Annotated in this window: 57 protein-coding genes and 1 pseudogene; 24 read left to right on the forward strand and 34 right to left on the reverse strand. The window is 68.9% G+C overall.

Going from position 1 to position 54,276, the window contains the following annotated elements; genetic code table 11:
* Together VN378_RS11435 and VN378_RS11440 are read left to right on the forward strand one after the other, a co-directional pair.
* Positions 1–157, forward strand: a pseudogene (locus VN378_RS11435) (5-aminolevulinate synthase); the annotation flags it as partial.
* Positions 158–318: 161 nt separating this feature from the next.
* Positions 319–972: an OmpW/AlkL family protein gene (locus VN378_RS11440; RefSeq protein ID WP_325743702.1), complete on the forward strand. Its 654-nt coding sequence runs from the start codon at positions 319–321 to the stop codon at positions 970–972.
* Positions 973–1,068: 96 nt separating this feature from the next.
* On the opposite strand, the gene VN378_RS11445 is transcribed toward VN378_RS11440, so the two are convergent.
* Positions 1,069–1,653, reverse strand: coding sequence for an NAD(P)H-dependent oxidoreductase (locus VN378_RS11445; protein WP_325743703.1), 585 nt, complete (start codon positions 1,651–1,653; stop codon positions 1,069–1,071).
* A gap of 55 nt (positions 1,654–1,708) precedes the next feature.
* Positions 1,709–2,539: a universal stress protein gene (locus VN378_RS11450; RefSeq protein ID WP_325743704.1), complete on the reverse strand. Its 831-nt coding sequence runs from the start codon at positions 2,537–2,539 to the stop codon at positions 1,709–1,711.
* A gap of 110 nt (positions 2,540–2,649) precedes the next feature.
* Here VN378_RS11450 and VN378_RS11455 point away from each other — a divergent pair, with 110 nt between their 5' ends.
* From VN378_RS11455 to VN378_RS11475, 5 genes are all read left to right on the forward strand, one after another.
* Entirely contained in the window at positions 2,650–3,033 is a 384-nt protein-coding gene (locus VN378_RS11455) for a cytochrome c (RefSeq protein WP_325743705.1), read from the forward strand.
* Positions 3,030–3,536 (forward strand): pyridoxamine 5'-phosphate oxidase family protein, encoded by a 507-nt coding sequence (locus tag VN378_RS11460; protein WP_325743706.1) that lies wholly within the window; start codon positions 3,030–3,032, stop codon positions 3,534–3,536. The genes VN378_RS11455 and VN378_RS11460 overlap by 4 nt, the downstream gene beginning before the upstream one ends.
* Positions 3,537–3,603: 67 nt before the next feature.
* Positions 3,604–4,464, forward strand: a complete 861-nt coding sequence (locus VN378_RS11465) for a universal stress protein (protein ID WP_325743707.1) — start codon at positions 3,604–3,606, stop codon at positions 4,462–4,464.
* Positions 4,465–4,518: 54 nt separating this feature from the next.
* Positions 4,519–6,114: an MBL fold metallo-hydrolase gene (locus VN378_RS11470; protein WP_325743708.1), complete on the forward strand. Its 1,596-nt coding sequence runs from the start codon at positions 4,519–4,521 to the stop codon at positions 6,112–6,114.
* The gene (locus tag VN378_RS11475; protein WP_325743709.1) at positions 6,111–6,872 is read left to right on the forward strand and encodes an LOG family protein; all 762 of its coding nucleotides are present in this window, start codon (positions 6,111–6,113) and stop codon (positions 6,870–6,872) included. The genes VN378_RS11470 and VN378_RS11475 overlap by 4 nt, the downstream gene beginning before the upstream one ends.
* Before the next feature lie 14 nt (positions 6,873–6,886).
* On the opposite strand, the gene VN378_RS11480 is transcribed toward VN378_RS11475, so the two are convergent.
* Positions 6,887–7,480: a hypothetical protein gene (locus VN378_RS11480; protein WP_325743710.1), complete on the reverse strand. Its 594-nt coding sequence runs from the start codon at positions 7,478–7,480 to the stop codon at positions 6,887–6,889.
* Complete coding sequence (locus tag VN378_RS11485) at positions 7,459–8,082, reverse strand: sensor histidine kinase (protein ID WP_325743711.1); 624 nt, start codon at positions 8,080–8,082, stop codon at positions 7,459–7,461. Before VN378_RS11485 ends, VN378_RS11480 begins: the two co-directional genes overlap by 22 nt.
* Before the next feature lie 114 nt (positions 8,083–8,196).
* On the opposite strand from VN378_RS11485, the gene VN378_RS11490 reads away from it, so the two are divergent.
* Positions 8,197–8,817 (forward strand): NAD(P)H-dependent oxidoreductase, encoded by a 621-nt coding sequence (locus tag VN378_RS11490; RefSeq protein ID WP_325743712.1) that lies wholly within the window; start codon positions 8,197–8,199, stop codon positions 8,815–8,817.
* Between the two features lie 2 nt (positions 8,818–8,819).
* Here the strand turns inward: VN378_RS11490 and VN378_RS11495 are convergent, their stop codons facing one another.
* The 8 genes from VN378_RS11495 to VN378_RS11530 form a co-directional block, all read right to left on the reverse strand.
* Positions 8,820–9,587, reverse strand: coding sequence for a glucose 1-dehydrogenase (locus tag VN378_RS11495; RefSeq protein ID WP_325743713.1), 768 nt, complete (start codon positions 9,585–9,587; stop codon positions 8,820–8,822).
* Entirely contained in the window at positions 9,584–10,138 is a 555-nt protein-coding gene (locus VN378_RS11500; RefSeq protein WP_325743714.1) for a CC0125/CC1285 family lipoprotein, read from the reverse strand. The genes VN378_RS11495 and VN378_RS11500 overlap by 4 nt, the downstream gene beginning before the upstream one ends.
* Before the next feature lie 57 nt (positions 10,139–10,195).
* A complete protein-coding gene (locus tag VN378_RS11505) occupies positions 10,196–10,573 on the reverse strand; it encodes a response regulator (RefSeq protein ID WP_325743715.1) in 378 nt (125 codons plus the stop codon).
* A gap of 80 nt (positions 10,574–10,653) precedes the next feature.
* A complete protein-coding gene (fixJ, locus tag VN378_RS11510; protein ID WP_325743716.1) occupies positions 10,654–11,253 on the reverse strand; it encodes a response regulator FixJ in 600 nt (199 codons plus the stop codon).
* Positions 11,246–12,676: a PAS domain S-box protein gene (locus VN378_RS11515; RefSeq protein ID WP_325743717.1), complete on the reverse strand. Its 1,431-nt coding sequence runs from the start codon at positions 12,674–12,676 to the stop codon at positions 11,246–11,248. Before VN378_RS11515 ends, fixJ begins: the two co-directional genes overlap by 8 nt.
* Before the next feature lie 108 nt (positions 12,677–12,784).
* On the reverse strand, positions 12,785–13,423 hold the full coding sequence (locus VN378_RS11520) for a helix-turn-helix domain-containing protein (protein WP_325743718.1): 639 nt from the start codon (positions 13,421–13,423) through the stop codon (positions 12,785–12,787).
* 128 nt (positions 13,424–13,551) lie between these two features.
* Complete coding sequence (locus tag VN378_RS11525; protein ID WP_325743719.1) at positions 13,552–15,729, reverse strand: copper-translocating P-type ATPase; 2,178 nt, start codon at positions 15,727–15,729, stop codon at positions 13,552–13,554.
* Positions 15,726–16,361, reverse strand: coding sequence for a hypothetical protein (locus VN378_RS11530; RefSeq protein ID WP_325743720.1), 636 nt, complete (start codon positions 16,359–16,361; stop codon positions 15,726–15,728). The genes VN378_RS11525 and VN378_RS11530 overlap by 4 nt, the downstream gene beginning before the upstream one ends.
* Before the next feature lie 178 nt (positions 16,362–16,539).
* On the opposite strand from VN378_RS11530, the gene VN378_RS11535 reads away from it, so the two are divergent.
* A complete protein-coding gene (locus VN378_RS11535) occupies positions 16,540–17,445 on the forward strand; it encodes a universal stress protein (protein WP_325743721.1) in 906 nt (301 codons plus the stop codon).
* 41 nt (positions 17,446–17,486) lie between these two features.
* On the opposite strand, the gene VN378_RS11540 is transcribed toward VN378_RS11535, so the two are convergent.
* The 11 genes from VN378_RS11540 to VN378_RS11590 all read right to left on the reverse strand — a co-directional run bounded on the left by VN378_RS11540 (position 17,487) and on the right by VN378_RS11590 (position 27,254).
* Complete coding sequence (locus VN378_RS11540; protein ID WP_325743722.1) at positions 17,487–17,870, reverse strand: chorismate mutase; 384 nt, start codon at positions 17,868–17,870, stop codon at positions 17,487–17,489.
* Positions 17,867–18,772, reverse strand: coding sequence for a ubiquinone anaerobic biosynthesis protein UbiV (gene ubiV, locus VN378_RS11545; protein WP_325743723.1), 906 nt, complete (start codon positions 18,770–18,772; stop codon positions 17,867–17,869). Before ubiV ends, VN378_RS11540 begins: the two co-directional genes overlap by 4 nt.
* On the reverse strand, positions 18,769–19,761 hold the full coding sequence (gene ubiU, locus VN378_RS11550) for a ubiquinone anaerobic biosynthesis protein UbiU (protein ID WP_325743724.1): 993 nt from the start codon (positions 19,759–19,761) through the stop codon (positions 18,769–18,771). The genes ubiV and ubiU overlap by 4 nt, the downstream gene beginning before the upstream one ends.
* Position 19,762: 1 nt before the next feature.
* Entirely contained in the window at positions 19,763–20,317 is a 555-nt protein-coding gene (gene ubiT / locus VN378_RS11555; RefSeq protein WP_325743725.1) for a ubiquinone anaerobic biosynthesis accessory factor UbiT, read from the reverse strand.
* Positions 20,314–20,496 carry a hypothetical protein gene (locus VN378_RS11560; RefSeq protein ID WP_325743726.1) on the reverse strand — a complete coding sequence of 61 codons (183 nt, stop codon included), beginning with the start codon at positions 20,494–20,496 and terminating at the stop codon, positions 20,314–20,316. The genes ubiT and VN378_RS11560 overlap by 4 nt, the downstream gene beginning before the upstream one ends.
* Positions 20,497–20,717: 221 nt before the next feature.
* Positions 20,718–21,932 carry an NnrS family protein gene (locus VN378_RS11565; RefSeq protein WP_325743727.1) on the reverse strand — a complete coding sequence of 405 codons (1,215 nt, stop codon included), beginning with the start codon at positions 21,930–21,932 and terminating at the stop codon, positions 20,718–20,720.
* 1 nt (position 21,933) lies between these two features.
* Positions 21,934–22,677 carry an ABC transporter ATP-binding protein gene (locus tag VN378_RS11570; protein ID WP_325743728.1) on the reverse strand — a complete coding sequence of 248 codons (744 nt, stop codon included), beginning with the start codon at positions 22,675–22,677 and terminating at the stop codon, positions 21,934–21,936.
* Positions 22,674–23,513, reverse strand: coding sequence for an ABC transporter permease (locus tag VN378_RS11575; RefSeq protein ID WP_325743729.1), 840 nt, complete (start codon positions 23,511–23,513; stop codon positions 22,674–22,676). The genes VN378_RS11570 and VN378_RS11575 overlap by 4 nt, the downstream gene beginning before the upstream one ends.
* Positions 23,494–24,495 (reverse strand): ABC transporter substrate-binding protein, encoded by a 1,002-nt coding sequence (locus VN378_RS11580; protein ID WP_325743730.1) that lies wholly within the window; start codon positions 24,493–24,495, stop codon positions 23,494–23,496. Before VN378_RS11580 ends, VN378_RS11575 begins: the two co-directional genes overlap by 20 nt.
* Before the next feature lie 10 nt (positions 24,496–24,505).
* Positions 24,506–26,731: a TonB-dependent receptor gene (locus VN378_RS11585; RefSeq protein ID WP_325743731.1), complete on the reverse strand. Its 2,226-nt coding sequence runs from the start codon at positions 26,729–26,731 to the stop codon at positions 24,506–24,508.
* A 226-nt stretch (positions 26,732–26,957) separates the two neighbouring features.
* Positions 26,958–27,254 carry a DUF2249 domain-containing protein gene (locus VN378_RS11590; protein WP_325743732.1) on the reverse strand — a complete coding sequence of 99 codons (297 nt, stop codon included), beginning with the start codon at positions 27,252–27,254 and terminating at the stop codon, positions 26,958–26,960.
* A 167-nt stretch (positions 27,255–27,421) separates the two neighbouring features.
* Between VN378_RS11590 and VN378_RS11595 the strand changes: the two genes are divergently transcribed.
* Positions 27,422–28,789, forward strand: coding sequence for an aldehyde dehydrogenase family protein (locus tag VN378_RS11595; RefSeq protein WP_325743812.1), 1,368 nt, complete (start codon positions 27,422–27,424; stop codon positions 28,787–28,789).
* Positions 28,790–28,796: 7 nt separating this feature from the next.
* Here VN378_RS11595 and VN378_RS11600 read toward each other — a convergent pair whose 3' ends face one another.
* Entirely contained in the window at positions 28,797–29,489 is a 693-nt protein-coding gene (locus VN378_RS11600) for a Crp/Fnr family transcriptional regulator (RefSeq protein WP_325743733.1), read from the reverse strand.
* Between the two features lie 111 nt (positions 29,490–29,600).
* On the opposite strand from VN378_RS11600, the gene VN378_RS11605 reads away from it, so the two are divergent.
* The 3 genes from VN378_RS11605 to VN378_RS11615 are packed head-to-tail and all read left to right on the forward strand — an operon-like array spanning position 29,601 to position 33,132.
* Positions 29,601–31,157 carry an acetolactate synthase large subunit gene (locus VN378_RS11605; RefSeq protein WP_325743734.1) on the forward strand — a complete coding sequence of 519 codons (1,557 nt, stop codon included), beginning with the start codon at positions 29,601–29,603 and terminating at the stop codon, positions 31,155–31,157.
* Positions 31,154–32,551, forward strand: a complete 1,398-nt coding sequence (locus tag VN378_RS11610) for an FAD-binding oxidoreductase (protein ID WP_325743735.1) — start codon at positions 31,154–31,156, stop codon at positions 32,549–32,551. The genes VN378_RS11605 and VN378_RS11610 overlap by 4 nt, the downstream gene beginning before the upstream one ends.
* A gap of 50 nt (positions 32,552–32,601) precedes the next feature.
* The gene (locus VN378_RS11615) at positions 32,602–33,132 is read left to right on the forward strand and encodes a 6-pyruvoyl trahydropterin synthase family protein (protein WP_325743736.1); all 531 of its coding nucleotides are present in this window, start codon (positions 32,602–32,604) and stop codon (positions 33,130–33,132) included.
* A gap of 134 nt (positions 33,133–33,266) precedes the next feature.
* Here the strand turns inward: VN378_RS11615 and guaA are convergent, their stop codons facing one another.
* From guaA to guaB, 5 genes are read right to left on the reverse strand one after another with little or no spacing between them, the layout of a single operon-like run.
* Positions 33,267–34,829, reverse strand: a complete 1,563-nt coding sequence (gene guaA / locus VN378_RS11620) for a glutamine-hydrolyzing GMP synthase (protein ID WP_325743737.1) — start codon at positions 34,827–34,829, stop codon at positions 33,267–33,269.
* The gene (locus VN378_RS11625) at positions 34,826–35,473 is read right to left on the reverse strand and encodes a 5'-methylthioadenosine/S-adenosylhomocysteine nucleosidase (RefSeq protein ID WP_325743738.1); all 648 of its coding nucleotides are present in this window, start codon (positions 35,471–35,473) and stop codon (positions 34,826–34,828) included. The genes guaA and VN378_RS11625 overlap by 4 nt, the downstream gene beginning before the upstream one ends.
* On the reverse strand, positions 35,470–36,879 hold the full coding sequence (locus VN378_RS11630; RefSeq protein WP_325743739.1) for an RsmB/NOP family class I SAM-dependent RNA methyltransferase: 1,410 nt from the start codon (positions 36,877–36,879) through the stop codon (positions 35,470–35,472). Before VN378_RS11630 ends, VN378_RS11625 begins: the two co-directional genes overlap by 4 nt.
* A 9-nt stretch (positions 36,880–36,888) precedes the next feature.
* Positions 36,889–37,290: an MAPEG family protein gene (locus tag VN378_RS11635; RefSeq protein WP_325743740.1), complete on the reverse strand. Its 402-nt coding sequence runs from the start codon at positions 37,288–37,290 to the stop codon at positions 36,889–36,891.
* A gap of 17 nt (positions 37,291–37,307) precedes the next feature.
* Entirely contained in the window at positions 37,308–38,768 is a 1,461-nt protein-coding gene (gene guaB, locus VN378_RS11640) for an IMP dehydrogenase (protein ID WP_325743741.1), read from the reverse strand.
* Positions 38,769–38,898: 130 nt separating this feature from the next.
* Here guaB and VN378_RS11645 point away from each other — a divergent pair, with 130 nt between their 5' ends.
* Positions 38,899–39,447 carry a DUF2061 domain-containing protein gene (locus tag VN378_RS11645; protein WP_325743742.1) on the forward strand — a complete coding sequence of 183 codons (549 nt, stop codon included), beginning with the start codon at positions 38,899–38,901 and terminating at the stop codon, positions 39,445–39,447.
* A 3-nt stretch (positions 39,448–39,450) separates the two neighbouring features.
* Here the strand turns inward: VN378_RS11645 and VN378_RS11650 are convergent, their stop codons facing one another.
* Together VN378_RS11650 and VN378_RS11655 are read right to left on the reverse strand one after the other, a co-directional pair.
* Positions 39,451–40,446, reverse strand: coding sequence for a hypothetical protein (locus VN378_RS11650; RefSeq protein ID WP_325743743.1), 996 nt, complete (start codon positions 40,444–40,446; stop codon positions 39,451–39,453).
* A complete protein-coding gene (locus tag VN378_RS11655; RefSeq protein WP_325743744.1) occupies positions 40,443–41,153 on the reverse strand; it encodes an RlmE family RNA methyltransferase in 711 nt (236 codons plus the stop codon). The genes VN378_RS11650 and VN378_RS11655 overlap by 4 nt, the downstream gene beginning before the upstream one ends.
* A gap of 68 nt (positions 41,154–41,221) precedes the next feature.
* Between VN378_RS11655 and VN378_RS11660 the strand changes: the two genes are divergently transcribed.
* Positions 41,222–41,686: a peptidylprolyl isomerase gene (locus VN378_RS11660; protein WP_325743745.1), complete on the forward strand. Its 465-nt coding sequence runs from the start codon at positions 41,222–41,224 to the stop codon at positions 41,684–41,686.
* 4 nt (positions 41,687–41,690) lie between these two features.
* On the forward strand, positions 41,691–42,266 hold the full coding sequence (locus VN378_RS11665; RefSeq protein ID WP_325743746.1) for a phosphohydrolase: 576 nt from the start codon (positions 41,691–41,693) through the stop codon (positions 42,264–42,266).
* Here VN378_RS11665 and rnd read toward each other — a convergent pair whose 3' ends face one another.
* On the reverse strand, positions 42,267–43,415 hold the full coding sequence (gene rnd / locus VN378_RS11670) for a ribonuclease D (RefSeq protein ID WP_325743747.1): 1,149 nt from the start codon (positions 43,413–43,415) through the stop codon (positions 42,267–42,269).
* An 80-nt stretch (positions 43,416–43,495) separates the two neighbouring features.
* On the opposite strand from rnd, the gene purM reads away from it, so the two are divergent.
* From purM to VN378_RS11690, 4 genes are all read left to right on the forward strand, one after another.
* The gene (gene purM / locus VN378_RS11675) at positions 43,496–44,545 is read left to right on the forward strand and encodes a phosphoribosylformylglycinamidine cyclo-ligase (RefSeq protein WP_325743748.1); all 1,050 of its coding nucleotides are present in this window, start codon (positions 43,496–43,498) and stop codon (positions 44,543–44,545) included.
* Between the two features lie 68 nt (positions 44,546–44,613).
* A complete protein-coding gene (locus VN378_RS11680) occupies positions 44,614–45,993 on the forward strand; it encodes a M20/M25/M40 family metallo-hydrolase (RefSeq protein WP_325743749.1) in 1,380 nt (459 codons plus the stop codon).
* Positions 45,993–46,598 (forward strand): phosphoribosylglycinamide formyltransferase, encoded by a 606-nt coding sequence (gene purN, locus VN378_RS11685; RefSeq protein ID WP_325743750.1) that lies wholly within the window; start codon positions 45,993–45,995, stop codon positions 46,596–46,598. Before VN378_RS11680 ends, purN begins: the two co-directional genes overlap by 1 nt.
* A gap of 72 nt (positions 46,599–46,670) precedes the next feature.
* Entirely contained in the window at positions 46,671–48,734 is a 2,064-nt protein-coding gene (locus VN378_RS11690; RefSeq protein WP_325743751.1) for a M13 family metallopeptidase, read from the forward strand.
* Between the two features lie 71 nt (positions 48,735–48,805).
* Here the strand turns inward: VN378_RS11690 and VN378_RS11695 are convergent, their stop codons facing one another.
* On the reverse strand, positions 48,806–49,021 hold the full coding sequence (locus VN378_RS11695; RefSeq protein ID WP_325743752.1) for a glycine zipper 2TM domain-containing protein: 216 nt from the start codon (positions 49,019–49,021) through the stop codon (positions 48,806–48,808).
* Positions 49,022–49,171: 150 nt separating this feature from the next.
* On the opposite strand from VN378_RS11695, the gene VN378_RS11700 reads away from it, so the two are divergent.
* Complete coding sequence (locus VN378_RS11700) at positions 49,172–49,423, forward strand: helix-turn-helix transcriptional regulator (protein WP_325743753.1); 252 nt, start codon at positions 49,172–49,174, stop codon at positions 49,421–49,423.
* Positions 49,424–49,428: 5 nt separating this feature from the next.
* Positions 49,429–51,177, forward strand: coding sequence for a SulP family inorganic anion transporter (locus tag VN378_RS11705; protein WP_325743754.1), 1,749 nt, complete (start codon positions 49,429–49,431; stop codon positions 51,175–51,177).
* 7 nt (positions 51,178–51,184) lie between these two features.
* On the opposite strand, the gene ndk is transcribed toward VN378_RS11705, so the two are convergent.
* Positions 51,185–51,604 (reverse strand): nucleoside-diphosphate kinase, encoded by a 420-nt coding sequence (gene ndk, locus VN378_RS11710; protein WP_325743755.1) that lies wholly within the window; start codon positions 51,602–51,604, stop codon positions 51,185–51,187.
* A 182-nt stretch (positions 51,605–51,786) separates the two neighbouring features.
* Here ndk and VN378_RS11715 point away from each other — a divergent pair, with 182 nt between their 5' ends.
* Together VN378_RS11715 and VN378_RS11720 are read left to right on the forward strand one after the other, a co-directional pair.
* Positions 51,787–53,673 carry an ABC-F family ATP-binding cassette domain-containing protein gene (locus tag VN378_RS11715; protein WP_325743756.1) on the forward strand — a complete coding sequence of 629 codons (1,887 nt, stop codon included), beginning with the start codon at positions 51,787–51,789 and terminating at the stop codon, positions 53,671–53,673.
* A gap of 1 nt (position 53,674) precedes the next feature.
* Positions 53,675–53,914 (forward strand): DUF2164 domain-containing protein, encoded by a 240-nt coding sequence (locus VN378_RS11720; RefSeq protein WP_325743757.1) that lies wholly within the window; start codon positions 53,675–53,677, stop codon positions 53,912–53,914.
* Positions 53,915–54,276 lie beyond the last annotated feature (362 nt).

The following is a 54,276-nucleotide window of genomic DNA, read 5'->3' on the forward strand; positions in this document are numbered from 1 at the left end:
CCAGCCGATCAACTATCCCACCGTGCCCAAGGGCACCGAACGGCTGCGCTTCACACCCTCGCCCAACCACACCGACGCCATGATGGACGACCTCGTCGCCGCCATGGACCGGCTGTGGACCCGCTGCAACGTGGCGCGAATACCCCTGGCGGCATAAGCGCCAGCCCCGGCCAGGAACGCCGGTCCGCATTGTCTGACAAGGTGTCGCAGGGCCGGCGACTTTGCTCAGGCGCAAGGCCTCCGGGCAAGCGTGGCCGCACAAGACCCCAGACGTTTCGGCGATCGAATTCGCGGTCGGGGATCGTCGGGGACAGAACCATGACTCTCAAGATCGCATCCCTCGCCGCGCTGGGCGTCCTCGCCCTGGCGGGAACCGTCCAGGCCCAGGAGCAGGCCTGGCAAGCGCCGCGTGCCGGCGACTGGCTGGTCACCGGCCGCATCACCGACGTCGCGCCGACCACCGACGACGCCATCGTCACCGCCGCGGGCGCGGCGACCGGCCTCGCCGTCGACGTCGGCGACAGCATCATGCCGACGCTCGGCTTCACCTACTTCCTGACCGACCACTGGGCGGTCGAGGCGATCCTGGGCACGACCCGGCACGAGATCCGCGCCCAGGGCGGGGCGACCGACGTGGCGGTGCATGAGACCTGGGTCCTGCCGCCCGTGGTCACGGTCCAGTACCGGCCGCTGACCGGCGGGAACTTCAGTCCCTATGTCGGAGCCGGCGTCAACGCCATGCTGTTCTACGGCGGGGATGACAAGAACGGTTTCACTGTCGATCTCGACGACGGCTTTGGCTACGCCGCCCAGATCGGCGCCGATATCGGCCTGCGTGGTCCGTGGAGTCTGAATGTCGACGTCAAGAAGGTGTGGTTCAACACCGACGCCGAGATCAACGGCGGCGCCCTGCGAAGCGACGTCGACCTGGATCCGTGGGTCGTGTCCGTCGGCGTGGGCCGTACGTTCTGAAAATTTCCGTTCGGCGGTTCGCCGGGAAAGGGCGGCGGCCAGGTTGGCCGCCGCCCTTTCCCGTCTCCGACCAGGACGGCGCCCGCCGCCGTGTCTCTAGGCCGCGCTAGCGCCCATCTTCCGGATCTGCGCCAGACAGCGTTTGCGGCTTGCGTCGGATCGGGTCTCGACCGCGCCTATGATCGTGTCCCGGACCGGACCGATGCCCACCAGGGCGAGGATGTTGCGTTTCAGGCTGCGCAGCGAATGGGCGAGATAGAAGACACGATAGGCGGCCGCCGGCATTCCCATGGTGATGATGATGCGCGCTGAACGGCCCTTCAGCTTGCCGCCGCCGGGCGAGACCGTCTTGCCGCCGAAGGCAAAGGCCGGGCGGAAGGCCTGTTCGAGCAAAGCCTTCAGTCGTGCGGGCATCTCGCCCAGCCAGAGCGGATAGATGATGACGATGTGCTCGGCCCAGGCCAGCTGATCCTGGAGGGCAAGGACCGCGGCCGGCGTGGGGCCTTCCTCCCAGTCGTTTCTGGATCGAAGGACCGGAAAGTCCAGATCCGAAAGATTTGTCCGATGCACGACATGACCGATCCCGGCGGCGCCCTGCGCATAGCTGGCGGCGAGGGCGTGGCAGTAGCGCGCGGGATCCGGATCAGGGTGCCCGTCGAGGATCAGGATGCGGCGGCTCATCTTCCGGGCGCCGTGGAGGCGAATACGATCGGGCTGGCGGTCACTTCGACATCCTTCAGTGAGCGAGCGCAAGACAGATGGCGCTGTCGGCGATCAGATCGCGGGTCACGCCTCCCAGGGCCCATTCGCGCAGGCGGGCGTGTCCGTAGGCGCCGGCCACGATCAGGCCGGCTTCGCGCGCCATCGCCTCGTCCAGAATCTGGCGGCCTGCAGGCTGTTCTCCCTTGAGCGCGATGACGGGCTCCGCCTGAATTTCATGGCGTGCGAGATAGCGGACCACCTCGCCGATCTCGCCGTCAGCCGCTTCGTTTTCTTCGGCCGTGCAGACGCTGTAGAGCGTCACGCTGGAGGCGCGTTGCAGGAGGGGGATAGCGCCGGCGAGCGCGTGCCGCGCCTCCCGGCAGTCCTTCCAGGCGACGAAGGCCGGGCTGCCGACCGGCGAACGCAGCCGCGTCGGCGGGGTCACGAGGACCGGACGGCCGCATCCCATCAAGACGTCCGCGACATCGGGCGCGTGGCCGGGAGCGAGTCGGTTGCGCCCGCCGAGGATCACCAGATCCGCCGCCCGGGCGGCCCGCGACGCGAACTCCGACGGATAGCCGACACCGCCCCGCCATTCGGTCTCGAGAGCACGGTCGGCCGTGATCTCCTCAAAACGGACCCGCGCCCGTTCCACGTCCGCTTCGGCCATGTCGCGATAGAGGGTCAGCAATTCCCCCACCATCGCCCCGCCCGCCATCGGGTCGTACAGGGGCGGGGCGATCGAACCCACTGACAGACCGATGAGAAGGGCGTCGAAGGCGATGGCGAGGTCGCAGGCGAGTTCGAGTCGGCTGTCGCTTTCCTCTCCGTCTTCGACGGCGACGAGCATGCTGGCGTAGGTCATTGGCGATCTCCTTGGCGGCAGCAGGCCTCATGAAGACGGCGCACGCCTTGATCCGGATCAAGGCCGCCCGGGGAGAGGCCTGACACCATCGATCAACGCTGGAGCCGGACATGTCAGCCACCCTCAGAGTCATCGTTCTCGCTTTCGCCTGCATCTTCGTCGCGGGGGGATCGCCCTCTCCCGGAATCCAGGTCTCGCCCCGGGCCAGGCCAGAGGGGGGCGTCAGCATCGCCGCCGACGCGGTCGAGCGCGGCCGACTGCTGACCTCCACCGCCTGCGCCGGCTGCCATGCGACCGGCGCGACAGGGGACAGCCCGCTTCCGGACGCCACGCCGTTGCGCGAAATCGTCCGTCGCTATCCGCTGGACCAGCTGGAGGAGGCCTTCGCAGAAGGTCTGGTGACCACACACCCGGCGATGCCCGACTACACATTCCGGGCCGGCGAGATCGACGACCTGATCGCCTATCTGGAAACCCTGAGGGCGGAACAGTGACCAATCCGGCTCCAGCCCCGATCCACGAACGGGCGGTCGAGGCCGTCGTCGGCCTGCTCGACCGTGAGAGGCTTATGAGCGTCGCCCTGAATCGTCCCGACGGCTGGCCCCAGGTGACGACCGTCGGCTATCTGAACGACGGGTTGAATCTCTATTTCATCGTCGCCCGATCAAGCCAGAAATTCGCCAACGCCGAACGCGATTCCCGGGCGTCCGTCTCCATCTGTTCGGAAAGCGGTCCGCATGGAGACGCCGTCGGCGTCTCCATGTCAGGCCGTGTCGCGGAAGTCCTCGATCCTTCGACGATCGAGAGGCTGAACCGGCAAGTCGTCGCGCGCTATCCGGACGTGCATGTCTACTGTCCCGGCGGGGATGCGGTGGCGGTCATGCATTTCGCTCCGGAGATCGTGTCCTGCGTCGGGGTCATGGACGGTCGCAGCGAGGCGCAGACCTTCGCGATCGGCCGCCCGACGTCGGGGTCCGGAGACTCTGACCGCTCCTGATCCCTTGATGTCGATCAAGGGAAGGACGCGGCGCGGGGCGCAATCTCTCCCTGAAGGGATATCCGACATGAGCCTGAAACACATGATAGCCATCGCGGCGGGGGGAGACGGCGACCGCCAGGCCCTCGGCCTGTCGAGCAGTCTCGCCGGCCAGCACGACGGCGTGGTGGAAGTCCTGCCCATCTATCCGGAAAGCGCCGCCGACATGATCGCCCTCGGCATGACCTTGGGCGCCACCCTGTCCCGGACGGCGATCGAGGAACTGGCGGCTGCTGAACGCTCGCTTCAGGACCGGATCGAAGAAGCGGCGCGGAGCGCCGCCAACCAGGCCGATGTCGTGTTCGGTTCCGGCGAGGGGGCGCCGCGGATGTCTGTCCTGGGCCGTGGCCTGAGGCCGGCGCTGGCGGCAAGCCGCCACGCCGCTCTGGCCGATCTCGTCGTTTTCGGTCAGGGGCATCTGGATCACGGTCCCGGACGCGATCTGTTCGGCCAGTGCCTTCTCGGCGATCGCGCGCCGATTCTGGTCGCGCGACAGGATCCGGATTCGCTCTCCGGTCCGGCGGCGATCGCATGGGACGGGAGTCCGCAGGCGGGACGGGCGGTCAAGGCCGCCCTCCCCCTTCTGGCGATGGCCAGCGAGATTCACATCGTGCAGTGCGTGACCGGCCTCGATCCCGACGCCACCGATCCGGACACCGACGCCCTGAACGCCTACCTCCGGCTCCACGGCGTCGGCGAAGGCGCGGTTGTCCTGGTCGAGGGAGAAGATGAGGGCGCCGCCCTGATCGCGGCGGCCAGGGGCAGGATGGCCACGCTGCTGGTCGCGGGCGCCTGGGGCCACTCGCGGCTCCGCGAAGCGGTCTTCGGCGGAGCCACGCGCGCCTTTCTCGCGTGCAAGGACGGCCCGAACCTGCTGCTGGCTCACTGACGTGGGCGGAGCGCCCTGGCTGACCGCCAATCCGCCGTCCGTGGGACCCGCGACATGACCGTGAACCTGACCTTCCACGGCGCCGCTGAGTGCGTGACCGGCTCGTGCATGCTGCTCGACACCGGCCGCGCCCGCCTGCTGGTCGATTGCGGCATGTTCCAGGGTCCCAAGACGTTGAAGGCCCTCAACTACGAGCCGTTTCCGTTCGATGTCGGCAAGATCGACGCGGTCCTGCTGACCCATGCGCATATCGATCATTCGGGCCTGTTGCCGAAGCTTGTGCGTGCGGGCTTCCGGGGGCCGATCTTCGCCACGAGAAGTACTCGCGACCTGTGCGAGGTCATGCTGGCCGATGCGGCCGGGATCCAGGAGAGCGAGGTTCGCCATCTCAACCGCCGCAACGAGCAGCGCGGTCTGAAACGGGTGGAGCCGATCTACACCACCTCCGACGTGGAACCGACCCTGCGCCTTTTCGAAACGGTGAAGTTCAACACCCCCAACGAGGTGGCGAATGACATCGAGGCGATCTGGTGGCCGGCGGGCCACCTGCTGGGCGCAGCTTCGATCGAGGTGCGCATCGGCCGGGGATCCGATCCCCTGACCCTTCTCTTCTCGGGCGACCTCGGCTCGGGGCGCCAGCCGTTCCTGCCCAGGCCGTCAGGGCCGATCGATGTGGACCACGTCATACTGGAAAGCACCTATGGCGACCGGGAGCGCATCGACCTGGAGCTCTCCGCGCGGCGTGGGGCGCTGGCCGGTGAACTGCGCGCGGCCAAGGCCGCCGGCGGCCCCCTGCTGATGCCGACATTCGCTATCGGCCGGGCGCAGGAATTGATCCTGGACCTGTTGGCCGTGATGGAGGCGGAACCGGATCTGGCGGCGGAGATATTCCTCGACTCGCCTCTCGCCATCGAGGCGACGGAGGTGTTTCTCCGACGCGGATGGAACGCGGACTCCGGCGACAATCCGTTCGAGCCCCTGCGCCATGCGACCCGGCTCCACCACCTGCTGCGGCCGCAGGAAAGCGACCGGCTCGAGCGGCTGAGCGGCTGGCATGTGATCCTGGCGGGCAGCGGCATGTGCGACGCCGGCCGTATCAGACGCCATCTCAAACGGCTGTTGTGGCGCAAGGACGTCACAGTTCTGATCACCGGCTTCCAGGCGGCGGGCACGCTCGGACGGTTGCTGGTCGAGGGTAGGACCGCGGTGCGGATCCAGGGCGAGGACATCCATGTCGGCGCCCGGATCCGGAGCCTGGACAACTACTCGGGTCACGGGGACGCGACCGAACTCGTCGACTGGCTGAAGGCGCGAGGCGTCGTCGCCGGCCACGTGCTTCTCGACCATGGCGAACCGACGGCCCTCGCCACGCTCGCCGCCCGTTTGTCCGCGCTGGGCTATCGATCGATCACGGCGGGCCTCGACCAGACCTACGCCCTGACCCGGGACAAGGCGGAACCGGTCGGCCGGGGACGCGCGCGACTGGCGCCCGGACAGGCGACCCGGCCGGACTGGCACAATGACCGCGCGGCTTTCCTCTCCAGCCTGAACACGGTCCTGCAGCAGTTGCCCGGGGACGCCGAGCGACAGGCCCTGATCCAGAGTCTGGAGGCCGCGATCAGCCCTTCCACAGGGAGCCGCGGGCTATGAGCGACCCTCTGTCGAATGCCGCACAACGCGACTCCAGCGCCTATCGCCTCCCGGCCGCGGACCTGCCTTTCCTTCTCGGGGATTCGATGAGAGGCGTGCGCTTCCTGCTCGAGTTCGCCAAGGCGGAAGAGGCCTTGCGAGCCTGGAACATTCGCTCGACGATCGTAGTGTTCGGCAGCGCCAGGGTCGCCGAGGACGGGCCGCCCGATCACGCCCGATGGTATGCGCAGGCGCGTCGTTTCGCCGAACTGGCCTCCCGCGAGGGCGGTGCGCTCGACGGCGAGGATTCGCCGCGCGAGAACGTCATCGCGACGGGAGGCGGCCCCGGAACAATGGCCGCGGCCAACCGCGGCGCGTTCGACGCCGGCGCGCCTTCCATCGGTTTCAACATCAGCCTGCCCCTGGAGCAGGAGCCAAACGCCTGGTCGACGCCCGAACTCACGTTCCGCTTCCACTACTTCGCCATGCGAAAGATGCATCTCGCCATGCGGGCCAACGCCCTCGTGGTCTTTCCCGGCGGCTTCGGCACCATGGACGAGCTGTTCGAAATCCTGACCTTGCGCCAGACCGGAAAGATGCGCGCCGTGCCGGTGATCCTCGTCGACAAGCCGTTCTGGACCGACCTGATCCGGTTCGAAGCTCTCGTCTCCCAAGGGCTCGTCACGAAAGACGATCTCGATCTCATACAGTTCGCGACTGACGGAGAGGACGCGTGGCGCCAACTCTCGGCGAGCCCGGGCATCATCCGGCCAGGCTGATCATCCCGCCTCCCTCAGCGTGACGCCTGCGGACGCCACCCTCTCCCGGAAAGCTCCAGACTCGCGGAACTCAGGATCGCAAGCCGCCGCCTGCGGTTCAACACCGCCTGTCGCGCGCCTTCGACGAGAGCGTCCCTCATCGCCTCGCATCGACGCCGCTGGTCCTCCAGCTCCCGGCGAATGGTTTCGAGCTGCTCGTCCAGCTTTTCGACGAGCCGATCCGCCTCGCCGGTGACCGTGGTCGCGCTCAACACGAGATTGCGGCTCCTGATGACGGCGTGGGGCGCGTCGATCGGGACGGCGCCGCCGCGCAGTGCGAAGAAGTCGCGCGAGCCGGAGAAGGGAACGATCAGGTCCAGCAGGACGCCCCAGCCTCGATCTTCCACCAACTCCGTCTCAAGGATCCGGAACCGGATTCGGCTGCCGAGCGTGGGGGGACGAGGCATGAATCGCTCCGCCTCTACGGCCGGAGTCGCGGGATCTTCCAGACGCGCAACGCTCAGACGACTGACATGGAGCCCGATCGCAGCGAGCGCCTCGGCCTGCTTGATCTCGACAGGCTCGCCGGTGAACAGCGGAGAGGGTCTTAAACGCATGACGAGTCCCACCACACGTCCCGGCAAGCTAATTCAAACTGTGTGCCACTGGCGCCGGTAGTCTGTTCAAGCTGCGCACCGAGCTGGTCGGCCAGGCGCGCCACCAGCGACAGGCCGAATCCCGCCTTCAGCTCACCCTCCGGGGCGCCGGCTCCATCGTCGCGAACCGTCAGGGTAGCGCCGCCGTTCGCCATACGCAGGCTGACCTCCACCCTTCCCGCTCGCCCGGCCAGGCCATGCTCGAGCGCGTTGCCCAGAAGTTCGGCTGTGATCAGCGCCAGGGCGGATGCTGTTTTCGCTCCCGTGCAAAACGGCTGGATATCGACCCGGATCTCCGCGTCACGGTCCACCGCGTCCAGTTCGGCGACATCGCGGCATACATCGCCCAGAAGATCGTCGAGCCGGACGACGTCGCCGTCGCCTTCCTGCAGGCGCTGGTGCAGCCGCATCACGGTCCGGATGCGCCGCCCCGCCTCGTTCAGCGCGGTGGCCGCCTCAGGGGGCGCGGAACGGCTCTCGAGACGCAGGAGGCTGGCGACCGACTGCAGGCTGTTGCCGATCTGGTGATGCGCGGCCCGCATCGCGTCCCGGCCCTCGTGCGACATGTGAGGCATGGAATCTCCTTAGGCGGCCAAGCTAGGGTCCACCGGCCTCATTTCCTTGATCCAGGTCATGCGCGCCTTGAGCCAGATCAATCCGCCCGGCCATGGAACGGGGATACTGAGGTCATGCAAAACTCAGCCCCCCGCATCGCCGTCATCGTCGCCCACCCGCGCAAGCGCAGCTTCACGCTGACGATGGCCGCCGCCTTCGCCGACGCCGCGCGCGCCGCCGGTTGCGAGGTGGAGATGCGCGACCTCTACCGTCTGCGGTTCGATCCCCGGCTTCGCGCCGAGGAGATGCCCGATCATCTGGGCGCCACGGTGAGGCCGGACGTGGTCCGGGAGCGGGCTGCCATCGCCGGCGCGGACATCTTCGCCTTCTTCTATCCTCTGTGGTTCAACGCCACGCCGGCGATGATGAAGGGGTATGTCGAGCGCGTGTTCGGGATGGATTTCGGCTATTCGGCCATCCGCGAGGGTGGGAACCAGCCCCTCCTCGGCGGCCGGAAGATGATCACCTTTACCTCGTCGGGCGCCCCGCAGGACTGGGTCGAGACCAGTGGGGCCTGGTCCGCGATGCAGAAGCATTTCGATGCGCATTTCGCCGCGATGACCGGGATGGAGATCATCGGCCACCACAATTTCGGAAGCGTGGGCCAGGGGATGCGCAAGGACACGGTGGAGCGCTGCCGCGCCGAGGTTCGGGAACGGGCCCAACGCATCGTTCAGGTCTACCGCCGGGACTGAGGCTATCTGGCCGTATAGCCGCCGTCGATGACGAGTTCGGCGCCGGTGACGAATTTGGCTTCGTCCGACGCGAGATAGACGGCGCCCCAGGCGATGTCGTCGGGATCTCCGATGTGACCGAGCGGATGAAGCGCGTCCACGGCCTTGCGGCCCTGCTCGACATCCCCCTGGCCGGCCAGATGGGCCTCGACCATGGGCGTCCAGATGAACCCCGGATGGATCGAATTCACCCGGATGCGATCGGCCGCATAGAGCAGGGCGTCCGTCTTGGTCATCAGCCGGACCGCGCCCTTGGACGCATGATACGGCGGCACGTCGGGTCCGCCCACCAAGCCGTAGATGGACGACAGATTGATGATCGAGCCGGCGCCTGCGGCCTTGAGATGGGGAATGGCGTGTTTGGTGCAGAAGAACACGCCCTTGACATTGATCGACTGGACCCAGTCCCATTCGGCTTCGGTCACCTCGTGGGTGGGCTTGTTGACCCCGGCGACGCCGGCGTTGTTGACGAGAATGTCCAGCTTGCCGAAGCGTTCGACGACCGCGTCCAGCGTCGTTCGCACTTCAACCTCGCTCGCGACGTTGCAGCGCCAGTAGGCGGCAGGCAGCCCCCGCTGCGTGAGTTCCCCGACCAGGGCCGCACCCTCCTCGTCACGTACGTCGAGTACGGCCACCGCAGCACCTTCCTCGGCCATGCGCAAGGCTGTCGCCCGGCCGAGACCGACGGCTCCGCCGGTGATGACGGCGACCCTGGAAGCCAGTCTGTTCATTGGTCTGCTCCGGGTCGGATGATGCGGGACTGAAGGGCGTCGATGACCGAGGCGGCGTCGTAGGCTCTCGGGTCTTCGGGTTTGGCGCCCTGCCCCATCACGATCTCTGCGATGGCTTCGTAGGCGGTGACTTCGGAAACTGCGAAGGCGCGGTCGGGCCGGGTCGGCTCCCAGGTTTTCCAGGCGCCGTCGTGGACCACCCGCCAGCGCGGAGACCAGGCTGGACCCCAGCTGCCGGGAGGATCGCGAACCACCACATCGGCATGGGTCTCGGTGTCGCGGCTGACAGCCAGAAACCAGTCATAGCCTTCCGCTTTCGTGAGCTCGGCGGACCGGTAAAGGAGCGCGGTCTCGACGGTCTCCCGGGAGGTCAGAACATTGCCGCGAAACACGACGCGCCATCGCCGGGCCTCGATACGCGTCTCATGATAGCCGTCGGCCCAATCCTCGGCGCCCGCCGGGTGGTAGGTCGTGGCCGTCGCACAGCCGCCCAGAACAAGGAGTCCGAAGGCCGCGACGGCGGCAAGGCGGGGAAGGATTTGTCTCGACATGAAGGCCTCCGGTTTGCGCCATTTGAGCCTGCCGCCGCCGCGGGGCCTTGACCCGGATCAAGCGCCGGCGAGAAGATTTTCGATTTGCTGGAAGAGGCTTTCATCAAGGAGAGGCTTCTCCACGATGGGCGCGGCGGCCGCGGCCGCCTGGATTTGCAGCGCCGCCGAAGGGCTGGTCGCCATCAGCAGCGCGGGGGTCCGGATTCCCGCATCCCGGATTTGCTTGAGAAGGCGAACGCCCGGGACGTCAGGCAGGTTCTGGTCGAGGACCAGACAGGAGACGGATCCGTCCAGGTCGGCCAGCGCCCCTGCCGCGGTCGCGCAACCGATCACCCCATAGCCCCGGGTCTCCGCCATGAAGGCGAGGGCGCGCAGAACCTCCGGGTCGCCATCGACGATCAGCAGGATCGGTCGGGTGTTCGATGACGGGGCCATGAGAAGTCAACCTGCGCGCTGGATCGACCCAGCACGACAAGTCTGGCGCTTCTGCAGAATTCGGTCTTGATTCAGAGCAATTACAGTCCGACCGCGAGGGCGATCCGCATCAGGTCGGCGACGTTTCGCGCGCCCGTCTTCGCCATCAGGTTGGCGCGATAAATCTCGACGGTGCGCGGACTGATCTCCAGCTCGTAGGCGATGACCTTGTTGAGCTTGCCTTCGACGACCCCGGCCAGCACGTCGCGTTCGCGGGGCGAAAGCTGGGCCAGTCGTTCCTCCGCCGCGAGCCGGACGACGTCAGGCTGGACGTCACCCTTCAATCGCTCGAAGGCCGCCTGGATGGCGCCGAGCAGGACATCGTCGCCGAAAGGCTTCTCGATGAAATCGACGACCCCGGCCTTCATGGCCTCCACGGCCAGGGGAATGTCCCCGTGGCCCGTCATGACGATGACCGGCAGGTCGATCCCGCGGCTCTTCAACTCACGGACGAGCTCGAGCCCGGTTAGGCCCGGCATGCGGACATCCGTCAGCAGGCAGCCTTCCTCGACCGGCAAGGCGGCGAGAAAGGCGTCGCCGGACTCGTAAAATCGCGCGTTGACGCCGTTGACCTCGAGGAGAAAGGCGAGCGCGTCGCGCAGTCCGGCGTCGTCGTCGATGACATGAAGCAGCTCAGCCATTGGCGCTCTCTCCGTCCGCCAGCGGCAAGGTGAAGACGAAGACCGCCCCTCCGCCCGGGTTGTCCTCCGCCCATATACGCCCCCCATGGGCCTCGACGATAGTGCGGCAAATCGAAAGACCGATTCCCATTCCCTGGACCTTCGTCGTAACGAACGGTTGAAACAACCGCTCCCGCACCACGGGGTCCAGGCCGGGGCCGCTGTCGGCGACGCTGACCCGTATGGTGCTGGCGTCCTCAAGCCCGATAGCGATTTCCAGGACCCGGCGCGGACCGTCCGCGATCGCATCGATGGCGTTGCGGATCAGGTTCAGCGCGACCTGCTGGACCTGGATCCTGTCGACCACGACCGCGCCGAGGTCTCGGGTGAGGCGGAGATCGACCCGGACGTCCCTGTCCTTGACGCCCACCAGCGCGAGGGCGCTCGTCTCCTCCATCAGCTTCGCCGGATCCTCGAGGGACCGTTCGGTCTCGCCCTTGGCGACAAACTCACGCAGGTGTTTGATGATGTCCCCCGCGCGCAGGGCCTGGTCTCCGGCGCGGTCCAGCGCCGCGCGGAGTTTCGGCAAGTCCGGCTGTTCGACCTCCAGCAAGGTGACCGAACCCTTCATGTAGCTGGCGATGGCGGAGAGCGGCTGGTTCAGCTCATGAGCCAGCGACGACGCCATTTCGCCCAACGCCGTCAGACGCGACACATGCATGAGTTCTGACTGAAGTTCCTGAAACCGGCGCTCCTGGTTGCGCCGTTCCGTCAGGTCGCGGACGAAACCGGTGAAGAACCTTTCGGTCCCGACCCGGGCCTCGCCGACGGCCAGCTCCATCGGGAAGGTCGAACCGTCCTTGCGCTGTCCCACCACGATGCGTCCGATGCCGATGATCCGCCGCTCGCCCGTGTCAAGGTAGCGCTCGAGGTAATGATCGTGCTCGGAACGATCAGGCTCGGGCATGAGGATTTTGACGTTGCGGCCGATCGCCTCCTCGGGCGTCCATCCAAAGAGGCGGACGGCGGTGGCGCTGAACGACTGCATCTTGCCGGCCGCATCGATCACGATCATCGCCTCGGGCACGGTTTCGAGGATCGACTGCAGGTGGACCTGTCGGGTCGCAGCTTCGCGGCTGTCACGCCAGAGGCGTTCTCCGACGAGCGCGATGATGGGCCCCAGCGAGGCGAAGGCCAGCGCTTCAGTGATATTGCCCGGGTCCGTCCAGAGACTGTCCTGCAGAAGGGTCGCGCTGACGGCCAGGCAGATCGCCGTCGCCAGAAGCGCCGGCCCTCCTCCGCCCAGACCCGCCGCCACCAGGACGACGGGCACGTAGAGAATGAGGGAGGTTCGTTCGCCGAATATGGGGTTCAGACTCAGCCGGACGCCAAGACCGACGGCCGCCCCGGCGACTGCGGCGATATAGCCGTTGCGACGGGACATTATCCGCAGCACGGCGGAGCGACGATACACGGGGCCCTCCGACCCCGTTGCTGGGGGTGAAGCGTCCATCAGCCGAACCTGACGTAGCCGCCCGCGACCGCCACAGGATCAGGCGGCCGCGAGTTCCGACAGAAAGCCGGGGCGCCGGACCCGATATCTGCGGGAGCCCGAGAATTCGATCACACCATCGGCCTGAAGGCGGCCGAGCATGCGCGAGATCGTCTCGATCGTGAGGCCGAGATAGTCCGCCATGTCCTGTCGGCTCATGGGCAGGATGACGAATTCGCCCCTGAACCGGTTGGCGATGTCCATCAGAAACCGGGCCACCTTCTCGCACGCCGTCGCACGTCCCAGCAGCAGCATGTGGGATTGGGCCCGCTGCAACTCGCTGGCGGTGGCGGCCCAGATCATGCGTTCGACGCGGCCGGTCTCATAGGCCGCCGATCCGGAGCGCCGAAGCGCCAGAACCTCGCAGCCGCTCAGCGCCTCCGCCGAGAAGCGATGGGCCTGGCCGACTTCGACGCCGATGATGTCGCCTACATAGTAGAAGTCCCCGACCTGCCGGCGGCCATCCGCCTGCAGATGCGTGGTCCTGACGGAACCGCGGACCACGCGATAGATCAGGTCCGCGTCCTCGTCCTGGGCGTAGATTTCCTCGCCCTGCCGGAAGATCAGCCGCACCGCCCCGGCCCAATCCTCGCCGGCGAGGAGGCTCTCGGCGGGGGCGATGGACGTTAGTTGGGACATGGCTCAACTCCTCAGGATGATGCTGGAGAATTAGCCCGGTTGAGCCTTGCCGGTTATTCAGGAGCGGTCCCTAGGGGCTTGCCACTAAGTAGCGGTACGGAGGGCGGGAACGGCGGCGCGCCGCCGTCTCAGAGCTTGATCCGGCCCAGGCGCAAGGCGTTGCCGACCACGCTGACCGAGGAGAGAGCCATGGCCAGAGCCGCCAGGGCGGGAGACAGCAGCCAGCCGAAGGCCGGGTACAGCAGACCCGCCGCGATGGGTACTCCGAGCGCATTGTAGCCGAAGGCGAACACCAGATTCTGGCGGATGTTACCCATCACCGCCCTCGACAGCCGCCGCGCTCGCATGATGTTCCGTAGATCGCCGCCCAGCAGGGTGACGCCGGCGCTTTCGATAGCGACGTCCGAGCCGGCGCCCATGGCCACGCCCACATCGGCGGCGGCGAGCGCGGGGGCGTCATTCACGCCATCGCCGGCCATGGCCACCACCCGGCCCTCGGCCCGCAGAGCCCTGACGACCGACGCCTTGTCCTGGGGCAGGACCTCGGCCCGGACGTCGTCGATGCCGAGCTGCCGGGCCACGGCTTCGGCGGTCGCGCGATTGTCCCCGGTCATCATGACCACGCGAAGGCCGGCGGCCTTCAGGTCGCGGATCGCCCCGGGCGTGGTCGATTTTATCGGATCGGCGATACCCAGAACGCCGGCGGCCGCGCCGTCGATGGCCACGAAGATTGCGGTCGCGCCGTCCGTCCGCAGGGCGCCGGCCTCGACCTCGAGCGCTGCGACGTCCACGCCGGTCTCGCGGAGATAACGGGCGTTGCCCAGGGTGACGCGACGCCCGTCGACGACGCCGGTGGCGCCCCGCCCGACCGGACTGTCGAATTCGGTCGTCTGCGAAAGAGTCAGATTGCGGTCGGCGGCCGCACGCACGATCGCGCCGGCCAACGGGTGTTCGCTGCTCCGCTCCAGACTGGCCGAAAGGCGAAGCAGTTCCGCCTCTTCCACGCCTGGCGCGGATCGGATGACGGTCACCGAGGGTCGACCCTCGGTGAGGGTGCCCGTCTTGTCGATCACCAGGGTGTCGACCTTCTCGAAACGCTCCAGCGCTTCGGCGTCGCGGATCAGGACTCCCGCGCGGGCGCCGCGCCCGACCCCGACCATGACCGAAATCGGCGTCGCCAGGCCGAGCGCGCAGGGACAGGCGATTATCAACACGGAAACCGCGGCGAGGAGGGCATAGGACAGACGCGGTTCCGGCCCGGCCAGACCCCAGATTACCGCGGCCAGAAATGCAATGGCGATCACAACCGGCACGAACCACCCGGAGACCTGGTCCGCCAGGCGCTGGATCGGCGCCCGGCTGCGCTGGGCCTGCGCCACCATCTGGACGATCTGGGCCAGAAGGGTGTCCGCCCCGACCTTGTCGGCCCGCATCACGAAGGAGCCTGTCCTGTTGAGCGAACCGGCCACCACCCTGTCGCCGGCTGCCTTTGTGACCGGCATCGACTCGCCGGTGACGAGGGACTCATCGATGGCGACCCGGCCCTCGATGATTTCGCCGTCGACCGGAATCTTCTCCCCCGGACGAACACGAAGACGGTCGCCTACGACGACCAGATCCAGCGCCACATCCTCGTCCGCGCCGTCGCCGCGCAGCCGGCGGGCGGTCCGGGGCGCGAGGTCGAGCAGGGCGCGGATCGCACCCGATGTCTGTTCCCGGGCCCGAAGTTCCAGCACCTGACCGACAAGCACCAGGACGGTGATTACCGCCGCCGCTTCGAAATAGACGGGCGCGCTGCCATCCGTGCGCAGGACCGCGGTCGGAAACACGTCGGGAGCCAGAACGGCGACCACGCTGTAGATCCAGGCCGCGCCCACGCCGAGCGCGATCAGGGTGAACATGTTGAGGCTGCGATTGCGAACGGAGGTCCAGCCTCGCCGGAAAAAGGGCCAGCCCGCCCACAGCGCCACCGGCGTGGCCAGGACGAGCTGAAGCCAGTTGGAGGTCTGGCCGGAAACGCGCATCGCGAGTCCCGTCACATGCCCTCCCATCTCGAGGGCCAGAACCGGGACCGTCAGCGCCAGACCGATCCAGAATCGGCGCGTGAAGTCGATCAGTTCCGGATTGGGCGCCGCCTCGACCGTGACCGTCAAGGGCTCCAGAGCCATGCCGCAGATGGGACACGAGCCCGGCCCCTGCTGGCGAATCTGCGGGTGCATCGGGCAGGTGTAGATGACGCCCGGAAGGATCGGATCGGACGCGTCCGATCCGTGCCCGTTTGCGGGCGCGCCGTGATCCCGGGTCATGCTTCCTCGCTCCTGACAGCCTGGGTGTCGAACCTGTCCGGGCCGCCGCCTTCGGCGCGCAACCGCCTCCGGAATTCCTCAAGACGACCACGATAGCCCTCGGCGTCGCCGTATTCCAGGAACTGGTAGTAGCGCAGGTGCGGATCGGTGACGGCCAGGGCGTGCTTGATCGGACACCAATACTGCTCGGTCCGGCTGGATACCTCGCGGACGTAGGCGATCACGCCGTTGGCGTATTCGCAATAGAGGCAGTTCAGCACCTCGACGAGGTTCAGATAGCCCAGCCTGTTGCGGTCCACGACGATGTACTGCGAGCGACGCACGCGCGGAATCCGGTAGGCGCGAAAGCAGACCGCCTGGTACAGGGAGGCCCAGCCGTCGATCAGCACGAGCGGGATGATCAGGGAATAGATCACGGGGGCGCTCAACACGGTCGCGACGGACGAGCGAGCCACAAAGGCGCCAAGGTCGAGGCGGAGTCGCCGGTTTCGTTCGGTGATCCCGTGCTCGAACTCCACCAGCCCCTCCCTGAACTTCCAGCCGAGGTCCTTGCGGCGCCGCTCGATCTCGCGGTCGAGTTCGCCCTGCAGACGCACGATCTCTCCGGCGAGTTGTTCGATGCGTTGGGACATGGCGAATCCTGGTGTGGCTGACCCGCCATGTGTGGCAGCTCCGGACCGTGTTTCGCGTGACCTGGATCAACACCGCCACGACCGCAGGCGGTGCGGGCGGACGCCGGCTTCATCTCTTGCGCTCGATCAATGTCCGGAGGGCGCAAGGACGGCAGACTGGATGGAACTGGAGGTCGCAATGGGCAATTCCATACGTCGGATCGTCGTCTGTCTGGACAACTCGTCCCGGAGCGATCGCCTGGGCCGTCAGGCCGCCGCTCTGGCGCGGCGGCTTGGCGCCGGACTCATCGGACTCTGGAGCCTGCATCGTCCCTTCCCGACCCCGGCCGAGACCTTCGCGCGCGGCGCCGGAGCGATCCATGAGGTGCTGGAGCATCAGGCGCAGCAGGAACAGGCTCTCGTCGCCGCCGCGCGCCGGGCGTTCGACGCTCTCATCCAGCCCTTCGGAGCGCCGGCGGAATTCCGCGCCGCCTGGGACGACGATCCAGACGTCACCGGCTTCGCCACCGCCGGCGACCTGATCGTCGTCGGCCACCCTCGCCTGCCGGGGCTGTCGGAGGCCTTGTCGGCGGATCGGCTGCTCCTGCGTTGCGCCCGGCCCGTGCTTGTCGTCCCGACCGACTGGGCCGGGGATATCGGCGGCCGCGTGCTGATCGGGTGGAATGGCAGCCGGGCGGCGCGGCAGGCCGTCGACGACGCCCTGCCCTTGATCGCAGCTGACGCGTTGGCGACGGTCCTCGTCGTAGATCAGGCCGCGCCGCCCCCGTCCCTGGTCGAGCTGACGGCCGCCTTGCAGACCAGGGGCGTGCGCACCGCTGCGAAGGCTGTGGACTCACGCGCCGCCACGGTGACCCGGGTGATCGTGGAAACAGCCGATGAACTGGACGCCGACCTCGTCGTCCTCGGGGGCTACAGCCGTTCCCCTACGGTCGAAAGATTGTTCGGCGGCGTCACGCGATCCCTGCTCGCGGCGACGTCTCGCCCGCTCCTGCTTTCCCACGTCCCTGACGACGTCCGTAAAGCCATCGCCGCGGATCGCGATTCAGGCCCGCCGCCGAAAGCGGGCATCGCGCCCGGGGATTGATCAGGGCGTGGCCCGATTGTCGTACGGCCCGGTCTCCGCCGCTATGGAATGCGCCCGCCGCCGGGACGGTGCGAAATAATGGTCTCGTGAGAGGAGCCGTCCTGACAACCGCAACAGCTGTCGTGGGGCGCCCCGGACTGCGCCTCGAGCCAGGCCGCCTCATGATCGGCGCAGCGCTCGACCAGCAGGCGCCAGACCGGTTCGGCGATCGCGGCCGACAGACCCGCCAGGCCGGCGGCCTGCAGCACATTGGCCAGAACGGCCTCGACCCGGGCTGGATCGCGCACCCTGGCAGGGTCGCCCTTCAGCCGGGCGACGGCTTCGACGATCCCCTGCCGGCGCGCCAACGTCTCGACCATGCGCCGGTCCAGCGCATCCAGTTCAGCCCGGAGGGCGGCGAGTTTCAAATGGCCGGGATCGGTCATGCCGGGCCTCCGACGGACTCGAGCCCCGCCTCGCCGCGCAGATAGCCCCCGATCAGCGCGCCCGGCGGGCCGGAGGCGACGACCCGGGCGGCGAGTTCGGCGCCGTCGATCAGGCCGTCCGCCCGGTCGCGGAACGCCGTGGCCACGGCGACCATGTCGGCGGTGTGCGGCGACAGGCGCAGGGCCGTGACGCCGGCTGCTCTGAGCGTCGCCGGCGCCGCATCGGCCAGCTGGACGCCATGCGACAGGGTCTGGACGCCGTTGACAGCGAGGAAGTCGCGCCCGTCCAGCGTCCTCAGCGCCAGCCCGTCGGGGTCCCGGTCGCAGATGAACTGGCAGGCGTCCTTGTGCAGGCCGTGGTGGCGAGCGTGGTAACAGCGTCCGGACAACGCCAGCGGCAGCCGGCCGAAGGCGAACAGCTCGATCTCCAGTCCCGGACAGGCGGCGGCGATCGCGGACACGGCTTCAAGCGACAGTTCGACATTGGCGCACAGCCGTACGCAGCCGCGCGTCATCAGCTCGCGCGCGGCCCCCTCATTGTAGATGTTGAGCAGGGGTCCGGCCACGAACGGCCCGGTTCGGCCCCGCAGGCCCGAGACGTCGTTGATCTCGATCAGCATCTCCTGTTCGGCGGCCAGGGCGGCGATGGCCTTGCGGTCGCGCCTGAGAGCCGGAAGCCCCAGCGTCGACCAGACCACCGTCCTGCCCGCCTGGGTCAGGCGATCGGCGGCGTCGGCCAGGGCCGCGTCGATCAGCGGCGCGCGTTTGCCGCACACCACCTCGCCCAGATAGACGCGGTCGATGGGCGCCTCGTCGGCGATCCGCGCATAGAAGTCGCGGATTCGGTCCGGGGTCCAGTTGAACAGCAATGGCCCGAGGGTCAGTTGGAGGGGATCGGTCATCGCCAGGTCTTCCGGTAGGCGCCGGCGGTCTCGCGACCGCCCTCGGCGAGGTCGGTCAGCAGGCTTTCAAACGGCGTGGGATCGGCGCCCTGGTCCAGGGCGTCGATGGCTCCGCGGAAGGCCGAGGCGACGCGCGCCACATAGGCCTTGCCCCGCTGCCGCCCCTCGACCTTGACCGCCGTAACGCCGGCGCGGCGCAGCGCCGCCAGCAGGCTCATGGCGTTCAGACTGACGGGATCCTCGAACAGGTAGGACAGGCCGCCGTCCACATCGAACCGGCCCTTGCACAGGGTCGGATAGCCGGCCGGCTCGCCTGGCGCATAGCGGTCCAGCGCCAGCCCGCCGAGGCGTGACACCAGCGCCCCCTCCTCCTCGGTGTAGGTGACCGCTTCCGGCGGCGAACACACGCCGCTGAGATTGGGCGACCGTCCGGTGACATAGGACGACAGGGCGCAGCGCCCCTCGGCCATGACGCACAGGCCGCCGAAGACGAAGGCTTCGGTCTCGACCGTGATCTCGCGCATCAGGGCCGCGATCTCCTCGACGCTCAGCACGCGCGGCAGCACCACCCGCTTCACTCCATAGGCCTCAGCGTAGAAGGCGATGGCCTCGGGCGAACCGGCGGCGGCCTGGACCGAAAGGTGCAGCCGCAAATCCGGGTGAGCTTCCCGCGCGTGCGCCAGGACCCCCAGATCGGCGACGATGACCGCGTCCACCCCGGTTCCCGCGGCGGCGTCGACCGAGGCCCGCCAGCGGTCGCCGGCGCCGGCCCGGGCGAAGGTGTTGACCGCCAGCAGCACCTTGGCGCCGTGGTCGTGGGCCCAGGCCACGCTGTCCCTCAGTTCGGCCGGCGAGAAGTTCAGGCCCGGAAAATTGCGGGCGTTGGTGTCGTCCCGCAGGCCGCAATAGACGCTGTCGGCGCCCGCCTCGATCGCCGCCCTGAGCATGGCGGGCGACCCCGCCGGACACACCAATTCGATGGACCCCATTTCAGAGCTCCCGCGGCAGGGGGCGCAGCCGATTCAGCGCCCCGGCCAGCCCCGCGTTGAGCCGGTCCCGGAAGGGCGGACCGACCCCCAGCAGGTCGGCCAGCGTCAATTCGGCGGCTTCAAGCGTATTGTGCAGGGCCACCACGGCGCGCGTATCCCCGTCCACGCGGATGCGCCTCGAGAAGAAGGCCGAGTCGGCGTCGCACCGGCCGTCGAACAAGGCCAGCAGGGTCAGCAACGGACCGGAGATGCGGGCGGCGTGGGGCGGCGCGTCCGCCACGCGGACCACTTGCACGTTTCCGGAGCCGCGGCCGGGCCGCAGGCGGAAGGCCACCGGAAAGTCGGTCGGGGCGACGATGAAGGTCACGTCGCCGGCCTCGCCCAGACGTTCGAACACATCGGGCCGGCGGCGCGCCACCCGGCGCAGGGCGAGGGTCAGGAGGCGCTCAACGGGATCGCGCAGGGCCATCAGGACGAAGGTGGCGGCCTCGCCTCGCCCCGGCGCGGCCCGCCGCAAGCCGCCGGACCTCCGGCCCGCCGTTGCGCGGCCGGTCACGCCCCCGTCTCCGAGGCGTCGCCGAGGCACTCGGGGACCAGGGCGACAAACGGCGAAAACAGGGCCGCAGGAAACTCCTGATCCAGCACCGCCTGGAATTCGCCGGGCGTCCAGGTCTCGTTTTCCGGGCGAGAGCCGGGGAAACAGGCGCCGGCGACGGCGACGGTGGATGGGCTCATGGGATCTCCTGAAGGATGGATGGCGCGGAGACGCCCCGGCGTCGTTGTCCCGGCGCAACCTCGCCCGGGACGACCGGATCAGCCTCCGGTCGCCGGCGACCCGGACCGGGCCGCCTTCCTGCATCCCCATCAGCGCGATCCTGCCTCGGCCTGCGATCAGTCGATCGACATGACCCCGGTCCCTCCAGTTGGCCCTTGCATCGATAGGCCGACACCAGGGATCAAGGCTCGGATGGCGCGGTCCGCACGTCCAGCCCGGCGCCGCTGGAGAGGAAAGGCCAGTATTGCTGAAGCCAGAGGAGAAAGGCGCCCGCCCACATCAGGGCCCCCGCCAGGTGCAACGGGGGCAGAAGGGACGGGTCGGCCAGCCCGAACGCCGCGGCCACCCGGGCGAGCGTGCCGCCGACCAGCAACAGGAACGCACCCTTTACGGGCGCCTCCAGACCCAGGGCCTGGCCGGTGTGAAGCTTGCCCGCGATGGCGAACACCGACAGAACGCCGAGACCGAGTCCGCCCATGGTCAGCAGATGAAGTCCCGCCAGTTCGGGGATGGGCAAGGCCAGACGACTCGCGCCGACAAGCAGCAGGCCGGCCCCGGCGAGTGCGGAGGATCCGCCGAGCGCCAAAACCTCCGATCGAAAGAAGGCGCGGCCGATGAAGGCCTCCGCCGAGCGGTCCATATAGGCGGCGCCGGCGGCGATGAGGAGAAAGCCCTCCACCGCAGCCGACGCGCCGAGGATGGTCCCGACCATCGCCGCGGCGATCAGGATCGGGCCAAGGTTGCGGCGTCCGGGGTGCGGCCGGAACGGCGTGCTCCTGAGGTCCGGATCGAGGATGCGGTTGGTGATCGGCGGCGTGATCCGGGCGAGCGCGAGACCAAGGACAGCCGTGAAGGCGAGAACCGAGAGCCACAGCGCCGTCCTCGCCAGTTGGAGGTCGCCAGTCAGGAAACCGTATCGGGTAGCCGCCTCACTGAGCCACAGGGCGCCGATCCAGAACAGGAAGCCCCGCAGACCCCAGGCGCGCAGGCGGACGGCGGTGAACGCCAGAAAGACCACGATGGCGCCCAGCCAGGCGAGGTCGACGAGAGCTCCGAGACCGCCCAGGACGTCCGCGCCCAGAAGTCCGACCAGTCGCCCCACACCCCAGAGGCCGGCCAGGACGAACAGGATGGGCCCCCTTGGCCGATCCTGGTTGCTCCATTCCGGGACCGCGGTGAAGATGAAGCCAAGCAGGGCCGCGCCGAAGGCGCCGATCAGCATCTCATGGCCGTGCCACAGCGACGGGGGGACCGTCCGCGCCAGAGGCAGGTTGAAGCCATAGACCGCGACCCAAAGCAACGGCCAGGCGGCCGCGTGGAGCGCCGCGAGGGGAAAGAACAGGCGCAGGGCCTCACCGCCGAGCACCGCCGCCGTGGCCCGCGACCGCCTGCCCATTCTAGTCTCTCTCATCAACGTCATTGATGTGCAGAAATGCGGGGTCGTGGGCCAGCAGATCCTGGACCGTATCGAATATCTGACGCTCGCTGCGCCGGCCCGGGCGGTCCGGAAGACGGCGGTTCGCGATCACGCTCCGCCCTCCCCCATCGAGAACCACGATGCGATGGGCGATGCGGGCCGCCTCGGCCAGGTCGTGGGTGACGAACAGGGCGCTGACGCCGCCTTCATCGAGCGCGGCGATAGTGAGATCCTGCAATCGCCGCTTCAGGCCGACATCGAGCGCGCTGAATGGTTCGTCCAGGAAGACGAAATCGGGATCGGCCGCAAGGGCGCGGGCGACGGCCACCCGCTGCGCCATGCCGCCTGACAGCTCCAGCGGATATTTGTCGAGGTCGTCTTCGCCGAGCGCCACGCTCGCGGCGACCTCGCATACCCGCCGGCGTCGGATCCTGCCGTCGACGCCGCGACGCCTGAGGGCGTAGGCGATATTGTCGCGCGCCGTCGCCCACGGCATCAGGCGCGGCTCCTGGAAGACCACGCCGTGGCGTCGATAGTTGCGGACGACCCGGCCGCGCACGGGCTCCGTCAGGCCGGCGGCGATATGCAGCAGGGTGCTCTTGCCGCAGCCGGACGGCCCCACCAGGGCCACGATCTCCGCCACCCCGACCGCCAGATGAATCTGGTCCAGAACGGTGCGTCCGAGGTAGGCGTGGCCGACGCCGCTCAGGTCAAGCCGGGTCAACGCTTCACCCCCCACTGGCGCGCGGCGTCGCGCCAGCGTTCGAGGTGGCTGCGGATCGGATGGATCAGACCGTATTCAACCGCCAGCAGGGCCGACACCGAGATGAGCACCCAGGCCAGGGCCTGGCGGACATCGAGCATCGTGCGGGCGTCCGCGAGCGCGCCGCCGACCCCGCCCGTATTCGTCAGAAGTTCCGCCATGACCGCGACCTTGAACGCCGTGCCGGTGGCCATGGTCAGGGCCGGAAACAGGCTGGTCATCATCTGGCGCAGCCCGATCGTGGCCAGGCGCGTGACCGGGCCCGCTCCGAACGCCCGGGCCATGTCGTCGAGCCGCCGATCCCGCCCCGTCACGCCCTCCGCGGCCCCGATGAAGAGCAAGGGCGCGGCGGCGACGACGACCGTCACCGTGACGGTGGCGTCGGAGGACCCGAACCAGATCATCGTCATGACGATCCAGGCGATGGGCGGCACGCCGAGCATCACCGTCAGGATTGGCCGGGTCAGGCGCATCAGCGCCGGAGAATAGCCCGCGACGAAACCGGATACGCCGCCCACGGCCAGGCCCAGGGCGAGTCCCTGGATCGCCCGCACGGTCGTCCGGCCGGCGATGCCCCAGGCTTCCGGCCGGCCGAGCAGGTCAATCATGGCCGCCAGGACCGCCATCGGCGCCGGCAGGATGAAATCGCCGAAGGCTTCATGCCCGACCTGCCAGAGGGCGCCGATCAGCGACAGGCCCGCCATGCCGACCCAGGCGGACCACAGGAAGCCGCCGAAGCGGCCCGCCGTCCGGGACGCCGCCAGCGCGAACGGGGCCCTAGAGATAGAAGCCCTCATCCGGAGCACGCCCCCCCAGTATGGCGGGATCAGCGGCGGCGATCGTCGAGAAGAAGCGGTCGATCGCCGGTCGGGCCGCCTTCGCCTCGACGACCCTGAGATTGGAGAACGGAATGGCCGCCTCCAGGATGGCCGCCGGCATGCCCAGCGATCCGGCCGCCGCGCGCGCGGCGGCCTTGGGGTTCGCATTGACCGCGACGGCCGCGTCCGCGAGGACCCGGTTCAGGCGCGACAGCCGCTCGGCGTTGTCACGGTGGAAAAGCCCCTTCACCGCCAGGCCGGCCTGGGGAAGGGTCGCGGCCGGATCGCCGACCACGGCCCGCCAGTGGTGCTGGACGTCGATGACGCGGCTTACGGTCTTGCCCACCAGCCGCCCGCCTAGGATCGCGGCCGAGGCCGCCGGCTCGGGCACGAAGGCGGCGTCGACCGCGCCCGTGAGCATCAGCTGAACCGCCTCGATCGGCGATCCGGTGTTGCGGATCGTGACGTCCGCGCCCGGGACCAGTCCATGGAAGGCGAGCAGACTCCGCAACACCACGTCCGGGGCGTCGCGACGGTACGGAACGGCCAGGCTGCGGCCCTTCAGATGTCGGGGTCCGGTGATGCGTGCGTCCGGCGAGACCACATAGAGCAGGCCGTCGGTCATCACGTTCAGCAGCCGTACGTCCTGGCCCCGGTTGTAGAGACTGGCCGCCGTATTGAGAGGCATCACCGACAGCTGGATCGTTCCGGAGGTCAGGCCGGCCCTCAGTTCGTCAGGACTCCGCCAGGCTTTGACAGCCACCTTCTCGGCCAGGGTGTCCATCAGGCTCAGATCCGCGGCATAGGCCAGCACGATCGTGGGGCCCGCCGGCGGGCCCCAGAGGGTCAGCGTCGAGGCGTCCGCGCCTCCTCCACGCCCGTCGCAGCCCGTGGCAACCGCGGACGCGCCGAAGGCAAGGCCGGAGACCAGCGCGCCGCGGCGGGTCAGGAAGGGGGTCATCATGGAGTTCCTAGAAGGCCGCGCGCAGGCCGGCGATCAGCGCCCGCCCGTCTCCGGGCAGAAAGACAGCCTGGTCGGGCCGGGCCTGATCAACCACCAGGGTGGACGAGGCGTAGACCTCGTCGAGGACGTTGCGAACTTCGACGAAGGCGACGATCCCGGGTTTGACCGTATAGACGGCGCGCAAATCGACCGTGGCGAAGGCATTGTTGTAGAGGGTGTTCATATTGTCGACGGGCGTGCGGGACGGACGCCAGTGGACACTGGCCGCCAGGGTCAGAGCCGACGTCGCTGCATAGCGCAGGTCGGCGTTGACCACATGCGGCGGGGCGCCCGCCAGGCGATTGTCCCCACGCAACGGGTCATCGACGAAGCGGAAGTCCTGATAGGCATAGCCCAGCCGCCCCGTCGTCCGCTCGCCGAAATCCGCCTCCAGACCGAGTTCGAGACCAAGATGGCGAGTATCACCCGCGTTGACCGCTCCCAGCGAAACCCCGGTGGCGTCCCGCAGGCTCAGCAGCTCCCCTTCGACCCAGGAATGGTAGACCAGGCCATCGAAGCGCAGGGCGCCCCGCCCTCCGCGCCAGCCGACCTCGACGGTGTCGCTGGTCTGGCCCTTCAGATCGGGCGTGCGGAACACCTCGGCCGGCAGGCCTGGATTGCCGGGGTTGGGGCGACCGGGCGACGAGTTGGGGGTGCCGTTGACGGTGGCGATCAGGTCGTCGTGGGACGGCGGCTCGAAGCCTCGGCTGACGGCGGCATAGATCAGGCTCCCGGCCGCTGGCCGCCAGCTCAGGGCCAAGGCAGGATTCAAGGTGCGCCAGCTGCGGTCGTAGCTTGAATCGACAGTCGTCACCGCGCCATCGGGCAGACGCTGCGCGGGATTGAGCGGATTGAAAGCCAGCGTGGGCCGGGTTGTCTCCGAATAGGTGTCAGCAAAGCCGCGGTCGGCATGGACGTAGGATAGCGAGGGCGAGAGCGTCAGCCCCGGGCGAAGCGACAGATTGGCGGTCAGGTTCAGGCCCCAGGTGCTGGCGTCCAGCTTTCCCTTCCCGAACAGCGCGCCGCGCTGGCCGGCCGCGTTGAGCATGTACACCCGGTCCGCCGAGCCGGTCGAAAGATGGCCCGCAATCTCGAGCGGCGGCAGCCCATCGTCCGCATCAAGGACGGCGTACCGCGCCATCAGGTTCACGTCGCCGCCCCGGGTGTCGCGGTAGCCGGCCGAAACCGGGAAGCGGAAGCTGTCGTCGGCATGGACGTAGCTGGCCGCCGCATCGATCGCGTGGCGGCCCCGGCGAACCGTGGTGCGGTTGCCGACCCAGGTCAGGCGGGTGTCACGCTGCGGTCGGTCGCGCACGACGTTGGGTCCAGGCTGTCCGGCCACGCCGTTGACAACGACAGGGCCGGTGGACACCTGGCGAGGATCGCGGGCGAGGGCCTGGGCGGAGAGCGGACCGGCGACGTCGAAGATGTTTTCGACATGGCCCGCGAGAAACCGGGTGCTCACCCCCGACGCAGGCCGGGCTTCGGCGCTCAACAGGACGCTGACGCGCCCGGCGTCGTTATAGGTCCGATAGCCGTTCCGGGCGCTGTAGCTGATCGCGCCCGAGGCCGACCAGGGCCCTGCCTCGATCCCGCCCTCGGCCAGGCCATAGAGGTAGCCGTGGGCGCCGCCCTCGATCCGGCCGCGGAGCCCCGCCGCGGCCTCGCCCGAAGGCGACACGAAGTTCAGCGCGCCGCCGAGGGCCGCCGATCCCAATCGGTTCGCAGTGTAGCCGCGGAAGATCTCGATGAACGTCGCCTGTCGCGGATCGACAAGCCCGACGACGTAGGAGCCGTCGGCGCGATTGAGCGGCAACCCATCCTGAAGAAACAGCACACCCCGCTCGGCCGGGTTCTGCTGCAGGCCCGAGCCCCGTAGTTGGAGCCGCGGCTGGTCATCGCCGCCGAAGAATGCCTGGACGATCGCGCCCGGGGCGAACGCCAGGGCCTCGGCCAGACGTACGCCCCCCTGGTCCTCGAACGCGACGGCGCTGATCACGCTGGCGCCGCCGGGGGTGAGGGCCGCTCGCGCCCGGGCTTCGGTCTGCTCCGTGCGTGGAGCCGTGACGACGATCTCCGTCAGCGAATAGGCCGCCTCCGACCCCGGGGCCACGGACTGGGCGGCGACTTCGAATGACCATCCGGCGGCCAGAGCGAAGGCGACGCCGAACGCCGGCTGCTTGATGCGGCGCAAGGACGGAGAGCCGAAAAGGCTGGAAAGGAGTGTCATCTGCATCGCCAAGGACCAAGAAATGATATTGCGACGCATTTGCACATATAGTCGGATTGAAACCATGCGCCGGATCGTCGCGGATCCCCCCGGGCGGAACGCCCACGCGATCCGGCCTTGGCGAGCGATCCGGCCGCGATCAACCGTCACGCCTGGCAATCATCTCCTTGCCGTTGTTCGCCGGGTCTCCTCATTCCAGCCGAAGCATGTCGATGACCACGCCCTGTTCGGATCGATGACGATAGGCCACCTCGAATGCTTCGCCGTAACGATCGGCGATCTGGCGCAGGAGGGGCAGAGGATCATGATCGTTGAGGAAGCGCATCGTCTCGCCAGGCGTGAGAACGTCCAGGGCGCCGAAAATCGCGGCATGGCGGAAGCGCCGCGCGACGCCGCGGGCGTCGAACGGATGCACGGCTTCCGGCGCGGGAGCGCCTTGCGCCGGATGATCGGGAGAGGCCTGGCGGCCGGCGTCGGTCGAACTCATGATGGGGGCTCCTTTGGCAGTCATCGTGACGCAGCGGGACGGGCGGAACCTTGTCCGGGCGCAAGGCGGCGGCCGGATTTTTCGGCAGGCTGCCGCCGATGACCCACGATCCACGTACTGAGGCCTCCCCGCCGCCCTCGCGGGGTCCGGCGCGCGCCGTGACCGCTATGGACCCACCGCGAAGCGTCGCCGCCGCGAGGGCGGCCTTTGACGACGGACGCACCCGCGATCGCGCGTGGCGCGCGCATCAGCTGGAGGGACTGATCGAGCTGACTGATGCTCACGAATCAGCGATCGCCACGGCCTTGCGCGACGACCTCGGCAAGCCACGGGCCGAGGCCCTGACCACCGAAGCCTGGTTGGTGCGTGGAGAGGCCCGAAGGGCGACCGGCGCCCTGACACGCTGGATGCGCCCGCGGAGCGTGCCGACGCCCTTGTCGCTGTTTCCCGGCCGGAGCCGCATCGTGCCTGAGCCGCGCGGCGTGGCGTTGATCATGGGGGCGTGGAACTATCCGTTCCTCCTGACCCTCTCGCCGCTGATCGGCGCCCTGTCGGCGGGCTGCGCCGCCGTCGTCAAGCCCTCCGAACTCGCGCCGGCCACCGCGAACCTGCTGGCCGACCTGCTCCCGCGCTACCTTGACGATGAGGCGGTCCAGATCGTGCAGGGCGACGCCGATGCAGCCCAGCGCCTGCTCGAGGCCCGGTTCGACATCATCCTGTACACCGGAGGCGGTCGTGTCGGCCGGCTGGTGATGACAGCGGCGGCGCGTCACCTTACCCCGGTGATCCTGGAACTGGGCGGCAAGAGCCCCGCCCTGATCCACGACAGCGCGGATATCCGTCAGGCCACCCGCCGTATCGCCTGGGGGAAGATCCTGAACGCCGGCCAGACCTGTCTGGCCCCTGACTACGCCCTCGTGCCGCGCCGGCTGATGGACGCGTTCCTCGACACCTGGCGCGAGGCCGTGAGGGAGTTTCTCGGCCCCGACGCGGCGACCAGCGCCGACTACGGCCGCATCCTCAACGACCGCCATGTCGAGCGGCTGGGCGGCTATCTCAGGGAGGGTCGGATCGCCCTGGGCGGCCGCGTCGATGCGGCGGTCCGCTTCATCGAACCCACCGTCCTGGTCGATGTCCCGCCGACCGCGCGCGTGATGCAGGAGGAGATCTTCGGCCCGATCCTGCCGCTCATCCCCTATGACACATGGGACGAGGCCTTGGCCTTCGTGAGGGCGCGGGACAAGCCGCTCGCCGCCTACGCCTTCGGCCGCGACAATCGGGCCCTCGATCTGGTCGAGCGGACCATCAGCGCCGGCGCCTTCTGCGGCAACGATGTGATCGTGCAACAGACGGTGCCCGGGCTGCCCTTCGGCGGGGTGGGGGCCAGCGGCATGGGCGCCTATCACGGGCGCGCGGGCTTCGACGCCTTCTCGCACGCCAAGGCGGTGCTGAGGCGACCCGCCCGTCTCGATAGCGGGATGCGCTTCCCGCCGTACTCGGAAACAACGCTGCGGCGACTGCGATCGTTCTTCTGAGGACCGCTCAGCGCCCGCACATCTGCTGCAGCCGCCCCGGATCGAGGATGGTCAGGCGCGCATAATGGGTGGCTACGACGCCCTCGCGGCGCAGGCGACCCAGCAGCGCGGCCAGGCGCTGACGCGACAGGCCGACCATGCCGGCGAGCTCCTCCTGGCTGAGCCGCAGGTCGATCTCCAGCCCGCGGTCCGTACGCCGGCCGTTGCGGCCGGCCAGCTCGGTGAGGATGAAGGCCAGCCGCGCCTCGGCCGAGGCGGTCAGGGCCTGTTCGACGAAGGCGAGAGCCGTGCGCTGGTGCATGCAGGCGAGCGCGCCCAAGGCCCGGTCGAACCCGGGATGAGCGGCGGCGATCGCATCCAGCCGGGCGGAGCCGACGTGCAGCACCGCTGACGGGCCGAAGACGACCGCGTCGTGGAGGCGCGGTTTGCCGTCCAGCACGGAAATCTCGCCGAACCAGTCGCCGGGCCGCAGGATCAGATAGATGAGCCGGCGGCCAGCCGCGGAATGGCCGATGAGACGGATCTCACCCTCCAGCACCGCATAGAGACCGTCGCCAGCGTCCGCGGCGCGATAGACGGCGGCGTGGTCGTCGACGGCCCGGATACGCCCGGCTGCTAGCAGGGCCGCACGCGCCGCCGGAGTCAGGGTCGCCGGCCAGGCGCCGTCCTTCAGCCGGTGTTCCACCTCGATCCAGTCCATGCGGCGATGTGTACCGCTGAATTGTCGTCAACGCGACAATTCAGACGGCGGGGCGCCGCTAGCGTCGCCTCAAAAGGGCCCGCTCGCAGCGGGCCCCAGGGAGCCGAAGCCATGGAGACCGCCGTCCGGATGCTCGAGACCTTCGCCGACGGCGGCGTGGAGGTTTGCTTCGCCAATCCCGGCACCTCGGAGATGCATCTGGTGGCGGCGCTGGACCGGGTCCCGCGCATCCGCCCGGTGCCCGGCCTGTTCGAGGGCGTGGTCACCGGCGCGGCCGACGGCTACGGCCGGATGCGCGGCGCGCCTGCGCTCACGCTGCTGCATCTCGGTCCCGGCCTCAGCAACGGGTCGGCCAATCTGCACAACGCCTTCCGGGCGCGCACCCCGATCATCAATCTGGTAGGCGATCACGCCGTGGCCCACCGGGCGAACGACGCGCCCCTGCAAAGCGACATTGAAAGCCTCGCGCGACCCGTCAGCCGCTGGTTCGCCGCCGCGCAGACTCCGCAGCAGGCGCTCGAACTGGCGTCATGGTCGCTGGACGCGGCGGCGCGGGAGGGTCCCGGAACGCTCGTCCTCCCCGCTGACGTGGCCTGGTCGGACGCAGACACGAAACGACCCACCCCGGGACGCACGGCCTCATCCGGAACGCCGACCTGGGATCGCGATATCGACCGGTTCGCTGACCGCCTGCGGACCGGAGGGTGTGCTCTGGTTCTGGGCGGGCGGCGCCTGGGCGCGGAGGCCTGCGCGGCCGCCGCGCGGATCGGGGCCGCCACGGGGGCCATGGTTCTGACCGACACCTTCCCGGCGCGGGTGGAGCGGGGGCGAGGTCGTGTCGCCCTGCCCCGCATTCCCTATCTGATCGAGATGAGCGCGGGCCTTCTGGCCGGCGCGCGGACGGTGATCCTCGCCGGCGCCCCGGCGCCGGTGGCCTTCTTCGCCCTGCCCGGCCGCCCCATGCGCCCGACCGCGGGGGATGCGGAGATTCTGACGCTGTGCGACGCGGGCGAAGATCCGACCGAGGCCCTGGTCGCGCTCGCCGAGGCCGTCTCCGGAGCTGCGAGCGACCTGACGGCGCCGCCGGCGATTGCCCCCGGCCTCGCCTTGTCGGAGCACGACCGGGGCCTCGATCCCGATCTGCTCGCCCGCGTGGTCGCCGCGACCCTCCCGGCCAACGCCATCGTCTGCGACGAATCGATTTCGCTGGGCCTGTACGCCTACGACCAGGCCGCCGGCGCCGCGCCGCATGACTGGCTGTCGCTGACCGGCGGCGCGATCGGTCAGGGCCTGCCGCTGGCCACGGGGGCGGCGATCGCCTGTCCCGACCGACGTGTGGTGGCGCTGCAGGCGGACGGCAGCGCCCTCTATACGGTGCAGGCGCTGTGGACCCAGGCGCGCGAGAGTCTCGACGTCACCAACGTCATTCTCAACAACGGCGCCTACGCCATCCTGAACATGGAACTGGCCCGGGCCGGCGCTTCGCCCGGGGGGCGCGCCGCGCAGGCCCTGTTCGACCTGACCCGGCCGGCCATCGACTTCTGCGCCCTGGCGGCCGGCTTCGGCGTCCCGGCGACGCGGGTGCGCACGGCCGGCGAGTTGGCGGCCGCGCTGGCGCGAGCCCAGGCCACCCCTGGCCCCTCCCTGATCGAGGCGATGTTCCCATGAGCGACCCCGTCGTCCCCGCCTCCCTGCCCGAGGCCTTGATCCGGGTTCTGACCGACCGGCTTGGAGAACACTTCACCGTCAATCCCGTGGTCCGCGCCCATCATGGCGGAGGTGGGACGCGGCATCCGAACCGGCCGCCGCAGGCCGTGGCCTTCCCTGACACGACGGCGGCGGTCGCCGAGGTGGTTCAGGCCTGCGCCGCTCACGGCGTCGCCATCGTGCCCTACGGGGCGGGCACTTCGCTCGAAGGTCACGTGGCGGCGATGTCCGGGGGCGTGACCATCGACCTGTCGCGGATGAATCGCGTCCTGAGGGTCGGCGTCGATGATTTCGACTGCACGGTGGAGGCCGGCGTCACGCGCTCGGCGCTCAACGCCCATCTGCGCGACACCGGCCTGTTCTTCCCCGTTGATCCCGGAGCCGACGCCACCCTGGGCGGGATGGCGGCGACACGGGCCTCCGGGACCACCACGGTCCGTTACGGCGGCATGCGCGAGAACGTCATGGCCCTGACGGTGGTCACCGCCGCCGGCGAGGTGATCCGCACCGCCCGACGGGCGCGCAAATCCTCGGCCGGCTACGATCTCACCCACCTGTTCGTCGGATCGGAAGGCACGCTCGGGGTGATCACCGAGGTCACCCTGCGCCTGCATCCGGTCCCGGAGACAATGGCCGCCGCGGTCTGCGCCTTTCCATCGGCCGAGGCCGCGGTGCGTACGGTGATCGAGGCGCTGCAATCAGGCCTGGTCCCCGCGCGCGCCGAATACCTCGATCCCGTCCAGATGGGGGCGGTCAATCGCGCCTTCGGGCTCGACTACGCGGTCGCCGACAGCCTGTTCTTGGAGTTCCACGGGGGGCCGGACGAGGTCGGGGTCCAGGCGAGGATGTTCGGCGAGTTGGCCGAGGCCAATGGCGGCTCCGGCTTTCAGTGGGCGGTGGAGCCGGAGGCGCGCGACCGGCTATGGAAGGCGCGTCACCAGGCGGGGTTCGCGGCCCTGTCGCTGCGGCCCGGCGCGATCCCCTGGTCGACGGATGTCTGCGTGCCGATCAGCCGGCTGGCTCAGTGCGTCATGGAGACCCGGGCAGACCTCGACGGCGCGCCCTTCCCGGGCACGATGCTGGGCCACGTCGGCGACGGTAATTTCCACTGTATCCTGTTGCTGAACCCCGACGACCCGGCCGAGATGGCCGCCGCCGCCGGGTTCGACGCGCGACTGGTCCGGCGCGCCCTGGCCATGGACGGCACCTGCACCGGCGAGCATGGCATCGGTCTGGGCAAGCAGGCGGCGCTGGTCCATGAGATGGGGGACGCAGTCGGCCTGATGCGCGCGATCAAGCACGCGCTCGATCCGGAAGGCCTGTTGAACCCGGGCAAGATCTTCGTCGCAGGCTGATCCGGCTCCGGAACCCGCCCGTTGATCGCATCCCCGCTACGGAACCCTTCATGGCCTTCCTCTCCACCAAGACCTACGGCGCCGATCGCGGTCTCTCGTGCGCCTTCAGACAGTGGGCCGCCGACAGCCACTGCCACCTTCTCCATGGCTATTCGCTCGGCTTTCGCTTCACCTTCGCCGCCGAACAGCTTGACCACCGCGGCTGGGTCGTGGACTTCGGCAAGGGCGGCTTCGGCGGCATCCGGGAATGGCTCCACGCGACCTTCGACCATACGCTTCTGATCGGCGCCGACGATCCGGACCGGGACGCCTTCCTGCATCTTGAGAGCCTCGGCCTGGCCCAGGCGCGGCTGGTCCCGGGGACCAGTTGCGAACGCCTGTCGCAGTACGTTCTGGAGCACGCCGAAGGTCTGATACGGGAAGCCACCGATGGCCGGTGCTGGGTGCAAAGCGTCGAATGCTTCGAGCACGGCGCCAACAGCGCCCTTTACGAGAATCCAGCCGCCCTGCTCTCTAAGATCGACCTGGAAGTCTACACCCGCCTGCTGGCGGACGCCTCGGTCGACAGGCGCGTCCGCTGAGCCTTCCGGGCGCCGGGGCCGGCAATTCTACGACCATAGAGCTTCGCGGCGAACTGATCAGTTTGACCGACCAGAGTCCCATTGTCGTCAGAGAATTTTCTAGCCAGACGCCGCTCCCGTATGCTCGCCGCCCCTCACTCCCACTCGATCGTACCCGGAGGCTTGGATGTCACGTCGTAGACCACCCGGTTGACCCCCCTCACCTCATTGACGATCCGCGTGGCGCAGCGGCCGAGGACGTCCCACGGGAATTCGAAGAAGTCGGCGGTCATGCCGTCCGTCGAGGTGACGGCGCGCAGGGCCAGAACCTTCTCATAGGTGCGGGCGTCGCCCATAACGCCGACGGTCTTGACCGGCAGCAGAACGGCGAAGGCCTGCCAGATCTGGTCGTACAGGCCCGCCGTGCGGATCTCCTCCAGATAGATGGCGTCGGCCTGTTGCAGGGTTTCGACGGCGTCGGGGGTGATCTCGCCCGGAATGCGGATGGCCAGACCCGGTCCCGGGAAGGGGTGGCGACCCACGAAGGCGTCGGTCAGACCCAGTTCGCGGCCCAGGGCGCGGACTTCGTCCTTGAACAGTTCGCGCAGCGGCTCGACCAGCTTCAGCTTCATGAAGTCCGGCAGGCCCCCGACGTTGTGGTGGCTCTTGATCACCGCCGAGGGTCCGCCCGAGGCCGAGACGCTTTCGATCACGTCGGGATAGAGGGTGCCCTGGGCGAGGAATTGGGCGCCCTCGATCTTGTGGGCCTCGCGGTCGAATATCTCGATGAAGACGCGGCCGATGGTCTTGCGCTTGGTTTCGGGGTCCGAAACACCAGCCAGTTCGCCGAGAAATTCCTTTGATGCATCAACATGCACAAGCGGAATATTGTAGTGCTCTCGGAACAGGGTGGTGACCTGTTCGGCCTCGTCCTTGCGCAGCAGGCCGGTGTCGACGAAGACGCAGGTCAGCTGATCGCCGACCGCCTCATGGATCAGCACCGCCGCCACCGAGGAATCGACCCCGCCCGACAGGCCGCAGATGACCTTCGCATCGCCGACCTGTTCCCGGATCTGGGCGATCTTCTCGTCGCGATAGGCGGCCATGGTCCAGTCGCCCTTCAGCCCGGCGATGCCGAACAGGAAGTTGCGATAGATCTCGGTTCCGCGCGGCGTGTGGTGCACTTCCGGATGGAACTGCACCGCATAGATTTTCCGCGCCTCGTCGGCGATGGCCGCGAAGGGCGCCCCGGCCGAAGTGGCGACGACCCTGAAGCCCTCGGGGATGGCGGCGACCCGGTCGCCGTGGCTCATCCACACCGGTTCGCGATGGTCGACGGCGCCGACGCCCGCGAACAGCGGCGTCTCCTCCGCGATGACGATCTCGGCCCGGCCGAACTCGCGGTGATGGCCGCCCTCGACCTTGCCGCCCAGCACGTCGCACAGCAGCTGCTGGCCGTAGCAGATGGCCAGCATCGGCAGGCCGAGGTCGAACAGCTTGCGGCCGATGCGGGGACTGTCGGCCTCCAGCACGCTGGCCGGTCCGCCTGACAGGATGATGGCCTGCGGCTTCATCGTGTCGACGACGGCCTCGGCCTTGTCGAACGGATGGATCTCGCAATAGACGTTCGCCTCGCGCAGTCGGCGGGCGATCAGCTGGGTGACCTGGCTGCCGAAGTCGACGATCAGGACCTTTTCGTGATCAGCGGGGACGGTCATGCGGGCTCCGTGGCGGCAGGCGGGAAATGGTCATGCAACAGGTCCAGCGCCTGGGCCAGAGCCTGATCGACCTCGGCGAGAGCGTCGGTCCAGTGTTGGAGGGCGGACAGGTCCGAGCGACCGTCCGAGACGCCCCTCAAACCCATCACCGGCATCCTGAAACGGGCGGCGGCGCGGACCACGGCGAAGGTCTCCATGTCGACCATATCAGCGTCCACGGCGTCATAGGCCGCGCCTGAGACGACGCTGGCCCCGGTGGCGAGACGCGCGGTCGGAAGGGTCGCGGGACCTTCGGCGAGCGGAAGGATGGCGGGAATGCGCGGAAACGGCGTCTCGCCCCGGGGAAAGCCCAGGACGCTGGCGTCCATGTCGCGATAGCTCACCGAGGCGATGCGATAGACGCGGGCGTGGTCGAGAGTGCGCGAACCCGCCGAGCCCAGCGAGACGATCAGGTCCGGCAGGGCGCCTTCAGCCTGCAGCTCGGCCAGGGCGTGGGCGACGGCCGCTGCGGACTCGACCGGACCGACGCCGGTGATCAACGGACGAATGCGGGCGCGCAGGGCCGGGCCGTATTCGGGCTCGGCGGCCATGACGCAGAGGGCGGTCTTCGGACCGAAGCTGGAAAGGGCCCAGTCCCGGCTCACGCCCGCCGCTCGTAGAGGGCCGCGAAGAAGCCGTCAGTGCCGGTCGAGGCGGGCGAGAGACGAATGCGGCCGCCGGAGGCGCCGGAGGCAAGACCCGTGCGGGCGGCGTCGGTCAGGGTCTTCGCCGCCAGCAGATCGGCGACGGGCACAGGCCTGAAGCCCGGATACGCCGCCTCGAAGGCGTCGGCGACGGCCTCGTTCTCGCGCGTCAGGATCGAGCAGGTGACATAGGCCAGCCGGCCGCCGGGCTTCACCAGCGGCGCGGCCTGGGCGAGGATGCGCAGCTGCAGGGCGTGCAGCCGTTCGACCTCGTCGGCCTTCAGACGCCAGGCGTCCTCGGGGCGGCGGCGCCAGGCGCCGGAGCCGCTGCAGGGCGCGTCGACGAAGACCAGGTCGGCCTTGCCGTTGAATTCCTCGACCCCGCCGCCGTTCGGACCCAGCATGCGCAGATCGGCGGCGACGCCGGCGCGCTCGAGGCGCGGACGGATGTTGTCGAGCCGCTTCTGCACCACATCGCAGGCGATCAGACGCATGCCGGCGACGCGGGGAGCCGTCTTCGCGGCCGCTTCCTCATCGGCGCCGACCGGCGACCAGCCGGCGGGCCGGGGCGCGGCGACCTTCGAGAGATCAGCTTCGGGCAGGCCCTGCACCGCGAGGGCCAGGGTCTTGCCGCCGCCGCCGGCGCAATAGTCGACGACGATGCTGTCGGGCGTGAAATTCAGGCCCGATCCGGCCAGCCAGGTCACGATCTGGCTGCCCTCGTCCTGGATCTCGATCTCGCCGACGTTGAAGGCTTGCAGGCTCTGGACGTTGGGCGCGGGTTCGGACGGCAGGCGCAGGCCAACCGCCGACCACGGCGTCGGCGCAGGCGTCAGGCCGCCGGCGGTCAGGTCGCGGCGAGCGGCCTCGACGGTGGTCTTCGCCGTATTGACGCGCAGGTCGACCGGCGCGCGGGCCATCAAGGCGGCCGCCTCCTCGCTCCAGCGGTCGCCGAAGGTCGTCTTCAGGTCCTCGGCCACGAACTCGGGCAGGCCGGCGGCGGCCCAGTCGGGCAGGTCGCCCTCCCCGGCCTCGATGCGGGCGCGCTCCTGTTTCGACAGCGGGCGCGGGCCGTAGCCGTCGCCGGAATGGAGGGCCTCGATCTCTTCCAGCGACAGGCCGTCGAGGAAGGCCAGCGAGCCGATCACCAGGGCCCGACCATCCTCGCGTCCGCCCATGGCGCGAACCAGACGGCCGCGCGCGCGCAGCACCTCATAGACCCGCTCGGCGACGGCGCGGCGGTCCTTGGACCCCGCATAGCGGTTGGCGGCGCCCCAGGCCTTGAGGACCACATCGGCGGGCGCGCGGCCCTGGGCGATGCTGTCCAGGACGGAGGCGGCGGCGGCGAGGCGGGCTGCTGGGGTCAATTCAGGCTTTCAAACGAACAGGGCGGCGATGACCATGACCAGCCCGACGAACGACACGCCCCAGACCAGAGACCGGACATAGGCGACACCGAAGGCGTAGAGGGGCAGGTAGATCACGCGACCGAAAAGATAGAGATGCGTCCCCCACAGGGTCAGGGGGCCGCCGTCCTTGCCCGCCACATGCGCCATAATCACGGCGGCGGCGAAGATCGGCAGGGTTTCGAACAGATTGGCCTGGGCGCGGATCAGCCGGCCGGCCATCCTGCCGGGCGGCGGAACCTCGCCGTCGCGGGCGCCGGCGTTCCACTTCAGGCCCAGTTCGGCCGTGCGGGCGCTGGCCGCCCAGCCGATCTGGACCAGAGCCAGGATCAGGGTGAAGGCCAGCATGATGAATTCAGGCGTCATATCCATGGCTTGAACCTCCCCGCTCATCCCTGACGATAGTTGGGCGCTTCCCGGGTGATCATCACGTCATGGACGTGACTTTCGCGCAGGCCGGCGCCGGTGATCCGCACGAAGCGGGCCCGATCCTGGAAGTCGGCGATGCTGGCGGCGCCGACATAACCCATGGCGGCGCGGAGCCCCCCCACCATCTGGTGCAGCACCGGGGCGATCGGCCCCTTGTACGGCGTCTGGCCCTCGATACCCTCCGGCACCAGCTTCTGGGTGTCCTCGACTTCCTTCTGGAAGTAGCGGTCGGCCGAGCCGGCCCCCATGGCCCCGACCGAGCCCATGCCGCGGTAGGACTTGTAGGACCGGCCCTGGTACAGGAAGACCTCGCCGGGGCTCTCGTCCGTGCCGGCGAACATCGAGCCCATCATCGCGACAGAGGCGCCGGCCGCGATGGCCTTGGCCAGGTCGCCCGAATATTTGATGCCGCCGTCGGCGATGACCGGGGCGCCGGACTCCTTCGCCGCGCGGACGGCCTCCATGATGGCGGTCAGCTGGGGAACGCCGACGCCCGCGACGATGCGGGTGGTGCAGATGCTGCCCGGGCCGATGCCGACCTTCACGGCGTCGGCGCCCGCGTCGATCAGGGCCCGCGCGGCGTCATAGGTGGCGACATTGCCGGCGATGATCTGGATGCGGTTGGATTCGCGCTTGATGCGCTCGACCACGCGCGAGACCTGGATCGAATGGCCGTGGGCGGTGTCGATAACGACCACGTCCACGCCCGCCTCGGCCAGGGCCATGGCCCGCTCATAGCCGGCGTCGCCGACGGTCGAGGCGGCGCCGACCAGCAGCCGGCCCTGATCGTCCTTGGCGGCATGGGGGTGGGCCTGGGCCTTCTCGATGTCCTTCATCGTGATCAGGCCGGTGGCGCGATAGTCCTCGTCGACGACGATGACGCGTTCGATCTTGCGGTCGCGTAGCAGGGCCCGCGCCTCGTCGCGTCCGGCGCCCTCGCGCACGGTGACCAGATCGCCCGTGGTCATCAGCTCGATGGCCTTGCGGTTCGGGTCGGTGTCGAACCGCATGTCGCGGTTGGTCAGGATGCCGACCAGCTTGCCGCTGACGGGATCGACGACCGGGAAGCCCGAGATCTTCTTCTTGGCCACGATGGCGCGGATCTCGCCCAGCGTCGTCTGGGGCGTGATGGTCACCGGATTGATGACCATGCCGCTTTCGTAGCGTTTGACCTCGCGGACCTGATCGGCCTGTTCCTCGACCGTCATATTGCGGTGAAGCACGCCCAGACCGCCGGCCTGGGCCATGGCGATGGCCAGCCGGCTTTCGGTGACCGTGTCCATGGCGGACGAGGTCAGGGGGATGTTCAGCCTGATGTCGCGGGTGAGCTTCGTCGAGACGTCCGCGTCGGCGGGCATGATCTCTGACGGGCCGGGTTCCAGCAAAACATCGTCGAAGGTGAGCCCTTCGCGTATCTCCATGAGGAGTCTCCGTTTTGCGGGCCGCGTATAGCGGTGAGCGGCATGGAACCGCAAGGGCCGCCCGCCCTTATCGCCACGATAAGAACAATTGGCTTGCCGGATGCGGCGCCGGCCCCACATCTGGAAGTCCATGGTCCGCACGCTCATCAGCACCGCCCGCCGCCTCGCGCTCAAGATCGCGAGCTATGGCGTGATGCACCTGGTCGTCGCCGTGCTGGTGGCCTTCGCCATCACGCGCGACTGGCGGCTGGCGCTGGCGGTCGGCGTGGTCGAGCCCTTCTTCCAGACCATCGCCTATTCGGTGCACGACCGCGTCTGGCATCGGATCGAGCGGCGGAAGATGCTTTCGGGGCTGGAAGAAGCGTCGGAAGCCTTCACCGCCCGCCTTCAGATCATGGTTCCCGAGGAACAGACCCGCGCCCACGGCCACCATGGGCACAGCCACGCCCTGCCCCGCTCGTTCAGCCAGATCGCGCTCAAGTCCGTCACCTATGGCGTGATGCATTTCGTCGTGGCGGTGACGGTGGCCTGGGCCCTGACCCAGAATTGGCGCGTGGCCCTGGCCATCGGCGTCATCGAACCGCTGGTGCAGACGGTGTTCTTCACCGCCCACGACCGTATCTGGACGCGGATCGAGACCAGGAGGGCCCGGCGGGCGGCGGACCTGGCCTCGGCCTGACGCTCAGGGCTCCAGGAAGCCGGTCGTCGAACAGCCCGGCCGGACCCTGCCCGCCCGTCCCCCGGAGTCCCGGCACATGAGGCCGCGCAGACCCAGCACCTGGGCCGGAAACCGCTCGGTTTCCCACACCACCCGGTCGCCGCGGACGCCCAGCAGGCCGATGTCCGAGCCGTTGCTATGGCCCGGACCCAGTTTGACGGCGACGATGGCGAAACCGGGATCGGCGGGATCGCGATAGACCCGGACCCCCTTCGTCCCCGCCGCAAAGGCGTCCACGTCCTGCGGCAGGACCGAGCCGGGCTCGACCGAGGCCAGCAGGGCGCCGCCCTCGCGGTCCGCGCGCGCGGCCTCCGAGCGTTGGAAAGGCACGGCGACGAGGAACGGCAGGCCGATCATGGCCCAGATGATGTCGGTGCCGATGTCGCCGCTGCGGACCGGGGGACGGTTCGGAAGCGGGCCGCAGAGGCTGGCCACCGAAAGATCTGCCGGCGCCGTGGGCAGGCGATCCAGGACGCCGAGGCCGTCGGAGGCCGGCAGGCGCCCCGGCGCCGCCAGCCATGGCGACTGGAGTGACCGTGCCCGACCGAACGCCTCCAGGCTCTCGCGGGTCGCCCGATCCGTCCCGCCGGATCGCAGGGGCTCGGGATGAACGCCGGCAAGACGGCCGTTCTCGAACACCAGATAGCCTCTGTTCCGCCGCGCGAGCCGGGTGCGCGGCCGGCCCTCGACATTGTCGGGATCGGAAACCTCGGGGAACCCCGTGACGCAGCTTTCGCCCGCCGGCGCGACCCGCCAGAAGCGCATCGCCGGATAGATCTCGACGGCGCGTCCGCCCTCCGCGATGCGGAAGGCGTCCGCCGCGACGGGATCAGGCGCTGCGCCGAGAGCGGCCGCCACCTGGCCCGGCGTCTGGCCCAGCAGATCGGCGACCGGAACGCGGGTTTCCCGCTCGGGCGCCGCCTGAAGGGCGACGGACAGCAGGGCCGCGACCAGGCTCATCGCTTGTTCAGCGCCACGAGGAAGACCTCGGCGCTGTCCTTCCGGCTGGAGGCAGGCTTGACATATTTGACCGTCTCGAACCCGGCGCGCAGCCGCGCCAGAACGCCGCCGGCGTCGCCGCCCTGGAAATTCTTGGACACGAAATGCCCGCCCGGCCGCAGGGTCCGCAGGGCGAAGTCGGCGGCGATCTCGATCAGGGCGATGATCTTCAGGTGATCGGTCTGGCGGTGGCCGACGGTGTTGTGGGCCATGTCGGACAGGACCAGATCGGGCGCCCCGCCCAGCAGGTCCATCATCTGCTGATCGACGCCCGGATGGGTGAAGTCGGCCTGGATCATGATGGCGCCGGGCACCGGCTCGACCGGCAGCAGGTCGACGCCGACCACAGAGGTAGCGCCGCGCTTGACCGCCACCTGGGCCCAGCCGCCCGGCGCGGCGCCCAGGTCGATGACCCGGCTGCCGTGTTTGATCAGGTGAAACCGATCGTCGATCTCAAGCAGCTTGAACGCCGCCCGGCTGCGCCAGCCCTCGGCGCGGGCCCTCTCGGACCATTTGTCGGAGAGCTGGCGTTTGATCCACTGCTGACTGGACATCGACTTGGTGTCCGCCGTCTTCATCTTGGTGCCCATGCCGCGGCCGGCCGCGGTCCCGCCCGAGGGCGGTCGCACCATCCGTCTGCGTTCTGCGGGCTTTTCTTCGTCGCTCATCGCATCCACATAGCCCCCGACGGGATTGCGGGCTATGCACCCGCGACAATTCACAAGGAGCGCGCCCGATGGCCGACGAAACCCTGACCTTCACCCTCGACACCGGCGACGGCGTCGACCGCGACGTCGTCATCAAGCTGCGCCCCGACCTGGCCCCCGGCCACGTCGCCCGCATCACCGAACTGTCGAAGGAAGGCTTCTATGACGGCGTCGTCTTCCACCGCGTCATTCCGGGCTTCATGGCCCAGGGCGGCGATCCGACCGGCACCGGGACCTCGGGCTCGAGCAAGCCGAACCTGAAGGCGGAGTTCTCGAAAGAACGCCACGCCCGCGGCGTCTGCTCCATGGCCCGCACCTCGGATCCCAACAGCGCCAACAGCCAGTTCTTCATCTGCCTGGACGACGCCTCCTTCCTCGACGGCCAGTACACCGTCTGGGGCGAGGTCATCGAAGGCATGGACAACGTCGACGCCCTGCCCAAGGGCGAACCGCCCCGTTCACCGGGCAAGATCGTCAAGGCGACGGTGGCCTGACCACATGATCTCCGGTGCGGTTCGCGATGAGCTGATCACGCGCTACGGCGAGCCGCACCGGCGCTACCACACGATGACGCACATCGAGGACTGTCTGGCCCAGGTCGCGGCTTCGACGGATTTCTCGGATGAAGACCGCAGCCTGATGGACGCCGCCATCTGGTTTCACGACGCGATCTATGACGCGACACGGCACGACAACGAGGCCGAAAGCGCGAAGCTGGCGGTCGAGCGGCTGTCGGCGGCAGGCGCCGAACAAGCCTTCATTCACGAGGTCAGCCGCCTGATCCTGCTGACCGCGGGCCATTCAGTGGCCCCTGACGACGCCATCGGCGCGCGGCTCGTCTCCATCGACCTGTCGATCCTCGGCGCGTCGCCCGAGCGTTATGACGCCTACGCCGCCGCCATTCGCTACGAATACGGACATGTGCCCGAGCCCCTGTACCGGGCGGGACGCGCGGCGGTCCTGGGTCGCTTCCTCGAAAGCGGGCGGCTGTTCGCGGATCCGGTCTGGGCCGAACGGTTCGAAGCGCCGGCGCGGGCCAATCTGTCCCGCGAGATCGCCGCCCTGACGGCCTGACTATTCGATCTCCACCACCTCGACCCGGGCCCCGTTCAGGACCAGGGCGATCTCGCCGCGCTTGAGCTTCAGCGCGTCCTCGCCGAACAGCTGACGGCGCCAGCCCTTCAGGGCGTCGACGTCGGCCTCGTCGTCCAGGGCGATCTTTTCCAGGTCGGCGACATTGGCCAGCAGCTTGGTCGCCACCCCGGCGTTGTCGCTCTTGGCCTTCAGCAGCACCTTCAGCAGTTCAACCACCGAAGGCGGCGCCGGCTGGTTGTGGGCCGGACGTTCCAGCTTGGGTGCGAAGGCCTCGGGATCGGCCAGCACCCGCTTCAACTCGGCCGACAATTCGACGCCCAGTCGCGAGGCGCCGAAGCCCTTGGGCACGGAACGCAGTCGGTTGAAGGCGTCGGGGTCGGTCGGACCCTGGGCCGCGATCTCGTCGATGGCCTCGTCCTTGAGGATGCGGCCGCGCGGCTGGTCGCGCTCCTGCGCCGTGCGCTCGCGCCAGACGGCGGTGGCGACGAAGGCCGACAGGTATCTGGCCGAGAATTTCTTGGGCTTCAGCCGCTTCCAGGCCTTGTCCGGATCGGTGTCATAGAGGGCCGGATCGGTCAGATCCTCCATCTCGGCCATGACCCAGTCCAGACGACCCTCCTTCTGCAGCCGGTCGCGCAGCTTCGGATACAGGGCCGCGAGGTGGGTGACGTCGCCCAGCGCATAGATCAGCTGCGCGTCCGACAGCGGCCGGCGGGCCCAGTCGGTGAAGCGGCTGCCCTTGTCAACTTCCTGGCGCAGCATCTGACGGACCAGCGCCTCATAGGAGACCTGATCGCCGAAGCCCGCGGCCATGGCGGCGACCTGGGTGTCGAACATCGGCCTGGGCATGGCGCCCAGTTTGACGAAGATTTCCGTGTCCTGACGCGCGGCGTGGAAGACCTTGATGATCTTCGGATCGCGCAGCAGGTCGAGGAAGGGCTCGAGGTCCAGACCCTCGGCCATGGGATCGATGATGGCCGCGTCCGTGGCCGACGCCGCCTGGATCAGGCACAGGCGCGGCCAGTAGGTCGTCTCCCGCATGAACTCGGTGTCGACGGTGATGAAGGGCTGGTCGGCCAGGAGCTTGCAGAAATCGCGAAGCGCCTCGGTGGTGGTGATCGGCGTCATTCGGATGCTATAGCCCCGCGCGACAGGGTTGTGGCAAGAGCCGCCGCAGAAAACCTCCCACTGATTCAGGCCCGTGACCGATGAGCGACACCTCCGATTCCCGGAAAGACGGCCTCAGGAACGGCCTGACCTATGCGGATGCGGGCGTGGACATCGACGCCGGCGAGATGCTGGTCGACGCGATCAAGCCGCTGGCGAAATCGACCCGCCGCCCCGGCGCCGAGGCCTCGCTGGGGGGATTCGGGGCGCTGTTCGATCTCAAGGCCGCCGGTTTCGAGGACCCGCTGATCGTCGCCACCACCGACGGCGTGGGCACCAAGCTGAAGATCGCCATCGAGACGGGCCGCCATGACGGCGTCGGGGTCGATCTGGTCGCCATGTGCGTCAACGATCTGCTGGCCCAGGGCGCCGAGCCGCTGTTGTTTCTCGACTACTATGCCACCGGCAAGCTCGAGATCGACGCCGCCAGACGCGTCGTCGCCGGCATCGCCGAAGGCTGCCGTCAGGCCGGCTGCGCCCTTGTGGGCGGCGAAACGGCCGAGATGCCGGGCATGTACCAGGGCGGCGACTACGACCTGGCCGGCTTCTCGCTGGGCGCGGTCGAACGCGGGCACGCCCTGCCGTATCTGGACCGGCAGGCGGCGGGCGACATCATCATCGGCCTGGCCTCGTCCGGTCCGCACTCGAACGGCTATTCGCTGATCCGCAAGGTGGTCGAGAAGTCCGGTCTGTCGTGGGGCGACGACGCCCCCTTCGCCAGGGACCGCACCCTGGCGCAGGCGCTGATGGAGCCGACGCGCATCTATGTGAAGCCGGTGCTGCCGCTGATGAAGGCGGGGCTGATCAAGGGCGCGGCGCACATCACCGGCGGCGGCCTGATCGAAAATCCGCCGCGCTGCATCGCCGACGGCCTGCAGGCCAGCTTCGACTGGGACGCCTGGCCCGTGCCGCACGTGTTCCAGTGGCTGGGCGAGGTCGGCGGCATCTCGGATCATGAGCTGCGCCGGACCTTCAACTGCGGCGTCGGCTTCATTCTGGTGGTCGCGCCCGAAAACGCCGAGCCCGTTCTCGCCGCCTTGCTGAATGCGGGAGAAGTCGCCTTCGTCTGCGGCCAGCTGGAAACGGTCTGATCCTGCGCCGTTGACCCGAAGGTGAGGGCCCGGCAAGGTCCGCGCCTTCCCAGCAAACGAGGTCGCCGATGCGTGTGCTTTCTGTCGCCCTGACCGGACTGATGCTGCTGTCCGCGACAGGCGCTTCGGCCCGGACCGCCATCCAGGAACAGGCGCTGCTCCATCGTCTGGCGGGCGACGTCCAGCCGGAGCGGATGCGGGCTGATATCGAGGCCCTGGTCGGCTTCGGCACCCGTCACACCCTGTCCGAAACGCAGTCGGACACGCGCGGCATCGGCGCGGCGCGGCGCTGGGCGCAAGGACGGTTCGAGGCCATCAGCCGGGATTGCGGCGGCTGCCTGACCGTCGTCACCCCTTCGGACACCGTCACCGGTCCGCGGGTGCCGACCCCGACCGAGGTGGTCGACATCGTCGCCATCCAGCGCGGCACGGGTGATCCGAACCGCGTCATCATCATCTCCGGCCATATCGATTCGCGCGTCACCGACGTGATGAACTTCACCGCCGACGCCCCCGGAGCCAATGACGACGCTTCCGGCGTCGCCGCGGTGCTTGAGGCGGCGCGGGTGCTGTCGAAACACAAATTTGATGCGACCCTCGTCTTCGCCGCCCTGTCCGGCGAGGAACAGGGTCTGCTGGGCGGCAAGATCCTGGCCGACTACGCCCAGGCCCAGGGCTGGCGGGTCGAGGCCAATCTGAATAACGACATCGTCGGCAATTCCGAAGGCCAGTCCGGCGTGCGCGACACCACCCGCGTCCGCGTCTTCTCCGAGGGGACCAAGACCGTCGAGACCGAAGCCCAGGAAGAGCGCCGGCGCTACAACGGCGGCGAGGTCGACTCTTCCTCCCGCAACCTGGCGCGCTTCGTCGACGGGATCGCCGACCGCTACCTGGCCAATTTCGACGTCGAGATGATCTACCGCACCGACCGCTACGGGCGCGGCGGCGACCAGGTCGAGATGCTGCGCCACGGCTTCCCGGCCGTGCGCATCTCCGAAGGAGCCGAGAACTACGACCGCCAGCACCAGGATCTCCGCACCGAAAACGGCGTGGAGTACGGCGACACCATCGAGGGCGTCGACTTCGGCTATCTCGGTCAGGTCGCGCGGCTCAACATCGTCAGCATGGCGGCCCTGGCCAACGCTCCCGCCACCCCGCTGGGCGTGACCATCGAGGGCGCGGTCAAGCCCGACACCACCATCAAATGGCAGGCCGTGCCGGGCGCGGCGGGCTATCGCGTCTGGTGGCGCCCCACCACCGCCCCCCAGTGGACGCACAGCCGCTGGGCCGGGTCCGCGACGGAGCTGGTGCTGCGCGACATCGTCATCGACGACTGGTTCTTCGGCGTCTCGGCGGTGTCGGACGACGGCTACGAAAGCCCGGTCGTCTTCCCGGGCCCCGCCGGCTCGTTCGTCTCGGTCGGCGACCCCGCCCCGCCGGCGCGCTGATGTCGAACCGCCGTCCCGGTCCCGTTCGCGTGGCCGTCCTGATCTCGGGCGCCGGCTCCAACATGGCGGCGCTGATCGACGCCGGGCGGCAGGCCGGCGCGCCGTTCGAGGTCGCCCTGGTCCTGTCCAACAAGCCTGAAGCCGGCGGTCTGGCGGTCGCCGAAGCCAAGGGGATCGCGACAGCCGCCGTGGATCACCGGCCGTTCGGCAAGGATCGCGAGGCGCACGAACGCGCCGTCGACGTCGCCCTGACCGCCCATGACATCGAGGTCGTCGCCCTCGCCGGCTATATGCGACTGCTGACTCCGTGGCTGGTGGGGCGCTGGGCGGGGCGGATGCTGAACATCCACCCCAGCCTGCTGCCCAGATATCCCGGCCTGGACACCCATGTCCGCGCCATCGCGGCGGGCGACGCCGAGGCCGGCTGCTCGGTTCATCTGGTGACCGAGGGGGTGGACGAGGGACCGGTGCTGGCCCGGGCGACGGTTCGCGTGCTGGCCGACGACACGCCGGGCTCGCTGGCGCAGCGGGTGCTGGCGGCCGAACATCGCCTCTATCCGCACGCCCTCGCCGACTTTTGCCGGGCCTGGATTAGAAGTTCGTAATATCCCGCCTTTCCCCGCGACAGGGACGACGGCGTGAGGCAGCTTGCGGCCCGAATTCAAACGGGGGCCTTCATGTCCAGACTCAACCTCATGGCCTGCGCCGCCGGCGCCGCCCTTCTTCTGGCCGCGGGCGTCGCCCAGGCCCAGACCGCGCCGCCGATCGTGGAGATTCCCTCCGCGACCCAGGCCCGGATTGGCGAATTCGGTTTCGACACCGGCGGCATGGACACGGCCGTGCGGCCGGGCGTCGATTTCAACCGCTTCGCCAACGGCGTCTATCTCGACACCCATCCGGTCCCGGCGGACAAGTCGGCCTACGGCATGTTCCACATGCTGAACGACCGCTCGCAGGAAAATCTCAAGGCCCTGATCGAGGAAAGCGCGGCCAGTCCGTCCTCGACGCCGGAGGCGGAACGCATCGGCGCCTGGTACGCCAGCTTCATGGACGAGGCGACGATCGAGCGTCTCGGCGCCAGCCCGCTCCAGGCCGACCTGGACGAAGTCCGCGCCGCCGACACCCGTGAAGAGATCGCGGAACTGATGGGCCGCACGCACAAGGGCTTCGGCAGCACCCTGTTCGGCGCCGGCATCTTCGAGGACCTGAAGACGCCCGACCGCAACGCCCTGTATCTCAGTCAGGGGGGCCTCGGCCTGCCGGACCGCGACTATTATCTGGAAGAGCGGTTCGCGCCCCAGAAGGCGGCCTATCAGGCTCATGTGGCCACGGCCCTGACCCTCGCCGGCTGGCCGAACGCCGAACAGGCCGCCGCCGACGTGGTCGCCTTCGAGACGCGGATCGCCGAACAGCACTGGACCCAGGTCGAGAGCCGGCAGATCGACAAGATCTACAATCCCACCACCCTGGCCGAACTGGCCGTCTCCGCGCCGGGCTTCGACTGGGCCGCATGGGCGCGAGGCGCTGACATCCCCGCCAACCAGACCGTCATCGCCACGAACAACACCGCCTTCCCGGGCATGGCCAATGTGTTCGCCGGGACGCCGATCCCGACGCTGCAGTCGTGGCAGGCCTTCCACGTCGTGCGCCAGGCCTCGCCCTATCTGTCAAAGGCCTTCGTCGACGCCAATTTCGACTTCTTCGGCAAGACCCTGAGCGGACAGCCGGAGAACCGTCCTCGCTGGAAGCGCGGCGTGGCCCTGGTGGACGGCGGTCTGGGCGAGGCCCTGGGCAAGGAATATGTCGCGCGCCACTTCCCGGCCGAGGCCAAGGCCCAGATGGAGGCCCTGGTCGCCAATCTGCGCCTGGCCATGACCGCGCGGCTGGAGAACCTGGACTGGATGAGCCCGGAGACAAAACAGCAGGCGCTCTACAAGATGAGCCGCTTCGGGGTGAAGATCGGCTATCCTGACCAGTGGCGCAGCTATGACGGGCTGCGCCTCGTCCCCGGCGACCTGTACGGCAACGTCGAACGGTCCTCGGCCTTCGAATGGGCCTGGAACCTGGGCAAGCTGAACAGGCCGGTCGATCCCCTGGAATGGGGCATGACGCCCCAGACGGTGAACGCCTACTACAACCCGCCGCGCAACGAGATCGTCTTCCCGGCGGCCATCCTTCAGGCCCCCTTCTTCGATCCGAACGCCGACCCGGCGGTCAACTACGGCGGCATCGGCGGAGTGATCGGCCACGAGATCACCCACGGCTTCGACGACCAGGGCCGCAAGGTCGACGGCGACGGCGTGTTGCGCGACTGGTGGACGGCCGAGGACGCCGCCAGGTTCGAGGAGCGGGCCCGCGTCCTGGGGGCCCAGTATTCGGCGCTCAGCCCGCTGGAGGGCGCGACCGTCAACGGCGACCTGACCATGGGCGAGAACATCGCCGACCTGGGCGGCCTGCTGATGGCGCTGGACGCCTATCACATGTCGCTGAACGGCCAGCCGGCGCCGGTCATCAACGGCCTGACGGGCGACCAGCGGGTCTTCCTCGGCTGGGCCCAGGTGTGGCGCTCGAACCGTCGCGACGAGTCGCTGCGCCAGCAGGTGACGGTCGATCCCCACGCGCCGGAGCAATACCGGGCCGCCGTGCCTCCGCGGAACATCGACGCCTGGTACGCCGCCTTCGGCGTGGAGCCGGGCGACGCCCAGTACCTCGCGCCGGAGGCGCGCGCCCGCATCTGGTAGGCAGCGCGGCGCAAACGACGACGGCCCCGGGCGAGCGATCGCCGGGGCCGTTTCAATTTCGCCGGACGCGCCTAGTTCGGACGGCGGCGCGGCGGCGTGGTGACAGCGCCCGCGACGGCGCCTGCAGCCGCGCCCGCGACGGTCGAGCCCGTGTTGCCGCCGATGGCCTGCCCGACGACGGCGCCGCCGATGGCGCCGGTGGCGGCGCGCTGTTCCATGGTGGAGCCGCAGGCCGACAGCAGTGTCAGCACGGCGGAGACCGGCGCGAGTTTCAGAATCGGTTTCATATCAAGGCTCCTTGGGGAGAGGGCCCGGACAGAACGCCCGGCGAAGGGCGGCGGTTCCGGCGCCCGGACCTCCAGAACCCGGCGCCCGGTCTTGTGGCGGAGACTCTATCTCTCTGGTGTGGTATATGATCTATCAATAGAGAGGTTTTGATGATCACTGGCCCCCAGATCCGCGCCGCCCGAGCCCTGCTGGGAATCGACCAGCGCGAGCTGGCCCGCCTGTCGGGCCTGTCGACCCAGACCATCCAGCGGATGGAGGCCTGCGAGGGCTCGGTCCGGGCGGTGGTAGACAGCCTCGAAAAGGTGATGACGGCGCTCTCGGACGCGGGCCTCGAACTGATCGTCGAGGGCGCGCCCAGCCAGGGCGTCGGCCGCGGCGTCCGGCTGATCGGCGGGAAATAGCGGCCATGGGAAACGACTGGAAGCTGTTCCTGCCCAAGACGATCACCGTCCTGCGCCAGGGCTATGGCCCGACGGACTTCCGCGCCGACACCTTTGCCGGCCTGACCGTCGCGGTGGTCGCCCTGCCTCTCGCCATGGCCCTGGCCATCGCCTCCGGCGCGACGCCCGAGGTCGGGCTGATCACGGCCGTCGTCGCCGGCTTCCTGATCTCGGCCCTCGGCGGCAGCCGGTTCCAGATCGGCGGCCCCACCGGCGCCTTCGTGGTCATCGTCTACGGGGTCATCTCGAAATACGGCTACGACGGCCTGCTGATGGCAACCCTGATGGCCGGCGGCATACTGATCGTCGCTGGCCTGGCCCGCGTCGGGACCCTGATCAAATACATCCCGGATCCCGTCACCACCGGCTTCACCAGCGGCATCGCCGTCATCATCATGGCGAGCCAGATCAAGGACATCCTCGGCCTCAAGGCCGCCGCCGTCCCCGCCGAACTGATCCCCAAGCTCCAGGCCCTGTGGGCCGTCCGCGACACGCTCAGCCTCCCGGCCTTCGGCCTGTCCGCCGCCTGCGTCGCCGCCATCCTGCTGCTGCGCCGCCATGCCCCGCGCCTGCCCGGCTTCCTCATCGTCACGGTTCTGGCCGCCGGCGTTGTCGCCCTGACCCAGTGGCCGGTCGAGACCATCGGCTCGCGCTTCGGCGAGATGAACGCCCGCCTGCCCGTCCCCAGCCTCGCCTTCTGGCGCTGGGACAACGCCATGGAGCTGCTGCCCAGCGCCCTGACCATCGCCCTGCTGGCCGGGGTGGAATCCCTGCTCTCGGCGGTGGTCGGCGACCAGATGACCGGTCGCCGCCACCGCTCCAACGTCGAGCTGGTGGCCCAGGGCGTGGCCAATGTCGCCTCGGCGGCGGTCGGCGGCCTGCCGGCCACCGGGGCCATCGCCCGCACCGCGACCAACATCCGCTCCGGCGCCCGCTCGCCGGTGGCCGGCATGCTGCACGCGGTCTTCCTGCTGCTGTTCATGCTGCTGCTGTCGCCGGTGATGAAGCTGGTCCCCATGGCGGCGCTTGCAGCCATCCTCGTGGTGGTGGCGCTGAACATGGCCGAGGCGCACCGCTTCCGCCTGATCCTGCGCACTTCCAACGGCGACCGCGCTGTCCTGCTGGCCACCTTCGGCCTGACGGTGCTGGTCGATCTGACCGTCGCCATTGAGGTCGGCATGGTGCTGGCGGCCTTCATCTTCATGCACCGCATGGCGGGCCTCGCCTCGATCGAGGGCGGTCCGCCGATCATCGAGGGCGATGAGGACGACCTCGGGTCCCGCCGGGGCGGTCGCTATACGCCCAACCAGGGCCTTCCGGCCGACATCGGCGTCCTGACGTTCCGGGGTCCGCTGTTTTTCGGCAGCGCGGCCGTGGTCAAGGACGCCCTGGACCGGATCGGCGCGCGCAGGCGCATCTACATCCTCCGGCTCGAGGACGTGCCGCTGCTCGACCCCACCGGCGCCTTCGCCCTGGGCGATCTGCTCAAGCGGCTGCTGGACGAAGGCGACGAGGTGCTGATCGTCGGAGCCGGACACGGCGTCCTGCGCGCCCTGCTGCAGACCGTTCCCAAGCCGGTGCTGAAACGCGTCCGCTTCGTGCGGACCTTCGAAGCGGCGCGCAGACGGGCGCTCGGCCGGTCGGACGGTCCGGAAAACGAAGCGGCCGGCCCCCCGTCAGGAGAACCGGCCGCCGGTCAGACTACGACGGGGTGAACCCGGCTCAGCCGACGATCTGGTCGTCGGTGAAGAACTGGGCGATCTCGATGCCGGCGTTCTCGATCGAGTCCGAACCGTGGACCGAGTTCTCCCCGATCGACAGGGCGAACGACTTGCGGATCGTACCGTCGGCGGCATCCTTCGGATTGGTCGCGCCCATGACCTCGCGGTATTTGGCCACGGCATTGTCGCCTTCCAGCACCTGCACCACGACTGGCTCGGCGGTCATCTGGCCGACCAGTTCGCCGTAGAACGGGCGCTCGGCGTGGACTTCGTAGAATTTCTTGGCTTGCGCATCGGTCAGCTTGACGCGGCGCTGGGCGACGATGCGCAGGCCGGCGGCCTCGATCACGGCGTTGATGGCGCCCGTCAGGTTGCGGCGCGTGGCGTCGGGCTTGATGATCGAGAAGGTGCGTTCGGTCATGGAGGTGACTTCTTGTTGGGAGATTGAGGGTCGCGGGCTTATAGACGCGCCCTCCGCCCTTTCCAAGGCGTCCCTGATGCGCGCGGCGCGGCCGCTCGCTGCTTGAGGGACGATCCCATTCCACCCTGTCGCTCACCGCCTGTCGGGGGGCCATCCTCGCCTACCGGACCCTCGTCTTCGCCATGCTCCAGATCACCGACCTGACCTTCAACGCCTGGGGCCGCAAATTCCTCGAGGACGCCTCCGTCTCCCTGCCGCCCGGCGCCAAGGTCGGGCTGGTGGGCCGCAACGGCATCGGCAAGTCGACCCTGTTCAAGCTGATCCTCGGCGAACTGGCCGCCGGCGGCGACGAGATCAGCCTGCCGAAAACCGCCCGCATCGGCTCGGTCGATCAGGAGCACCCCGCCACCCCCGTCAGCGTGCTCGAAACCATCCTCGAGGCCGATGAGGAACGTCACACCCTGCTGGGCCGGCTCGAAACCGCCGAGCCCGAGGAGATGGGCGAGATCTGGACCCGGCTGATCGAGATCGACGCCGACGCCGCCCCCGCCCGCGCCGCCGAAATCCTCGTCGGCCTCGGCTTCGACCAGGAGAACCAGCAGCGGCCGATGTCCGAGTTCTCGGGCGGCTGGCGCATGCGCGTCGCCCTCGCCGCCGCCCTGTTCGCCGAGCCGGACATGCTGCTGCTCGACGAGCCGACCAACTACCTCGACCTCGAGGGCGCCCTGTGGCTCGAGGCGCGGCTGAAGAAATACCCGCACACCGCCCTGATCATCTCCCACGACCGCGAGATGCTGAACGAGGTCTGCACCCACATCCTGCACCTCGCGAACCGGACGCTCGAGCTCTACACCGGCAACTACGACCAGTTCGAAAAGGCCCGCGCCGAAAAGGCCCGCCTGCAGATGTCGGCCAAGGCCAAGCAGGACGCCGAACGCGCCCACCTCCAGGCCTTCGTCGACCGCTTCAAGGCCAAGGCCTCCAAGGCCGCCCAGGCCCAGTCGCGGATGAAGCGGCTGGCCAAGATGCAGCCCGTGGCCACCACCATCGAGGAGCGCGTCGCCCCCTTCATCCTGCCGTCGCCGCCGCGCCCCCTGGCCCCGCCCCTGATCCGGCTGGAGCGCGCGAATGTCGGCTATGAGCCGGGCAAGCCCATCCTGCGCAATCTCAACCTGCGCATGGACCTGGACGACCGCATCGGCCTGCTGGGCGTCAACGGCGCCGGCAAGTCGACCTTCGCCAAGATGATCGCCGGGGCGCTCAACGTGTCCGAGGGGGAACTGCATCGCGATCGCAAGATGCGCGTCGGCTGGTTCCACCAGCACCAGATCGAGGCCATGGACCCGACCGACACGCCGCTGGAGATCATCCGCCGCGCCATGCCCGACGCCCCCGAGAGCGCCCGCCGCTCCAAGCTGGCGCAATGGGGTCTGGGCTATGAGAAGCAGGAGACCACCGTCGCCAGCCTGTCCGGCGGCGAGCGCGCCCGCCTGCTGCTCAACCAGGTGGCCATGGACGCGCCGCACATCCTGATCCTCGACGAACCGACCAACCACCTCGACATCGACAGCCGCCGCGCCCTGCTCGACGCCCTGAACGACTATTCCGGCGCCGTCATCCTGATCACCCACGACCGCTCGCTGATGGAGATGGTCGCCGACCGCCTGTGGCTGGCCGCCGAGGGAACGGTGAAGCCGTGGGACGGCGACATGGACGACTATGCGAAATACGTCCTCGACCGCGCCAAACAGGCGGCGGTCAAGCCGAGCCAGATCAAGGACGAGACGGCCGCCGCCGCGCCGGCGCTCAACAGCAAGGGCAAGAAGAACGACAGGAAATCAGGCCCTTCCCCCTCGACCTTGCGTCACGCAGTGAAGAAGGCCGAGGAGCGGATGAGCCAGCTCACCGCCGAGATCGCCCGCATCGACGACGACATGGCCAACGCCTCGGTCAGTAATCCCAAGGCGCTGGAGGGCCTGACCCGCGCGCGGGCGAAAACCCAGTCCGACCTCGACGCCGCCGAAGCCGCCTGGGTCGCGGCGGAGGAAGCCCTGGCGGAGGTCAGTTGAAATGAAACCCATCCAGTTCAGCCGCGAGGAGACCGCCGACATCACGGCGAAGCTGAGGGCATATTTCCGCGACGAGCTGGAGACGGACCTCGCCGCCCTGCCCGCCGAAATGCTGCTGGACTTTCTGGGGCGCGAGATCGGACCGTTCTTCTACAACCGCGCCGTCTATGACGCCCAGGCCGTGGTGGCGAAGAAGGCCGAGGACATCGTGGAGGCCCTCGCGGGTCTGGAGCGGGGCTAGGCTGAGAGCGCCTGAGCGCACGGCCACTCCGTCTCCTCCCCACGCAGTGGGAGGGGGACCCCGAAGGGGTGGAGGGGTGGAAGCAGAGCGCACGATCAACGCCCCTCCACCGCTTCGCGGTCCCCCTCCCCATTCGCTTCGCGAACAGGGAGGAGACAATGTGCGCAATCCGCCGCCAGCCATACAGGTTGCAGACGCCAACCCTTTGATCTGGTGCGGTATCCGGGAACAGGCAGCGTCATTTCGTAGCCGCACGAACCTCCCGTGCGACACTCTCCCCGTCCGTCGCGCACGGCAGGCGCAAGGGCCTTGCGTCCTTTCGCGGGGGATGTGGAGAAGGGGGCCTGAGTGACGACAGAGTC

This window comes from Brevundimonas sp., assembly GCF_035561115.1.
Lineage (GTDB): Bacteria > Pseudomonadota > Alphaproteobacteria > Caulobacterales > Caulobacteraceae > Brevundimonas.

Excerpts from the sequence above, each read along its gene's own strand:
- VN378_RS11665 (WP_325743746.1), top strand. The coding sequence starts at position 41,691 with ATGATCTCCGGTGCGGTTCGCGATGAGCTGATCACGCGCTACGGCGAG.
- VN378_RS11440 (WP_325743702.1), top strand. The coding sequence starts at position 319 with ATGACTCTCAAGATCGCATCCCTCGCCGCGCTGGGCGTCCTCGCCCTG.
- VN378_RS11495 (WP_325743713.1), bottom strand. The coding sequence starts at position 9,587 with ATGAACAGACTGGCTTCCAGGGTCGCCGTCATCACCGGCGGAGCCGTC.
- VN378_RS11695 (WP_325743752.1), bottom strand. The coding sequence starts at position 49,021 with ATGAAACCGATTCTGAAACTCGCGCCGGTCTCCGCCGTGCTGACACTG.
- ubiV (WP_325743723.1), bottom strand. The coding sequence starts at position 18,772 with ATGACCGATCCCCTCCAACTGACCCTCGGGCCATTGCTGTTCAACTGG.
- VN378_RS11535 (WP_325743721.1), top strand. The coding sequence starts at position 16,540 with ATGGGCAATTCCATACGTCGGATCGTCGTCTGTCTGGACAACTCGTCC.
- VN378_RS11655 (WP_325743744.1), bottom strand. The coding sequence starts at position 41,153 with ATGAGCGACGAAGAAAAGCCCGCAGAACGCAGACGGATGGTGCGACCG.
- VN378_RS11540 (WP_325743722.1), bottom strand. The coding sequence starts at position 17,870 with ATGACCGATCCCGGCCATTTGAAACTCGCCGCCCTCCGGGCTGAACTG.
- VN378_RS11700 (WP_325743753.1), top strand. The coding sequence starts at position 49,172 with ATGATCACTGGCCCCCAGATCCGCGCCGCCCGAGCCCTGCTGGGAATC.
- VN378_RS11595 (WP_325743812.1), top strand. The coding sequence starts at position 27,422 with ATGGACCCACCGCGAAGCGTCGCCGCCGCGAGGGCGGCCTTTGACGAC.
- VN378_RS11565 (WP_325743727.1), bottom strand. The coding sequence starts at position 21,932 with ATGGGCAGGCGGTCGCGGGCCACGGCGGCGGTGCTCGGCGGTGAGGCC.
- VN378_RS11645 (WP_325743742.1), top strand. The coding sequence starts at position 38,899 with ATGGTCCGCACGCTCATCAGCACCGCCCGCCGCCTCGCGCTCAAGATC.
- VN378_RS11705 (WP_325743754.1), top strand. The coding sequence starts at position 49,429 with ATGGGAAACGACTGGAAGCTGTTCCTGCCCAAGACGATCACCGTCCTG.
- VN378_RS11715 (WP_325743756.1), top strand. The coding sequence starts at position 51,787 with ATGCTCCAGATCACCGACCTGACCTTCAACGCCTGGGGCCGCAAATTC.
- VN378_RS11580 (WP_325743730.1), bottom strand. The coding sequence starts at position 24,495 with ATGACCCCCTTCCTGACCCGCCGCGGCGCGCTGGTCTCCGGCCTTGCC.
- VN378_RS11650 (WP_325743743.1), bottom strand. The coding sequence starts at position 40,446 with ATGAGCCTGGTCGCGGCCCTGCTGTCCGTCGCCCTTCAGGCGGCGCCC.
- ubiU (WP_325743724.1), bottom strand. The coding sequence starts at position 19,761 with ATGGGGTCCATCGAATTGGTGTGTCCGGCGGGGTCGCCCGCCATGCTC.
- VN378_RS11485 (WP_325743711.1), bottom strand. The coding sequence starts at position 8,082 with ATGCCTCACATGTCGCACGAGGGCCGGGACGCGATGCGGGCCGCGCAT.
- VN378_RS11605 (WP_325743734.1), top strand. The coding sequence starts at position 29,601 with ATGGAGACCGCCGTCCGGATGCTCGAGACCTTCGCCGACGGCGGCGTG.
- VN378_RS11635 (WP_325743740.1), bottom strand. The coding sequence starts at position 37,290 with ATGGATATGACGCCTGAATTCATCATGCTGGCCTTCACCCTGATCCTG.
- VN378_RS11615 (WP_325743736.1), top strand. The coding sequence starts at position 32,602 with ATGGCCTTCCTCTCCACCAAGACCTACGGCGCCGATCGCGGTCTCTCG.
- VN378_RS11505 (WP_325743715.1), bottom strand. The coding sequence starts at position 10,573 with ATGGCCCCGTCATCGAACACCCGACCGATCCTGCTGATCGTCGATGGC.
- VN378_RS11590 (WP_325743732.1), bottom strand. The coding sequence starts at position 27,254 with ATGAGTTCGACCGACGCCGGCCGCCAGGCCTCTCCCGATCATCCGGCG.
- VN378_RS11515 (WP_325743717.1), bottom strand. The coding sequence starts at position 12,676 with ATGTCCCGTCGCAACGGCTATATCGCCGCAGTCGCCGGGGCGGCCGTC.
- VN378_RS11530 (WP_325743720.1), bottom strand. The coding sequence starts at position 16,361 with ATGTCCCAACGCATCGAACAACTCGCCGGAGAGATCGTGCGTCTGCAG.
- purM (WP_325743748.1), top strand. The coding sequence starts at position 43,496 with ATGAGCGACACCTCCGATTCCCGGAAAGACGGCCTCAGGAACGGCCTG.
- VN378_RS11450 (WP_325743704.1), bottom strand. The coding sequence starts at position 2,539 with ATGACCTACGCCAGCATGCTCGTCGCCGTCGAAGACGGAGAGGAAAGC.
- guaB (WP_325743741.1), bottom strand. The coding sequence starts at position 38,768 with ATGGAGATACGCGAAGGGCTCACCTTCGACGATGTTTTGCTGGAACCC.
- VN378_RS11455 (WP_325743705.1), top strand. The coding sequence starts at position 2,650 with ATGTCAGCCACCCTCAGAGTCATCGTTCTCGCTTTCGCCTGCATCTTC.
- VN378_RS11500 (WP_325743714.1), bottom strand. The coding sequence starts at position 10,138 with ATGTCGAGACAAATCCTTCCCCGCCTTGCCGCCGTCGCGGCCTTCGGA.
- guaA (WP_325743737.1), bottom strand. The coding sequence starts at position 34,829 with ATGACCGTCCCCGCTGATCACGAAAAGGTCCTGATCGTCGACTTCGGC.
- ndk (WP_325743755.1), bottom strand. The coding sequence starts at position 51,604 with ATGACCGAACGCACCTTCTCGATCATCAAGCCCGACGCCACGCGCCGC.
- VN378_RS11525 (WP_325743719.1), bottom strand. The coding sequence starts at position 15,729 with ATGACCCGGGATCACGGCGCGCCCGCAAACGGGCACGGATCGGACGCG.
- VN378_RS11690 (WP_325743751.1), top strand. The coding sequence starts at position 46,671 with ATGTCCAGACTCAACCTCATGGCCTGCGCCGCCGGCGCCGCCCTTCTT.
- VN378_RS11720 (WP_325743757.1), top strand. The coding sequence starts at position 53,675 with ATGAAACCCATCCAGTTCAGCCGCGAGGAGACCGCCGACATCACGGCG.
- VN378_RS11470 (WP_325743708.1), top strand. The coding sequence starts at position 4,519 with ATGACCGTGAACCTGACCTTCCACGGCGCCGCTGAGTGCGTGACCGGC.
- VN378_RS11660 (WP_325743745.1), top strand. The coding sequence starts at position 41,222 with ATGGCCGACGAAACCCTGACCTTCACCCTCGACACCGGCGACGGCGTC.
- VN378_RS11490 (WP_325743712.1), top strand. The coding sequence starts at position 8,197 with ATGCAAAACTCAGCCCCCCGCATCGCCGTCATCGTCGCCCACCCGCGC.
- VN378_RS11610 (WP_325743735.1), top strand. The coding sequence starts at position 31,154 with ATGAGCGACCCCGTCGTCCCCGCCTCCCTGCCCGAGGCCTTGATCCGG.
- VN378_RS11680 (WP_325743749.1), top strand. The coding sequence starts at position 44,614 with ATGCGTGTGCTTTCTGTCGCCCTGACCGGACTGATGCTGCTGTCCGCG.
- VN378_RS11465 (WP_325743707.1), top strand. The coding sequence starts at position 3,604 with ATGAGCCTGAAACACATGATAGCCATCGCGGCGGGGGGAGACGGCGAC.
- purN (WP_325743750.1), top strand. The coding sequence starts at position 45,993 with ATGTCGAACCGCCGTCCCGGTCCCGTTCGCGTGGCCGTCCTGATCTCG.
- VN378_RS11445 (WP_325743703.1), bottom strand. The coding sequence starts at position 1,653 with ATGAGCCGCCGCATCCTGATCCTCGACGGGCACCCTGATCCGGATCCC.
- rnd (WP_325743747.1), bottom strand. The coding sequence starts at position 43,415 with ATGACGCCGATCACCACCACCGAGGCGCTTCGCGATTTCTGCAAGCTC.
- VN378_RS11560 (WP_325743726.1), bottom strand. The coding sequence starts at position 20,496 with ATGAGCCCATCCACCGTCGCCGTCGCCGGCGCCTGTTTCCCCGGCTCT.
- VN378_RS11575 (WP_325743729.1), bottom strand. The coding sequence starts at position 23,513 with ATGAGGGCTTCTATCTCTAGGGCCCCGTTCGCGCTGGCGGCGTCCCGG.
- fixJ (WP_325743716.1), bottom strand. The coding sequence starts at position 11,253 with ATGGCTGAGCTGCTTCATGTCATCGACGACGACGCCGGACTGCGCGAC.
- VN378_RS11600 (WP_325743733.1), bottom strand. The coding sequence starts at position 29,489 with ATGGACTGGATCGAGGTGGAACACCGGCTGAAGGACGGCGCCTGGCCG.
- VN378_RS11475 (WP_325743709.1), top strand. The coding sequence starts at position 6,111 with ATGAGCGACCCTCTGTCGAATGCCGCACAACGCGACTCCAGCGCCTAT.
- VN378_RS11520 (WP_325743718.1), bottom strand. The coding sequence starts at position 13,423 with ATGTCCCAACTAACGTCCATCGCCCCCGCCGAGAGCCTCCTCGCCGGC.